This window comes from Roseovarius sp. BRH_c41, assembly GCF_000961715.1.
Taxonomy (GTDB): domain Bacteria; phylum Pseudomonadota; class Alphaproteobacteria; order Rhodobacterales; family Rhodobacteraceae; genus Roseovarius.
Genome location: NZ_LADY01000024.1, coordinates 56400 through 98551, shown reverse-complemented (window position 1 = coordinate 98551; position 42152 = coordinate 56400). Strand labels below are relative to the sequence as shown.

The following is a 42152-nucleotide window of genomic DNA, read 5'->3' as shown; positions in this document are numbered from 1 at the left end:
CGAAGGCGGGCCGCCGCACGGGCCAGATCGCCGGCCAGCGGCAGCGCCTGCCGAACGGCAGAGACAGCGGCGCGGTGACAGGCCAGCAGCAGATCATCGCCCCGCAAGCGTATATCGCGGGGCTTGAGCGTCAGCGCCAGAAGCGGCAGCACATGCGTTGCCCCCAACGCTTTTGCCAACGCGGCATCGGCCAGGATCAGGGCGGCGGCCTCGGCTCGCGGACTATCGGTCAGCACCGCCTCGACGACCTGCGCCGCGCAGTCCACTGGGGTCGGCCCGGTGGCATCAAGGCAAAGCGCGATCCGCTCTGCCGTTACTCCGTCCAGCGTATTGACCAGATGCGCGACCGAAACCGGCCGCGCCGCCGCGCGTGACCACTGTCGTGCGATCCGCCCCGCCGGGCCGGGGTCGTCGCCCGGTCCCGTCAGGTGCAGGGCATCGCGCAAGGCGCCCTGCCCTTCCCTTCGCCCCGCCATCGCAGCGCAGTTCTCGGCCGCCGTCAGTGCCAGACGATCGCGCCACAGCGCCAGAGGCACATCCCGCGACGCCATTGCCTGACCCAGATGCGCTAGCGCGGCCCCGGACCGGAAAGCCGCCGCCTCCGGCGTCTCGGACGGCGCAGAGACGATCCAGCCCGGCAGCGGGGGCAGCATCGGCAAGGTTTCCAAAGGCTCAGCGCGCGATTTTCCCATGTCGGCAGCCTATATTGTGACGGCGCTTTCTGCCAGATAAATGCACTTATAGCGCCGCAGCTTTGTCGGCTCCACAATGTCCAATAAGATTGCATTATCGGACACAAAGAAGATATGCTACGAAGCATGACCGAAACACCCGAGAAATCGCCTTCAGAACCCCCGGAACGTCCCGATCGGCCTGAAGGGAACGACAGCGCGGATATGGTGCGCGACACGATCGCCCTGCCTTCCCATGTCGCTGGCTCGGGCACTCTCGACCGCCTGGTCGAAACCGCGCGGGACTATGCGCGTCAGGCAGCGTCGGAGAATACGCTGAAGGCCTATGCCAAGGACTGGGCCCATTTCGCCCGCTGGTGCCGGATGCGCGGCGCGGACCCTCTCCCCTCGTCGCCCCAGTTGATCGGCCTCTACATCGCCGATCTGGCAGCGCCGGGCGGCAGGTCCCCTGTCCTTTCGGTTTCCTCGATCGAGCGCCGCCTTTCCGGCCTGGCCTGGGGCTATGCGCAGCGCGGTGAGCGCCTCGACCGCAAGGACCGGCACATCGCCACTGTCCTCGCCGGCATCCGCCGCAGGCACGCCCGCCCTCCGGTGCAGAAGGAGGCCATCCTGCCGGAGGACTTGCGCGACATGCTGGCCACCCTGCCCCACGATCTGCGCGGGTTGCGCGACCGGGCGATCCTGCTGATCGGCTTTGCCGGTGGCCTGCGCCGTTCCGAGATCGTCTCCCTTGATCACGGCAAGGATGACACGCCCGACAGCGGCGGATGGGTCGAGGTGCTGGAGGAAGGCGTCCTCATCACCCTGCGCGGCAAGACCGGCTGGCGAGAGGTCGAAATTGCCCGCGGCTCGTCCGAACAGACCTGCCCGGTGCATGCCCTGACACAGTGGCTGCATTACGCGAAGATCGACTTCGGCCCAATCTTCGTCGCCACGTCCCGCAACGGCCTGAAAGCTACGGGCGAGCGGTTGTCGGACAAACATGTCGCCCGGCTGATCAAGTCCTGCGCCCGCGAGGCCGGGCTACGCCCTGATCTGCCTGAAGCCGAGCGCGTGCGGCTGTTCTCGGGCCATTCCCTGCGTGCAGGCCTTGCCAGCAGCGCGGAAGTTGATGAGCGCTATGTTCAAAAGCAGCTCGGTCATGCCAGCGCAGAGATGACCCGCCGATACCAGCGACGCCGCGACCGGTTCCGGGTCAACCTCACCAAGGCCGCGGGCCTGTAAGCCCCCTGCCCTTCCGACGAGTTTTTGCTGAAATGCCAAGCTGCAACCTGATCGCTCAGGTTTCACCTAACCGCTTCAATTGAAATCGGGAAACAAACGCGACACACAGAGAGCATCCTTGCATCTTTTTACAAACGGTCGTTTACTCCTGACATCCGCAATTGCAAAAGAGGCCCCCTGCCCCGTGCCACTCATCGGATACGCGCGTATTTCCACCGAAGATCAAACCGCCCTGCCCCAAGTTCAGGAGTTGCGCTCCGCAGGCTGCGTGGAAATTGTCGAAGAGCAAGCTTCGGGCGGCGGTCGCACCCGGCCTGTTCTGGCGCGTGTGTTGGATCAGCTTCGCGTTGGCGATACGCTCGTCGTGGTTCGGATCGACCGCCTGGCCCGTTCACTCTCTCACCTCTTGGAGATCATTGAGCGGTTGGAGGCGAAAGGCGCACATTTCCGGTCGCTGCAAGATCCGATCGACACTGCGTCGCCGCAGGGCAAGTTTACGCTGCAGGTGTTGGGTGCGGCCGCAGAGTTCGAACGGGCGCTGATCCGTGAGCGTACCAAAGCAGGGCTGCGCTCGGCCAAAGCCGAAGGGCGCGTGGGTGGCAACCCTGGCCTTAGAGCCCACGACCCAGCGGCAATCCGAAAAGCACGAGCGGCTCGGGTAGAGAGTCATTTCCAGAAGCTGAATGCCAGTGCTGAACAGTGGGTGCCGGAAGTGCGCCGTCTAAGACCGGGCCTGCCTTGGGAAGACGTGCTGCGCATCGTCAATTCAGGTCTGCCGAGCGAGGCGCCGCCTTGGTCCCTGCCCCGCCTGATCCGTGCTGCCAAAACCTTCGTCCGCGAAGGCCTGCTGCCAGACACTATCCTTTCCCGTGCCACCGCATCCGACAAGGATGATCGCCTGCCCGCGATCGTCGCGGGCATCAAAGGCGCAGATCCCAAGATGACTCTTCAAGCCATCTGCGACCGGCTAGAGACCATGCGCGAACGGACACCTAGGGGCCGCAGCAAGTGGGAGCCGTCATCGGTCAAGATGATCTTGGAGCGGGCGAAGAAGTTGGGACTGTTGTAGTAGGTAACGCTTTTCGGTGCCATTAGGCCAAAAGGCATTCTACCGACAGGCTAAGACGAAGAATCGCTTGCGATGCTCACGCGAACACGATCGCCCTGGTCAGGTATGCTACAGCGTTACTGAGCCTTGTCAGAGATTTTCCAAGCATCACGCGTGGGCTCGAGGGCGTCGGGTCCTGTGGATAAGTCTCACAACATTTTCTGTAATCTTTACAATATCCTACGCCCAACCTTTAACAGGTCACTTTAGCCTTTTCGCATCATATGGTGCCATGGTCGGCAGAAAGCACAAGGTAGCTGCACAAGATTTGCCTTGAGTTTCTTCCCGACGGGCGTCATATCTGTAACGCGAAAACTAAGAAAACGACGTCCACTGCGTTCCTGCTGGCACCGATCGACTGCAGATCACGGGTAACGCTTAAGAGATGTCTCGAGACAGGCGAATGATGATGCACCAAGTGTTGCATGACAAGCTCAAGGCAGACGCAGAGCGGCTTTCTGAAGCCCTTGAACATATGTCGAAGCTTTTTCTGGCACCGAAGGAAGAAAAGACACTCCGCGCCTTCACAAGCGCAGAGGTCGGAGAGTTGTTGCGGGTGAGCGACGGCTATCTGCGCAAGGCGCATTTCGACGGCAGAATTCCAGAAGTCGAACAGGGACCGGGTAACAAGCGCCTTTATTCCGCCGAGAACATCCTCCAGATCCGCAACATTCTGGCTCAGAATGCAAAGGATCCGTTTCAGTTCCTTCCCGGTCGGCGACATGGTGACAAGCTTCAAATCTGGTCAACCGTCAACTTCAAGGGCGGATCCAGCAAAACTACGACCACCGTGACTCTCGGGATGCGGCTCGCCCTGCGTGGATACCGTGTGTGTTTGGTGGATGCAGACCCTCAGGCCTCGCTGACGACCTTCTTTGGATACCAGCCAGAGATCGACTTCCGCCACGGCGGCACGCTGTATGATGCAATTCGCTACAACGATGGCGAAACGTCCCGGGTGCCAATCGTGGACGTTTTGCGCAAGACCTACTTCCCGAACCTGGATCTAGTGCCCGGTGGGATCATGCTTTCGGAATTCGAAACCGAAACTCCAACCGCGCTGAGCCGTGGCGAACAACCCGTCTTCTTCAATCGGATCCGCGACTCGCTACGACAGGTTGAAGACGATTATGACATCGTTTTAATCGACTGCCCGCCTCAGCTTGGCTATCTGACGATGGCAGCGGTCTGTGCATCGACGTCGCTTCTCATGACCATCATCCCTGAGCGTGTCGACCTGGCCTCGGCCAGCCAGTTCCTGACGATGGCGTCGGGCGTTTTGGAAGTCCTGTACTCAAACGGTGGCATCGGCGCGTATGACAATTTCGCCTACCTCCTGACGCGCTTCGACACCGCTATCAGCACGCAGCAGGACTTGTCTGAATGGCTCAAGCAATTGCTAGGCGACAGTGTGATCAAGACGCCCTTCGTGAAGTCTTCGGCGGTTAGCGAGGCTGGCCTTTCGCAAAAGACAATCTTCGAAGTGGACCTCGCTACGACCAAGAACCGAAAGACTTATGAGCGAGCCCTAGAGTCGGTGATGAGCTTTTCAAATGACATTGAGAAGATGATCCAGTCAGCATGGGGTCGAGGGGGCACAAATGAAGCGTGATCTTCTTGCCAAGAGCCTAGCACAAATGGGCTCAAAGCCTTTGATTGCTGCCGAGGCCGGGTCGAAGGTGGACGAAAGCTCGCCTCGTTCCCTGAAGAGCATGTCAGACGTCCTTTCTCAGGTCTCGGCACAGGCGGCCCAGGACGTGGATGTCAATGAGATCGGCGATTCTGAAATCGCGGATCGCTTTGACGTATCAGAAGGGCTCGATGATCTGATCGAGTCCATCAGGACATCAGGACAACAGCTCCCTGCCCTGCTCCGCTATCGCCGCGGCCCTGGCCCTCGCTATGAGGTGGTTTACGGACGCCGCAGAATTGCCGCGTGCCGAGTGCTTGGAATCAAGGTCAAGGCTTATGTCAAGGAAATGGACCACCGCGAGGCTCTTGTCTCGCAGGCCCTGGAAAACTCTGCGCGCCTAGAGCGCAGCTTCATTGAACAAGCCATTTTCGCCACCAAGCTGGAGGACCAGGGCTTCACCCGGGCCGAGATCGGCGATGTGCTAGCTGTCGACAAGGGAACGCTAAGCAAGCTGATTGGCGTTGCCCGAGACGTGCCCGACGCAGTGATCTACAAAATTGGCGCCGCGCATGAAGCAGGCCGGCGCCCATGGCTGGAACTGCGTCGTCTGGTCAAAACGGAAAACGCCCCTTCAGACAGTTCTGTCCTCTTGCTTGTTCCTGAAGAAGGCACTGCGGCCGAGAAGCTCAGCGCTGTCATTGATGCGCTGCAGAAGGTCGCGGATGCACAGCAGAACGCAGCGGAGTCTGCCGCCAAGGGCCCCTCTCCTGCCCCCCTCAAACAAATGCCCGCAACTTCGGTGGCTTTCAGGTCCAAAGGCCAGCGTCTCTTGATCGAGGTTTCCGACAAAAAGGAGCGCGGGTTCATCAACTTCGTGGAGGCACAGCTTGAGCGCCTCTACAAGGAGTGGAAAGAAAAATCATGACGCCAAAAACGGTTAAGTGATTGATTTTTATAGGGTTGGCCATGGTCAACCCTGATCAAACAGACAAGAAACAATCAAAAAGGAGGCAGACGTAGCGCAAAAAGAAACCCCCCGAAGGCGGTGAAGCACTCCAGAGGGTCCCGATTTACTCGCAATCTATTGGTACCCAAAAAATCGAATCACTGCAACACCGATTTCGGTGACCGGTATCCTTTTGCTGTCTGAAAACAGATGGAACAAGAAGCAGTCACGACCATCGAGGTCGAGGCACAGTTGAGTTGTGCGCCTTCAATCTTCGATTCTTTCGCCGGTATTGGCACGATCGAACAGCAGCCAAACTTCGCACCTGTAACCCGGCGCGCGCTCATGGCGGCCGTCAACACCACAAGTCGCGCACTCGGCTTGCGACCGTCTTCAGTCGTTGTGCTTGACGCACTCTTGAGCTGCCTTCCCTGCAACGATCCGAAAACCGGGAATGACAGCCCAATCACGCCACTCACCCTGCTGACCGTGTTCGCTTGCAACGACACTTTATGTTTTCGCGCGAAAGGCATAACGGACAGGCAACTTCGGCGGCACCTTGAGAAACTTGAAGCTGCAAATCTGATCCAACGGCGTGACAGTTCCAACGGCAAACGATTCCCAATTATGCGCAACGGTAAAGTCATCGGCGCGTTCGGCATCGACTTATCGCCCCTGCTCGCACGGTCTGGCGAAATCCTTGCACTGTCTCAGAAACATCGTCAGGAAGCCGACGAACTTCGAGGCATGAAAGCCTACATCCAAAAACTGCGCGGTGAATGCCTCACCCTTTGCCTGCAAGGCGAGGCCTTAGAGTTCGTCGAAGCTGCCCGCAACTTTATGCGTCGAACCGGAGTAACTTTACTTCAGGCAAGCAGCGTCATCAGCAGACTTAAATGCATCCTGCAGAGTAAGGTAGTCACTCCAAGCGTACCGCATTTGGAAGAGTTGGCCACGGCCAACGATCTAGAACACGAACAAGGCCAAGAACAAGCACCGTCTTCTAACTCGAAGAAAACGACCGGCTCAGACGGACAAAATGTCCGGCACAAAGAGACTCAAAAATCATATACAAAAAAAACCTTACCGCGCTCGATGACAGAGCTGTGGGCTTGCTTGACCGAAATCCCGGCCTTTTATCCAGACCACCCCACCACAGAACACGGCCTCCTACAGCTGCTATTTGAATTTGGTAAGATGCTGAGAATAGACAGCGCTCTTTTGGGTAGGGCGGTGTCTTTGCTTGGCCTGGCAGAAGCCATTCAGGTGGCAGATCAAATGGCCTGCAAAATCGACCAGGTCAAAAGCCCTGATAGCTACCTATCGAGGATCCTAGCCGGTTGCACCAAGACATGAGTTGGCCATGGCCAACTTTGCGTTGGTACATAAATCATCCAACTGAAACGCGCCGCCCTGCCGGTCTGTCGTTGGCACCTATGTCCAGTACAAAAGTGAGAGAATGGTTGGTTTGAGGGTGGCGGGAAGTGAGATCGGGAGAGTGGCTCCCGGCGCCCGTCGTGGAGAAGACCTGATGGCCCAAGCTGCCCAGAAGATCACCCTGTCGTCCTCGCGGGACATCCCCTTTGACAAGCTGGTGCTGAGCCAGTCCAACGTCCGGCGCATCAAGGCCGGTGTCTCAGTTGAAGAGTTGGCCGAGGACATCGCTCGTCGCGGCTTGTTGCAAGGCCTGAGCGTGCGGCCTGTGTTGGATGCCGATGGCGTCGAGACCGGCAAGTTCGAGATCCCGGCTGGCGGTCGGCGCTTTCAGGCGCTGTCGTTGCTGGTGAAGCAAAAGCGTTTGGCAAAGACTGCGCCTGTGCCTTGTGTGTTGCGTGATGTGACATCAGATATTCTGGCCGAGGACGACTCCTTGGCTGAGAACATGCAGCGCGTTGCATTGCATCCGCTCGATCAGTTCCGCGCCTTTGTTGCTTTGCGGGAGAAGGGTCAGGGCGAGGAAGCCATTGCGGCGGCCTTCTTCGTTACGCCGCAGATCGTGAAGCAGCGGTTGAAACTCGCTTCCGTGGCCCCTGCCCTTCTGGATGTCTATGCCGAAGATGGCATGACGCTGGAACAGCTGATGGCCTTCACGGTGAACTCCGATCACGGGCGTCAAGTTCAGGTCTGGGAGGCGGTGAAGAACTCCTGGAACAAAGAGCCCTACTCGATCCGGCGCATGTTGACGGAAACCTCTGTGCGGGCTTCGGATCGGCGCGCGGTGTTTGTCGGTGTTGATGCCTATGAGGCCGCGGGTGGCGTTGTCCTGCGCGATCTCTTCCAAGGCGATGATGGGGGCTGGTTGGAGGACCCTGCCCTGCTCGACCGATTGGTCGCGGACAAGCTGCAAGCCAAGGCGCAGGCAATCGCTGCTGAGGGTTGGAAGTGGATCGAGGTGTCCACTGACCTGCCCTACGGCTACAGTCACGGTCTGCGGCGTCTGGTTGGCGATCCCTCACCTCTGAGCGCGGATGAAGCTGCAGACCACGCCAAGCTACTCGCGGAGTATCGGATGCTTGAAGAGGAATACTCTGGTCAGGACGAATACCCCGAGGAGATCGACACTCGGCTTGGCGAGCTGGAAGCTGCGATGGAAGCCTTTGAGCGGCGTCCGCTGATCTTCGATGCGGCAGAGGTTGGTCGCGCCGGAGTCTTCGTGACGCTCGACCGGGATGGCAGCCTAGCTGTCTATCGCGGCTATGTCCGGCCGGAGGATGAGCCTCGCGAAGAGACCATGGCCTACTTCAGCGATGAACTGGGTGCAGAAGGGCAGGGGACTGATGCTGACGTCTTGGCCCATCAGCTATCCGCTGGTCCGTCTGCGGCCACCGTCATCACTTCTGGGGGCCAGCCGTTCAGCGCCGGGCTGCCAGACGATGAGGACGATGGCGCATTAAAGCCTTTGCCTGAGCGTCTCGTCATGGAGCTGACCGCACATCGCACCCTCGCCTTGCGCGAGGCGATTGGGCGTTCGCCCGACGTGGCCCTGACGCTGCTGCTGATTAAGCTGGTCAATGACACCTTCCGCAGTTCCGGGGCTTCGGGCAGTTGCTTGGAGGTTTCTGTGCGTACCGTCTACATGTCGGCTCAGGCGCCTGATCTAAAGGACAGTCCGGTGGCCAAGGCCGTGGACGATCGTCATTCTGCGTGGGAGGCCGATCTGCCGCTTGGCAACGATGCTGTGCTCTGGGATTATCTCTCGGCCCTCGATCAGGCCAGCCGTCTGGCTCTGCTGGCGCATTGCCTGAGCTTCGGGATCAATGCGCTGCATGAGAAGGTGAACCCTTACGGTGCGGGCATCTCGGTCAGCGGGTTGACCCGCCGCATGGCGCAGGCGGAGATCGTGGCTGAAGCCGTCGATCTCGACATGGTCGCGGCAGGCTGGGAGCCGACGGCGGACAATTATCTGAACCGGGTTCCCAAGGCGCGAATCCTTGAAGCCTTGCGTGAGGCGAAGGGGGAAGGCACCGCGCAATTGCTCGACCATCTGAAGAAGGGCGAGATGGCCACGGAAGCCGAGCGCTTGCTCAAGGGTAGCGGTTGGTTGCCGGAGGTTCTGCGGCGCAGTGATCTTGTCGCACAGGACGGTGATGTCGTTGCAGAAGGGCAGGGGGCTTTGAACGAAGGACCCTTGGGCGCTGCTGACATTGACGCTGAGATCGACTTGCCTGCCTTCCTGACGGCCGAATTGCCCGTGGAAAGCACCGCGCTGATGGCTGCGGAGTGATCTGAGCCCTCGAGGGCGGGAGAACCCGCCCTCAATCACAGCAAAACACAACAATATCAATATGATGAGTGCGAATGTTCGCATTAAGGATGAGGAATCATGTCCGCAATTAAGATAATCGACCAAGCGCCCTTGGGCGCGCTCATTCGTTACACTGATGGCAGTCCCAAACCGCCTGCACGCTTCACCAAAAAGCTGGCGGCCTGGGAAAGGTCCAACGGTGTTGGTCGTCTGGTAAAAAAGGAGCCGCCGCGGCCCTTTCCGACCTGGACGGCCCCGGCGTCCTTCACGTTGCATGAAGGCAACTTCTCCTCGGAGGGGGTCATCCTCGTCACGATCATGCGCAGTCATTCGGCCGACAGCCAGCTCAGCTTTGAGGTGGTCGAGGAGCCCAAGGTGGGGCAGGTCTGTGTGCTTCTGGATTTTGGGGGCAGCACCGAGCTTTTGCACCTGGCGTCATCCGTCACAGCGGCGGAGCTTTGGATAGCCAAGGAGGGCTATCGCAACGCGCGGCTCGAGATCGTTGGCGACGATTGCGGTGACGGGGCAGGGGAGGCGCGTATCGCCGCCAGAACCTTCTCAGAGACCAAGGGGGCCCGTCGCACCGGGCCTCTCATCCAGCACCAACCTGTCCCGCGCATCTGCACGGGGCACCAAAGGCTCCATCCCCAGTAAGGCCTCGGTCAACCAAAAGCATGTCTGCGAGGCTGGCGGGGTGAGTATCAGCGGGACAATTCGGCTCCTTGTGTCAAAGTACCATCCCCCGCTTGCCAGTCCCTTCCTTGGCCCAAATCCAGTCTTCGAGATCAAGCCACAAGGGCTCGGACTACGGGGTGAGCCCGTGCCGCCGGCCGGATTCGGGGCAAGCCCGAACGCACCCGGTGATGTCAGCCCGTCTTTGGTCCTGCGGGTTCCTGTCAGCGCGGGGGATGGTCCCTCGCCTCCCAGCAGGAGCCAAAACAGATGTCCCGCAAAGATGCACACGCCTTCGCCGCCTCCCTCGCCGCCACGCTCATGGTTTCGATCGTCGTCTTTCAGGCAGGGGATGGAACCTATGGTGCCGTCCCCGCCGATGAAATCGACGGCGACGAGGTTCAGGTGCTTGTTGAGATCGACCCGTGGGCGTAATGCCCGCGGTCGTTAAGAAGGCCCGGGCACGGCGCGAACGCGCCTCCGGGCCTTTCGCCTGTCTCGGCTCAAGAGCCTCACAGGCACAAGGCGCCGACGGCGTGTCGGCATCCCGAAATCCAAGGAATGAAAATGCGCATGCCTGCGCCTTAACTCCTTAACGAGGTGCTCTGCTGGGTGCCATGCATTGCTGCAGATAGGGCAGGGGCCCCTTTCTGGGTACGACTTTTTCAATCTATGAACATGACGGAGCCGACATGTTCACAACACCCGGTTTTGTTATCACGAACGTCCCACTGCTCGGTCACGCACAGGCGGTCAGTTGACTGCCATGTCCTCGGGCGATTTACCTGCGTCAAGGGATGCGACAAACCACAGCGGCTTGCGCCCCCGGCCTGACCAGGTGAGGGCCGCGTTTTCTGGATGCCGGTACTTCGCGGCAGCGGGCGCACGAGTGGGTTTCACCTCAGTGCCGACCAGTTCGGCAAGAGAATAGCCCATCTCTTTGGCAATGACCTCGAGCTTGCTTCGGGCATCGCTTTTCTGACGATCCTCAAACGTGAAAATAGCCTTGGCCAGATCCTTCTGCAGGCTCTTGAGCTCTTTGAGCGACAGTGTCTCGATGTTGAATTCAGCCATGGGTGCCTCGTGTCCAAAATGATGCCCTTGGGATAGCCGTCACGGCGCGGGCTCGCAACTCCGATCGGGCTGGTTCGCGAATGGCAAGCAAAAGGGCTCTGAGGTGATCAGCCGCTCTAGAGCATGTCGCCCCTGATCGGATTCTGGATTCCCATATCGATCATCCTGTGATTCCATGTCTTGGAGGCGGATATGGGGGTAAGAGATGGGTAAACCGCATCCTGTTGAGTTGCGCGACCGTGCTGTGCGGCTTGTAGAGCAGGGTCAGACGCACACCGAAACGGCGCGGCGTCTGTGTGTTTCGATCAAGTTCGTCAACGACATGGTGCGCCTCAGGCGCGAGACCGGATCGCTTGCGCCGAAGCGGCAGGGCAATCCCGGGCGCGGCAAGCTGACAGGTGTCACGGATTGGGTGCAGAGACGGATCACGTCGCAGCCTGATCTGACAATTGACGCGCTGACGGCGGAACTGGCCGCAGACCACGGATTGGAAGTGCACCGCTCGTCCGTCGGCCGGCTGCTGCTCAGGCTCGGGCTGTCACACAAAAAAAGACCTTCAAGCGCTTGAGCAGAAGCGCCAGGACGTGGCCGACCTGCGCCGCATCTGGATCGGCAAACGCCAGCCCTTCATGGCCAGGCATCTGGAAAGACTGGCCTTCATCGACGAGACTTCGGTGAAGACCAACATGGCCAAGACCACCGGCTGGGCCCCGCGCGGGCAGCGCCTGGTCGATCACGCACCATTCGGGCATTGGCGCACCCAGACATTCATCGGTGCCCTGCGCCATGACCGGCTCGATGCACCCTGGGTGATCGACGGCGCGATGAATAGGGAAATGTTCGACCTGTATGTCACGACCCAGCTGGTGCCAACGCTGAGGACCGGCGACGTCGTCATCCTCGACAATCTGTCAAGCCACAAGAGCCCGACAGCCGCCAAAGCCTTGCGCGACATCGGCGCGTGGTTCCTGTTCCTGCCGCCCTACAGCCCAGATTTGAACCCCATCGAAATGGCATTCTCGAAGCTGAAGGCGCTGCTCAGAAAAGCTGCCGCCCGAACCTATCATGAACTTTGGCAGGCGGTCGGGCAGGTGTGCGACCTGTTCAGCGACGAGGAGTGCTACAACTTCTTCAAGGCCGCAGGATACAGAACCAATTAAACGCGACACGCTCTAGTGGTAAGGACTTTGGGTTTACCGTCTTAGCAGGGCGAGGGAAGACATGTTCAGCTAGAGCCCCCGATCACTCCTGTCCCCGGTGCCATCCCTTCGACTGACAATCCCCTAATCCTGTTCGGGTTCAATCGTGCAACCCCGCGTCAGTCCGGGCCGTGTTGGCCGCCGTTTGCTTCCTGTCCGCTCCACCCCGGACCTTTGGGGGTTTCCGTCTGGTCTGATGGCCCAGCCGTGCACGCCTCATCCGACAGGCTTCTTTCGGGTCTTGTCGAAGGGACGGTCCCAGGGACAGGAAAAACAGGAGCTACCAAATGCAGAACATCGTCATCCTCGCCGGCAATATCGGTCAGCAGCCCGAAGTCCGCACCACCCAGGGCGGCACGAAGATCACCAACTTCACCCTGGCCACCTCGCGTCCCCGCCTTTCGGAAGGCCGCGCGATCCGCGACGAAAACGGCTACCGGGTCATGGACACCGAATGGCACCGCATCACCTGCTTCAACGGTCTCGGCAAGATGGTCGCAGAGCACTGCGAGAAGGGCATGAAGGTCATGGTCCACGGCCGTATCCACTACACCAAGTGGACCGACGCAACCGGCGTGGACCGCTACGGCTGCGAGATCATCGCTGAGAAGGTCGACTTTCTCAGCCGACCAAAAGCGACCGAGAACGAAAACCCCGAACTGGTCGACCGCGACGACGAGATCCCGTTCTAAGAATGGGGTCTCCGCCTCGGGTCCGGCGGGGCAACCCGCCGGCTTCGGTTGCTTTCGGCCCAAACCGGTCATTCAGCGCTGAAGTGGCGCTGCGGTGCAAAATCCCATTGGCCGCCGTTCGTGATTATCACCAGCTATGTCATAATGATCTGCAAAGTGGCCACTCCACACTGGGGCCTCCCTTTAGTTCCACACCCGTAGGTCTGGCTTCGGCCAAGCCTCTCGTCAGAACCGTGCTTTCGCCTCTGCCAGAAGGAACTGGAGCCGCTCTGTCCAGGCACCAAAGTTCGCTCCGGTCCGAGCGGAAACCTCGATGATTTCGGCCTTCGGGTTCACAGTCGCGATATTGGCGCGACAGGCGGCCTCGTCAAACCCGACATGGGGGGCAAGGTCCATCTTGTTGATGATCACGATGCCCACGGCGCGGAACATGTGGGGGTATTTCAAGGGCTTGTCCTCGCCCTCGGTGGTCGAGATCACGGCGATCTTCATCGCCTCGCCAAGGTCGAACATCGCGGGGCATACGAGGTTGCCGACGTTCTCGATCAGGAGGAGCGAGCCTGGCGCAGGGTTCAATGCGCGGGCGGCTTCGGCGACCATGTCGGCCTCGAGATGGCAACCTGCTCCCGTGTTGACCTGAATGGCCGGCGCACCGGCGGCGCGGATGCGGTCGGCGTCATTCGTGGTCATCTGGTCGCCTTCGATGACCGAGATCGCGACCTGATCTTTCAGCGCCTTGATCGTCGCTTCCAGAAGGGCGGTCTTGCCCGAACCGGGCGAGGAAACGAAATTCAGTGCCAGCACGCCGCGACCTTCGAACCAGCCCCGGTTGCGGGCGGCGATGGCATCGTTTTTGCCCAGGATCGCGGCTTCGAGTGCCACATGGTTTCCGGCCGGGTGCTGCTCCAGCACATGATCATGCGGATGATCGTGACTATGGCCGTGATGCGAGTGGTCATGCGAATGATCGTGGCTGTGGCCGTGATGTGAGTGATCATGCGCATGATGATGATCATGACCATGATCGTGATCGTGATCATGCAGATGGTCATGCGGCAATCCATGGGCATGCGCAAAGGCATGTGCATCGGCCAAACTTTGACCGGACGCACGCAAAAGCTGCGTGGCCCCAGTGTCCACGTTGGTCATCGAGACTTCGCTCTTCGGATCGGCACAGCCGCAGACACCACACATCACGCTTCCTCCCTGATTTCGAAATCCCGCACGGTGAAAGTGTCCCCCTCGGCGTCGATGAAGCCCAAGGTCGCACCCGCCAGCACTGTCTTGTCCGTCACGATGTCCCAGCAAAAGGCCAGGGCATCCCTTTCGATGCAGGCGCGCGGCCCAATGGCGACCCGCACGCCCTTTATCGGCCGGCCGCGCGCATGTTCCTCAACGATCGCAGCGATGCTGCGCGCCATCCCAAGCTCATGCATGGGTCCAGTCCTTTTGTTGGGTTGGCGGGGATGGCCCCGCCAACAGCGGTCAGCCCATCAGGATCGCGGCACCGGCGACGGCACCCACCGCACCCACCAGTCGGCGCGAGTTGAGCGCAAGCCCGCCGCCAAGGCGTTCCAGCGTCCGGCCAAGCACGACCCCAGCCGCATGCAGAAGCGCGGTCGCCACCACAAAGCCCGCAGCGTAGCCAAGGAACGACCCGGCACCGCTTCCTTCAGCGCCATGCGCATGGCCGTGGAACACCGCGAACACCGCGACCAGCGCCATTGCAGGACCGACCGGCAGTTTCATCCCGAAGGCCACGGCAAGGCCCATGACGATGACTGAAAGCGCGATGCCCTGCTCGACCATCGGGAGCGGTGTTCCGAAGTACCCAAGCGCACCGCCCGCCACCATCGCCAGCACAAAGGCCGCAGGCACAGCCCAAAGCGACCGCCCGCCAAGCTGCGCCGCAAAGACCCCTACGGCGACCATCGCAAGCACATGGTCGAGGCCGGTCAGCGGGTGCAGAAAGCCGTGCATCGCGTCGATATGCGCGCCGGTTCCGGTATGGGCCTTCGCCGCCGCGGGCAGCAAGGCCAGAATGGCGGCAAGGCCGCTGGTCAACTTTTTCATGATTGTCCCTCTCCTGTGTTTTCGATTTGGTCAGCAAATTCTGGGCAGTTGCTCGCCCACCAGCATGTCGACGATACGCCCGCCCCCGAAAACGGTCTTCATGACGACAGTGCGCGGATGGGCGGTGGTGGCGCGCCCGATGACGCAGGCCCCGCGCCCCGCCTCGGTCGCCTGCATGGCGGCTAGCGCGGTCTCGGCTTGACCCTCGGGTACGAACAGGACCAGCGTCCCCTCATTGGCCAGATAGAGCGGATCGAGACCAAGGATCTCGCAAACCCCTTTCACCTCGGCGCGCAAGGGCAGGTGGGCCTCCATGATCTCGACCCCCACACCCGCTGCATCGGCGATCTCATTGAGGGCCGAGGCGAGGCCGCCGCGCGTGGCATCGCGAGCGCAGCGCACTCCGGGGGCAGCTTGGAGAACGGCCTCCATCAGGTGGTTCAGCGGCTGGCAGTCGGACTGGATATCCGTCGTCAAGGCCATGTCGCCGCGCGCGGCAAGGATCGCCGCGCCATGGTCGCCGAGCACACCGTTCACGATCGCCACATCGCCGGGCTGCACCGAGGACGCGATGAGGCAGCGCCCCGGCGGGATCACCCCGACGCCTGAGGTGGTGACAAAGACCCCGTCGCCGGAGCCTTTGCCGACCACCTTGGTATCGCCAGTGACAATCCGCACCCCTGCCGCTTCTGCCGCCGCCTGCATAGAGGCCGCAATCCGGCGCAGGGTGGAGATCGGCACGCCTTCCTCGATGATGAAGGCCGCCGACAGCCACAGCGGCCGCGCGCCGCCCACGGCCAGATCGTTGACCGTGCCGCAGACGGCTATGGTGCCGATATCGCCGCCCGGAAACTCCATGGGTGAGACGACGAAGCTGTCAGTGGTAAAGGCCAGCTGCGCGCCGGGTTCCAGGACCGAAGGATGCATTAGCCGCGCTTGATCCTCCATCCCTGGCGGGGCGAATACCGAGGTGAAGACATCCTCGATCAGATCGCGCATCGCCTTGCCGCCGCCGCCATGCGCCAACGTGACCCGGTCGGCCACCACGCGGCGGGCGGGGCGGAGACCTGCGTTCATACCGCCTCCTCCAGCCTGAGGCCGCCATATTGGTAATAGGCCGCGCAGGCCCCTTCAGAGCTGACCATCAGCGCGCCAAGCGGCATTTCCGGGGTGCAGCCTTTGCCGAATTGCGGGCAGGCGTGGGGTTTGATCCGGCCGGTCATCACATCGCCGCAACGGCAGCCTTCCGGTTCCGCCACGGCGCGGGGGCCTTTGCCGTAGCCAATGCCGAACTTCACCTCGGCATCGAATGCCGCGTACTTCGGACGGATGCGCAACCCGCTGGCGTCAATCTCTCCCAGCCCCCGCCATTCGAAACTGGGGCGCGGCTCGTACACCTCGGCGCAGGCGGCGATGCTAACGGGGTTGCCATCATCAGGTACGACGCGGGAATACTGGTTCTCCACCTCTGCCCGGCCATCGCGGATCTGTTCCAGCACCATCAGGACGGACTGGAGGAGGTCCAAAGGTTCAAACCCCGCCACGACGATCGGCCTGCCATAGTCCCGCGCGATGAAGTCATAAGGATGGATACCAATGACCATTGACACATGGCCGGGGCCGACAAAGCCATCCAGCACCATATGCGGGTCATCCAGCAGCGCCTTGATCGGCGGCGGCACGGTGATGTGGTTGCAGAAGATGGAAAAGTTGGTCTGGTTGTCCGCCGCCGCCTGGAGGATGGTCAACGCGGTCGAAGGAGTCGTTGTCTCGAACCCCAGGCCAAAGAACACCACCTCGCGGTCGGGGTTGCGGCGGGCAAGCTCCAGCGCATCGAGCGGCGAATAGACCATGCGGATATCCGCCCCATCCGCCTTGGCCTGGATCAGCGATTTCCGCCGCCCCGGCACCCGCATTGCATCGCCGAAGGTGGTCATGATCACACCGGGGCGTTCAGCGATTTCGACGCATTCGTCGATCCGGCTCATCGGCAGGACGCAGACCGGGCAGCCGGGGCCGTGGATGAATTCCAATCCCGGCGGGGTCAGCTTGTCCAACCCGTAACGGAAGATCGCATGGGTATGCCCGCCGCAGATTTCCATAATGTGGACGGGCTTTTCCTTGGTCGCCCCGATCTCGTCGGTGACGCGGGCGATGGCCGCCAGCACGCCGCGCGCGGCGACCGGATCGCGGAATTCGTCGGCGTATTTCATGATGCGAGCATCCTCTCGGACGCGCGCATCGCCTCGATTTCTTCCTGCGCCTCACCAAGTTGGCGCAGGATGTCGAGCGTCAGCGCGGCCTCCTCTTCGTTGATCCGGCTCATCGCAAAGCCGACATGGATCAGCGACCAGGCGCCGATCAGGGCCTCAATCGGTTCCTCCTTCAGGATGCAGGCGACATTGACCTGACGCCGCACGCCCATCACCTCGACAATGGCGAGCTTTCGAGCGGCGTCGGCGATCTCAACGATCTGTCCGGGGATGCCTAGGCACATGGGGTTTTCTCCGTTTGAGTGATGGCCAGGGCGATGACCGCCTGACCCAGGGCCAGTCCGCCGTCATTCGCCGGGACCTTTGCGTGGCTGAGAACCTGCTTGCCGCTGGCCTCAAGCCCCTGATGAACAAGCGTAAAAATCGTGGCGTTCTGAAAGCAGCCGCCCGAGAGGGCAATGGTGTCGATCTCGGTATCCTTGGTGATCCGTTCGGCCATCCGCACGACGGCCATGGCGAGGCCCCGGTGAAAGCGGGCCGCGATCACCCCGACCGGGGTTTCAAGGATCAGATCGCCCAGCATTGCCCGCCAGACCGCCAGCGGCTCGATGTAGGGCATCCCGCGCCCGCCGAGGAGCGGGGTCGAGAAGGGATAGGCGAGGTCCTCGGGTTCGTTCATGGCCGAAGGGTCGATGGCCGCCTCGAACCTCATCGCCGCCTCACCCTCATAGCTTTGCGGCCCCCAGGCGAGGCCCGCAATCGCCGCCGCCGCATCAAAAAGCCTGCCGCATGAGGTGGAGAGCGGCGTGTTCTGTCCCTTGGCGATCATCGCGTCCAGCGTCGCGCGGGGGATATCCGACAGGCGTTGGTGAATCTCCAACCCGTCGAAATTCATCGAGAGTTCCGCCCATCCCATCTGCGCCATCAGATGCGCATAGGCGTTGCGCCAGGGCTCCTTCACCGCTGCCGCGCCGCCGGGCAGAGCCACCGGTTTCAGGCTGCCCGCGCGGCGATAGCCGCGATAGTCGCAGATCAAGAACTCACCGCCCCAGATCGTGCCGTCATCGCCAAGGCCCGTGCCATCCATCGCGATGCCAAGGACCGGGGGCGCATCAAGCGCGCGGCCATTTTCGGCGAGGCAGGCGGCGATATGGGCGTGGTGGTGCTGGACCGCGATCACCGGGCGACCTTCGGCGCGGGCGTAACCGGCTTGGGTGGAGAGGTACTGCGGGTGCTGGTCCACGGCAATGATATCGGGAGCGTGGTCGAAAAGCCGGGTGTAAAGGTCAAGGTTGCGGCCGGTATCGGCATGGGTCGCCGCATCCTCGAGATCGCCCATGTGCTGCGACAGGATCGCCTGCCCGCCCTTCACCAGGCAGAAGGTGTTCTTCACCTCGGACCCCATGGCGAGCACTTGCAGGTCGCGTGAAAACCCTTCCGGCAGGGGCAGACCTGCGGGCGCATAGCCCCGGGCACGGCGCAAGAGGCGCGGGCGGCCAAGATCCACCCGGACGACCGAGTCATCAATGCGGTTCGCTATCTCGCGGTCGTGGAGGCAGGCGAAATCGGCGATCTCGGCCAGACGTGCACGGGTGTCCTCATTGGTGATGCACTGCGGCTGGCCCGAGGGGTTGCCCGATGTCATCACCACGGGCCGCCCGATCCGGCGCAGGATCATGTGGTAGAAAGGCGTGTAGGGCAGCATCACGCCCAGCCGGTCCAGCCCCGGCGCGATGCTGCCCGGCAGGCTGTTTGGCAGTGACTTCAGAAGCACGATCGGGGCTTCGGGGCCGCTGAGCGTGGCGGCCTCGGCTTCCGACACTTCGCAGTATTCCCGCACCACTCCCAGATCGCGGGCCATCAGGGCAAAGGCCTTGCCCGCCCGGCCCTTGCGGCGGCGAAGTTCGGCGACGGCCTCAGCATTGGTCGCATCGCAAGCCAGATGCACGCCGCCCAGCCCCCGGATCGCCACGATATGGCCGTTCAGGATCATGCCTCCGGTCGCGTCGATGTCGTCGAGCATCGAGAAGGCCTCGTGCTGCACCGCCCCTCGCCCCAGCTTTTCGATCCAGATTTGCGGACCACAGCGGCCGCAGGCGACGGGCTGGGCGTGAAAGCGGCGGTCGGCGGGGTTGCGGTACTCAGTCGCGCAGGGCTCGCAGAGGTCGAAGGGCGCCATGGTGGTCTTGGCCCGGTCGTAGGGGGCGGCGGTGACGATTGAAAAGCGCGGGCCGCAATTGGTGCAATTGGTGAAAGGATAGCGGTAGCGGCGCTCAAACGGGTTGCGGATCTCGGAGAGGCAATCAGGGCAGGTCGCGGCATCGGGGGTGACCGAGCCGCGCATCTCGCCACCCTCGGAGGCCACGATGTCAAAGCCTGCTGGGGCCTCGGCCTCCAACGGCTCCACCCGCAATTCCTCGATCCGGGCCAGGGCGGGAAGGCTTGCGTGCAGACGGTCGGGGAAGGTGGCAAGGCCGTCGCCCCAGAGGCGGATCACCACGCCCTCGGCGGTGTTCTTCACGTCGCCCGCAAGGCCCATTTCCTGCGCCAGCCGCCAGACGGCAGGGCGGAACCCCACGCCCTGCACCTGCCCCCGCACGGTGACCTGCGCGCCCCTCATGGTGCAACATCCCAGATCAGCACGCGGTTGTTGCCGCTGTCGGCCACCGCGACAGTGGACCCAAGCGCGGACAGGCCATAAGGCCAGCACAGACTGTCCCGTTCGGCCATGCCCCAGCGGTTGTCGCCCTTGGCGGCGAAATCCGGCTGGCCGGTCAGCCGGTCAGCATCGGCGCCCATGCCGGTGTCAGAGAACCCCAGAAGGCGTGAGTTGGCGGTGTCGCCCACCACCAGCCTGCCCTGCAGCACCGCCAGCGCATAGGGCATGTTCATCGCCATCGACGAGGGGTAATAGGCCGCGCGGTTCAGGTCGCAGTCCTGCATCGCGCCCTGGCCCAGTACGGCATCCGCGGGCTGGCCGTTGGCCGCAGGCAAAGCGTCCCAGACCATCACCCGATTGTTGCCGGCATCGGCCACCGCCAAGCCACTTTGCCAGCCCACCGCCATATGCGGCCAGCGCATGGAGCGGGAGGAGACGGCGGCCCCCGCATTCTCATCCCGGCAGGTGAAGCTGTCTTGCCCAAGGACGAGGTCAGCAGGCTGGCCAGTCCTTGCCGGGTCGTCCCAGACCAGCACCCGGCGGTTGCCGGTATCGCATACCACGAGCCGCCCATCGACCTCGGCCACGCCATAGGGCCAGTGCAGTGTGGCGGCGGTGGGCGCATCGGCCCCCCGATTGGCCAGGGCACCATCGGCGGCGGATTGGCCCAGGATGATGTCGGCCGCGCTGTCCGGTCCGGTCGGCAACTGCTGCCAAATCAGGACCCGATGGTTCCAGGGATCCGCAACCGCCAGCCCGCCACGAAACGCAACGACCCCCGTCGGCACGTTCAGGGTGGCAGCCGTGACCGGCCCCTTGGCATTGCGCCCCTCGCGCCCAAAGGCAGGCTGGCCCACAAGGAGATCAGCGGGGGTGTCGTCCACCTCGGGCACCTTGTGCCAGCCGAGCACCCGGTGATGCCCAGTGTCGGCCACCCAGAGCGAACCATCCGGGTGCAGGCACACCCCGCGCGGGCCGAACAGGCGGTGTGCTGCGGGCGTGATCGGATCGGCCAGCATCCCGCCATCGGTGCCAAGGATCACCCGCGCACCTGCGGGATCCAGCAGCGGCGCCCCTTGCGTGATCGTGCCCTCGGCCTTGATCGGCGAGAAGGAAGGGGCCAGCGACACCTTCATGGCACGATCCTGATCTGGACCCGCGACCCGATCACCCGCACGGCATGGGCATGAAGCTGCACCTCGGGCGCGGTCAGGCATTCGCCGCTTTCCAGCGCATAGCGAAAGCCGTGGAACGGGCAGGTCAGGATGCCACCCTCCAGCGCGCCATCGGTCATCTCCAGCCCCATATGGGCGCAGGCGTTGCGGAAACAGGTCACGGTATCGCCATGGCGCGAGAGGATGACCCCCTCACCCCCAACGGTTTCGAACAGCACCGCGCCATCGGGCAGGCGCGAAAGGTCCAGCGCGTTGTGCCAGGCCCCGCCGAGCGTTTCGGCGAAAGGTGAGGTGAAATGCACCGTATCCGCCCCGCCACCACCCAGACCCTTGGCCTGCCGCACATCGGTGATTTCAGGCACCGCGTCCTGAATGGCCTTCTTCACACCGGCGTAGAAGGTCAGTTGCGAGGCAGGGCAGCCATCGCAGGCCCCGAGAAACCGGATATCCGCACGGGACCCTTCAACTGCGGCCACCTCGGCATTGCCGCCATGGCTCGCTAGCATCGGGCGCACGGTTTCCAGCGCCGCCTCGACCCGCTCGAAAAGCGAAGGTTTCAGGATACCGTGACGGCGGAGGACGGCATAGACAACCTCATCCCGCGCCGCCTCGGCCAGGGCCGCGCCGAAGCCTGGCTGGGATTTCAGACTGCGGATTAGGCGGCGAAAGGCCTCGGCGTTCAGCGCATCCAGTGCTTCGGTCTGGGCCTTCGCGCCCATTCGGGCCGCATCGTCCCAATGCTCCGCCAGCGCCTCCAACGCGCGCAGATCACCCAGCAGCCGGTCAAGGCTGGGGGCATCTGCGGCGGGGAGCGAGGCGTCCTTCATGGCTTCACGCGTACTTCACGTCTTTGAGGAGAACCGGCTGTGCGATCCCCGCCACCGCCCCCGCCGCAATCGCCGCCAGCCACATCGGCGCAAACTGCCCCAGGACCAGCCCAACGATCAAACCTGCACCCGCGCCAATGGCCAGTTGCCGGATCACCATGCGGTTGTCTTTGAAAAGCTTGCCCGCGAAGAATTGCTTCGCAGAGTTCATTGCCATGCCGAACATGCGCGCCCTCCTCAGGTCAGGGACAGCACGAGCACGGTCAGAACGACCGCGACACTGCCCGAGATGATGCCGTAAAGCCCGCCCATATAGGCGGCGAGTTCCGTGCCAAGGGCGTCCTTGCCGATGCGGATGCCCGAGAGGGCCCCGGCACCAAGGGCGGCCGCAAGGCCAAGGATGAGGGAGAGGATAACAGTCACGCGCGGGGTTCCTTTTGGTCTCGTGTCAATGGCTTTGGTGCGAGGCAAAGGCGCTGTGCGGCGCCAGTGCCGAGGTCAGGTCGGCGATCGCCTCGGCAACGGAACGGGCCTTCTCGGCCTCCCCACGCTGCTGAAAGATGCCTTGCGCCTCACGCAGAAGGGCGACAGCCTCCTGGACATGGCGCGGGTTGCCGGCTTCGGGGTTTTCCAGATCGTCGGGCAGGTTTGCAAGGCAGTTGGCCTTGTTCGCGATGGTGTTGGCATAGGCCTCGGGCATGTCGCGCAGCGTGCGGACCTTCAGCGCCTCGTCATAGGCATCAAGCGCGCGCAAGCAGTTTTCCACCCGGTGCGCGGTCGAGACATACTGCAGCGCATTGCCGAGGTTGTTCTGCAGCATGGCATATTCAACCGGATGGTCGATCAGGGTGACGACGCGCAGCCCCTCTTCGAACGCTTGCACCGCCAAAGCCTCGCGCAGCTTGCCGCTGTCGTCGGTGAAGGGCATCGACATGAAGGCGGTGGCCAGGTTGTTCTGCAGGATCGCGAATTCCTTCGGGTAAGCCGCCTTGTCAAAGGTCCGCAGCGCGCGCTGATAGGCGCTGATTGCGGGCTGGATCGGCATCATGCCCCATCCGGCGAGGGTCTGGCAGATCAGGCCAAGGTTCATCTCGGCTTCCGCGATCTCCGCGTTGGAGCCTTCAGCGGTCAGGGTCGCGATGGCCGTGGTGATTTCCGCGCGGGCGGCCTTCATCGGCTCGGCATCCTTGGCCGGCACCGCCATCAGCGCTGTGGCAAGACGCGCCCGAATGCGCGCCCCGCCCAGCACTTCGCCCGGAGGGACAAGCGTCAGAGCCTTGAGATAAAGGTCAACAGCGGCGTGCAGGTCTGCCGGTTCGCGCGGGGCCTGCTGCAGGCCCATCGCAATCTCCATCAGCATCTGCGCCTTGTCAGCGTCAGATGTGTCGGCGTCTTCGACAGCCATCAGCGCAGCATCGACCTGCTGCTTGGTGCGGCTGGTTGCAGCCATGGTAGACCCTCCCCGCGCGACTCAGGCGTGTCGCGTCTTCTTGTGCAGAAAGAAGATCACTTGCTGCGCGCCTTGTCTACTTTCTTCTTCAATTGAAAATCAACTTTGCATAGTAGGCGGCAGTTCTGCGCAAAGCGCGCCCTGATCGGATACCCAGTTAGCAGGAAGATCAGTCACGCTCAGCCCCAGCAGACCCTGATCCTGAAATACGTCCCGCGCTTGCGCCACGCGGTCCCCCGCAGCATTGCGGAGCTTGAGAAGACAGCCGCCCGCTGTTGCCTGATGCACGGGCAGGATCATCAGAGTGCCGTCGCGGATCAGCACCACCACCGAAGCGATGCCGCGAAAGTAGGTCTCGACCACCACCGCGGGCAGGTAGATCGAGCCATCCCGAACCGAAAGCACCGCGGTCATGCGGCCAGCCAATCATCAATCAGTCCGCGCACCCTTTGCGCTACGCTTTGCGCCGAAGCCTCGACGGACGGGCTGAGGGCAAGGCCAAGGTCAAGCGTCGCCGCTTCGATCAGAAGGACGACCACGGTTGCGGGATAGGTGTCACCGTAGATGCGGCGCCCGGCGTAAAGTGCATGATCCCAGCGGAACTCGTGCAAGCCCGCGCCCTTGGCAGGTGGCGCGGCAAGGACTTCGCCCGGCACCTCGTAGACCGCGCCGGGATTGCCGCCAGGCACCCGCGCATCGACTACCACCAGATGGGTGGCACCGCGTGCGCGATACATTGCTGTCATGCCGTCTGTGCCAACATCAAAGAGCCGCACCTGAGGCGGCAAACACTTGTCGCGCAAGAGGGCAATCACACGTGGCCCGACCCCATCATCGCTGCGGTTGGGATTCCCGCAGCCAAGTACGATAATGTCGGGCTCTGTCAGATCCGCCATAGCCTGCAGGACCATTCCGGCTCGACCGGCAGCATGAGTTCTGGCAGATCGCAGAACCGGGCGTGGACTTTGTAATACATGCAGGTTTCGCAAGGTTGCGGCATGTCTTCGGCCTCGATGGTGTGGTCGGTAAAGCCACCGATCACCAGCTTTGCCACCAGATCATCGCCCGCTTCGACCTGCAGGCGGCGCACAATCGCGTTCACCTCTTCGCTGGTGCCCGCACGCGGCCAGACCTCGGTTTCCAGCCCGCCAGCAAGGCGGGCGGCGATATCCTTGCGCAAGGTTTCCAGGTCCATCTTTTCCCCTAGATGCGCCACAGGCGGCACCACCAGTCAGCCTTGGCCGGAAGATTGAGTTCCGGCAGATCGCACCAGCGCCGGTGCACAAGGAAATACATGCATTCCTGGCAACGCATCTTGTCAGGCCCATACGGCTCCAGCAGCCAGCCCGAAATCACCAGTTTCTCCCGCAAGGCGTTTGCGTCCAGCGGGCGCAGTATGTCGAGGAGCTTTGAGAACTCCCGGTCCGTTTCCGGGAACGGTTCAACTTCGGTGACCAGCCCGTCTGCGAACATGTCCTCGATCATCCGAAGCAGCATGTCATGGCTGGCCTCGGCAGGTGTCACCCCATAGCGCGCGATGTATGCCTGCGACTGGTCGGCCAGGCTTGTCTCCTTGTTCACGGCTTGTCCCTCCCCTTGGATCCACCCTGCAATGGCCGGGCCGACAGGCCCGACCACCGTGCTACGGATCAGGCGGTTCGGAAGCGCGCCAGCTCTTCGCCGGTCTGGCCATCATGCGCATGAACCGTGCAGACAAGGCAACTGTCATAGGACCGGCAGACATGGCCCACTTCGACCGGGTCGTGCTTGTTCTTGATCGGCGTGCCGATCAGCGCCTCTTCGATCGGGCCGCGCTGGCCATCAGCCGACCGGGGGCCGACGTTCCAGGTGGTGGGGGCGATGATCTGGTAGTTGGCGATCTTGCCGTTCTTCACCTCGATCCAGTGACACAGTGCCCCACGGATCGCCTCGGTAGCTCCCCAACCCTTCCCGTCGCGTTCGGTCGGCTTGATGTACCACTCGTCGTTCAGCCGGAACTCGCGCAGGATGCGCTCGGCCTCACGGTACAGGATGCACAGTTCATGCATCCGCGCGAAATGGCGCAGCATGATCGAGGCACCGCCCATCTTGCGGTACATGTCGAGGACAAGGCCATCCGAATGCTGGAAGGCCTGGCCGGTGGTGTTGCCTGCGATCAGTCGGCGGGCCAGCGGCCCGGCCTCAAGCGCGCCGCTTTCCGAATGGCGAACGGCAGTGCCCCAAGAATACTTGCCTGCCGGATCGACCTTGTTCTTGGCGATCGGCTTCGTGGTGCGGTCAAATGGATGGACCGCCGCGCCTTCATCATACCAGGCGTGGGTTGTATCTTCGCGGGTGAAGATATGCTCCATCGGGCCGAAGGTGTCGGTCGCCCCGTCATAGGTGCCCGACTTCATGATCACCGCCGAGGACCGCCCGTCGATGGTAGGCTTGTTGTACTTGTCCTCATGCGGCAGGTAGCCCCAGGTCACGAACTTGCCGTGGCCTTTACCATAGTGCTGCAGGCCGATTTCCTTCGACATGCGCCAAAAAAGGCCGAGGTCGGAATTGGCATGCTTCGGGCTTTCCTCAAGCCAGGCCTCGAATTGCTCCAGCGTCTGGATTTCCTCGTACCGCTCCATCGAGCAGCCGAGCCACAGGGGTTCGATCCAGTTCTGCCGGAAATGCTCCAGGATCGACCAGGCGCGCGTCACATCGGTCAGGGTGGGCGCGCACATCACGCCGCCCGGCACCATGAAGGACGAATGCGGCCATTGCCCGCCAAGAAGAGCGTAGATCTCCACCGGACGGCCAGAGATCGTCACGCCAGCCTCATAGGATGTGCCGGTGAAAGGCGAGTAGCGCTTGACCGCTTCAGCGTAGAAGGGTGAAGCGGCATAGTTTTCGTTGGTGTAGTCGATCATGAAGAGGCCGTAGTGGTGGCGCGGCAGCGATTGCAGCGACTCCACGATCTGGCCAAGGTTCCGCGCGAGGATCGCGTTACGCGGCACCGTGGTGCCCCAGGCCGTGTCCAGCGCCCAGGCGGCGCAGGTCAGGTGTGACGCGCCGCAAATGCCGCAGGCGCGGGGGGTGACGACAAGGCCCGCCTGCGGGTCCTTGTCCTTCAGGATCACCTCGAACCCGCGGAACAGCTCCGCATGGGTCCAGGCATTGGTGACTTTGCCATTCTCGATTTCCACCCGAACGTCCAGATCACCTTCGACCCGGCCAACGGGAGAGATGTCGAGCGTCTCGACGGTTGCTGCAGTTGCTGACATGTGTTTGCTCCCTGTTCGTGGCTCAGACCACGAAGATGTCTTCTTCGGCCCAGGCGGGGGCCATTCCCTTGGCGGCGGCGGTCAGCTTGATGTAGCCAACCTTGTCGACGCCTGTCGGCATGTCCTTGGGCACGCCCATCACCGTCTGCGTCTTGAACACCGTGCCGGGGTTCAGATCGAAGAAGGGGAACTCGGGCTCGGTGCAGCCAAGGCACGGCATGCCGGCGCGGGTCTTGGACGAATGGCGGTTCCACAGGATGCGGTTGCAAGGGCTGTGGGTCATCGGGCCACGGCAGCCGAGGTCGTAGAAGAGGCACCCTTTGCGTTGACCGAAGGCGGTGGTCGAGACCTTGTAGGCAAAGTGCATGTTCCGGGTGCAGCCGGTTTGCGTGAAGGACGAGAAGAACGTTTTCGGGCGATGGAATTCATCCAGCGTCAGGTCGCCCGCACGGCCCGTGGCGACGGCGACGAGGATCTGGGTTACCCAGTCCGGGTGCGCGGGGCAGCCGGGAATGTTGATGACCGGCAGGCCCGATTTCGCCTTGAACCCGGCACCCAGCGAACCGCCCTTGGCGCGCTTCAGGAACTGCATCCCCACGCTTTCCGACGGGTTCGGCGCCATCGCGGGAATGCCGCCATAGGTCGCGCAATCGCCGATGGCGACAACGAAGTCGGCGGCCGCCGAAAGCTCGGCGACCCACTCCTTCATCGGCCGGCCGCAGAAGCGGTTCCACTCGCCGGTGCCGTTCGGGGCGTTGATGACTGTGCCCTCGAAGACGAAGATATCCAGCTTGATCTCGCCCGAGATGCATTTCTGCAGGATCGTCTTGACGTTGTCGCCAAGCTCCAGCCCCAGCGAGGGTTGCCACAGGATGTTGATCCCGAAATCGGTCACCAGATCGCAGGCGCTGGGTTCCTCGGCGTTCAGGAACGACATCGTATTGCCCGAACAGGCGCCGCCTTGCAGCCAGAGTAGATTAGCCATCCGTTCCTCCCGTAGATGACGCCGACTGCCGAAAACGACAGCGGCACGACCAAGGTGATCGGCTTTGAAGCGACCGACCTTACTGACATGCTAGTCGGGGAAGTGAGCCTTGGGAAATCAACTCGGGAGGCTGGATAGAGCTATTGCTGCAACGAAGTGTAAACTGAAAACGACATTGCGAGGGGTTGTGCAAACTTACTTTTCAGCGACGCTAGCAGCGACCGCCGCAGACCGGACAACGCGCCTCGCCGAAATAGCTGTACCAGATGCCGTTGCAGCGGTCACACCAATGGCCCTTGGCGCTGATCGCCACGGGGCCAAGCGTTTTCGACAGGGCAGTCAGGCCAAGGTCGCGGGGCTTCACGGGCGCCTTCGCCAAGCGCGAACCGGGGAACGGCACAACTACTGATCGCTCAGGCTGTTCGGTCATCCCCCACGTCCCCGCTTGATATCGTACCGCTTGATCTTGTTCGCCAATCCGACCCGCGACAGCCCGAGGTCTGTGGCCACCTTGCTTTGGTTCCAATGGCTTCGATCCAAGGCCTGCAGGACAATAGCGCGCTCCAGGCTTTCGACCATGTCCTTCAATGTGCCGCCCGAGGGCACGAACCCACCCGGACCCGCATCATTGATCGGAGTGGAGGAGATCTTCTCAGACAGGTGCCGAAGCGCGATGTAGCCGCCCTGTTCGGCAACCGCCACCATCCGCTGGACCTCGGTTTCCAACTCGCGGACGTTGCCCGGAAATGGGTAGGCTTCCAAATGCTTCAGCGCATCGGTGGTCACCCCCAAGACCCGTCGCCCGACGACACCGGCGTATTTCTCGACAAAGAACCGGGTCAGGACGGGAATATCCTCGGGCCGGACGGCGAGGGCGGGCACGTCCAGCTGGAACCCTCGCAACCGATAGTATAGGTCGCGGCGGAAGGTGCCTTGTTGCACCATCTTTTCAATCGATTTGTTCGAAGCCGCGATGATCCGAACATCGCTGTGCAGCATCGTGTCCGACCCCAGGGGCTTGACCTCGCCCTCTTGTAGGAATCGCAACAGCGCCACTTGAAACTGAGGCGAGATCTCGGACACCTCGTCCAGAAACACCGTGCCCCCATCCGCCGCCCGAAACAGGCCCAGCCGGTCCGAGATTGCCCCGGGAAAGGCCCCCTGCACATGGCCGAAGAGTTCCGAATGCAGCATGTTCTCGGCAATGCCGCCGCAGTTCTGCACCAGCATCGGCGACTTGCGCCGGCCCGAGTTGAAGTGGATCGCGCGCGCCAGAAGTTCCTTGCCGGTGCCGGTGTCGCCCTGGATCAGCACGGGCATATTGGTGCTGGCCGACATCTTCGCCTCGGCCACCAGATCGGCCATCTTCGAGCTGACGAAGACCAGCCGTTCGAACTGCGAATAGCCACCCTGGACTGACCCGTCGGGAGTGGTCTGGAAGATATCCTCATCCAGCGACATTTTCAGCTCGCGGCTGAGGATGCGGTGCCGCCGCGCCAGTTCCGCCTGCTCCAGTGCGCGTTTGGCCATGACACCCAGCTGTGCCGGATCCAACGGCTTGAACAGAAACACGTAGGCGGCCGTCCGGTTGGCAAGCTGGAACCCCTCCGGCGTGCTTGTGGGGTCGAAGACCACGATCCGGGCGCAGGAGGTATGCGCAAGGCGCGAATGGATCAGTGCGCTTTCGTCGATGTGTGCGCTGTCTCCGCAATCATACAAGAACAGGTTTACAAAAACCTCGTCCATCCGCCGGATCGCGGTGCGGTCATCCTCGCAGTAGATCAGCCGATAGCCGTCAGCCTCGCTCAGCGCCGAAGATACGGCAGCAATCACCCCGGGATCCGTCGATTTCAAAAGAATGGTCTGAACAATGCTCAATTGGATCGGGTTCCGTCGGTCAGCGGCTTCAGCCTTCACTGCCTTGCCAATCAGGTTTACACACTGCATGCTTCGCTTTCAAGTCGGTTGCCCAAAAAGCGGTTAGACTGCAATCTCGTTGCCTGCATTGGGTGATCGCTGTCAGTGTACAGTTGGGCAGCTCCAGATCCTGCCGAACGGCAGTTCCGCGCCCCGCTGGACCATTTGCTCAGAGTAGGCACACCTGCCGGCGCGAATGACTACTATTCTGAAATGCTGCAGGTGCGATGCCGCACACACTCGGGTCTGCTCTCCGCCCCTTACGTTGCCGAGAGTGAGAGCCGTGCCGGTTTTCCGTTGACGGGTTGAAGGTTGGGAGAGTGGCTCCCGGCGCCTGTCGCGGGAGATTATCGATGGGTGTTGTGGAAGTTCTGGACCCGATGCAGCCGGCGCGGGCGGGTGGCTGGAAGGTGGATGTGAGCCGGGGGGAGCGGAACGGGCGGGTGTCGTCCGAATGGTTCAATCGGCCAGATGATGAGCGGTATCTGTCGCTCGACGATCTCTGGGCATCGGTGAAGGGTCGGTCGGAGCGCAGCCGCAGCCGTGTGGTGCAGACGGCGGATATCCGGGTCGAGGCGGCGCGCGACAGCGCTGAGCGGCTGCATTTGGTCCTGCCGAAAGCGCATGAGCTGGTTGCGCCCACGCACTGGGCCTTTGGCCAGCTTGCCAGCATCGTCGGCGCGCCTGCCTCCTACCTGCGCCAGTTGTCCGCGCCGCTGGCAGGGATCAACCTGCAATACGGCCTGACCAACCATCGCGCTGAGCAGGTGAAGACTTTCGAGACGGAAGATGGTCGCACGGAACTGCGCGCGGTCACCGGCCCGGACTATGGCCGCATCCACGACCACGAGCTGGTCGAGGCGGTGCAGCGCATCGCGGGCAATGGCACTGGCGACACGCGCTGGAAGGTCCCGGGGGTGCTCGACTGGTCGACCGGGGTCTACAACCCCGATGTCGAGATCAGCCGCGACACGACCACGCTCTACGCCTCGGATCGCGATGTCTTCCTGTTCCTGGTCGATGATCACAACCCGATCGAGGCGGGTCGCCTGCCGGACGGCTCCCCCGATCTCTTCTGTGGTTGCCGCCCGTGATGCAAGAGACTTTTGACCCTGCTGGCATGTGATCGAAGGCGCTCTTCTGTCAGGCCTTTGAGTGCGGCACATTCAGAAGCCGCTGGCCGGTATGGTGATCCGCGGATCAGGTCCGAATCTACTTCCCGAGCTTCAAGCTCGTAGAGATCGTCTGGTTTCCCCGACCCAGATCTATTCGATCGTTGTGCCCATTCAGGTCGTCGCTCTCTCACACCCCCCGTTGTACCGACTAGGTTTACTGCGCCGTGATACTCACATCGCAGCTGCCATTGCCGGATCCCTGTAATCTTCGTTCTTTGTCAACATCGCCCAAAGCTGCCTGGCCATCTTGTTGGCCAGTGCAATCCCGACCAGCATTTTCGGCTTCTTCGCCAGCATTCGGCCGAGCCAGCTCTCCGCAGGACCTTTGTACCGGGCGTGCGCCAAGATGCGCGTCATCGCTCCGATGATCAAAAGTCGACGGATGTCGGTTTGGCCGGCCTTCGAAACCCGTCCAAGGCGCTCCTTTCCCCCCGAGGAATGCTGGCGTGGCACAAGACCAAGCCAAGCTGCGAAGTCTCGGCCGCATCGGAACTGACCCATCTGAGGGGCAAAGGCTTCGACTGCCAACGCCGTCAACGGACCAACACCCGGCATGGTCTGAAGTCTGCGTGCCGTATCGGTTTGATCCGCAAGCGCCTTGAGCCTCTTGGTCTTCGCGGTGATCTTCTCTGTCGTCTCCGCGATCTGCGCCAGCAACTCCTGGCACTCAGTGACGATGAGCGAAGGAAGGTCGCAGTCAGGGTCCTGGACCAGCGCGTCCATCCGCTTCAGATGGGCCAGGCCGATCGGAAACACATGGCCATATTCATACAGCGCCGACCGCAGCGCGTTCACGAGCTCTGTCCGCTGACGGACCAGCCGTTCGCGGTTGCGGAACAGGACAGACTTGGCCTGTTGCTCGGCTGACTTCGGTAAGACAAAGCGCATCTCGGGCTGACGCGCCGCGATCACGATCGCTTCAGCATCGGTCGCGTCATTCTTTTGGCGCTTCACGAATGGCCGGACGTACTGAGGGGCGATCAGCTTGGTTTCATGGCCCATCTTCTCCACCTCCCGGGCCCAGTAGTTGGCGCTGCCGCATGCCTCGAACACAACGATGCAGGCGGGCTGTTGGGCGATGAAAAGCCGGAACTGTTCACGGGTCAGTTTCTTGCGAAACTTCACCTCCCCAGCGATCGATGCACCATGGACCTGAAAAACCCTCTTTGCCAAATCTACCCCGATTATTGTATCCTTCATCTTGCCGCCTTCTCCGCTGTTGTGGCTCTCACATCCACATTCTTGGCACATTGCGATGCCGTCTGGGGAGGGCGGCAACCATCCCATCTACTTCCGGGGTTTCTATTGCTTCTGTATTAAGCCAACCCCATTCAGGGCACTTTCGAAGAAACTCCATCGCCAAGAACATGCTTCTGTCCGTAGTCGGCGCGGTGGCCGCCACATCATGCCTTTCTGTGCTGAACCCGGCGGTCCAATCTGGAAAACACGTGATGGCCGGAAGGACCGGGCTCACGACAGTAGAACCGGACTCGCCTGGCTCGCGTCCCGGCGAAGGGACCTCTTCGACCGTGCCGAATGGCCGGCCGTCAGAGCAGTTTACGTCGCTGGTTGGACATCCCCCGCGCCGAATTCGAATTCAGTTCCGTCGACCCACATCCTGTGCATCAACACGGCAAGCTTGCGCGCCAACGCGACCTTGGCCCGTTTGGCGCCACGCCGCTTTACCAGCCGAAGCGCCCAGGCCTTCAAGGCAGATGGTTTGACACGCAGCGTGATGATCGCATTCGCCGCCTCGTAGAGCACCGTTCGGACCGAGGCATCGCCGGCCTTGGTGATATGGCCGGTCACATCCACCTCGCCGGATTGGTATTTTCGCGGTGTCAGGCCGAAATGCGCACCGATCGCTTTGGAGGATCGGAACCTATGGGGATCATCAACGGCAGCCACGAAAGTCAGCGAGGCGATTGGGCCAACGCCAGGCACCGTCATCAGCCGCTTGCACACTTCGCTTTCCCGGGTCAGACGCAGCACCATGCGATGCAACTCGGCCAATTCGCGGGCGAGAGCAGCGCGGGCCTCCAGCATAGCGCCGATCACCTTCTCAAGCATCGTGTTCCCCGTGATCAGTTCGCGGAGCCGGGCATCAAACCGGGCCCGTCCGATCTGACCGACCTTCAAGCCGAAAGACCGCAGGATTCCGCGCATCCCGATGTCGAGATCGACACGCTTGCGTGTGAGAAGCTTGCGGGCAGTCAGCAGCGCCCGGATTTCCTGCGAGTCGGCGGATTTAGCGTGAACCGATTTGAACCAGCCGAGCCGCAGCATTTGAGCGATCCCCCGTGCGTCATTGCGGTCAGTCTTCACAGCCATGGCCGAGATCGCCGCCTGGACATGTCGCGTTTCGAGCAGGACCACGTCGAACCCCTCGGCTTTCAAACCGTCGTGCAGCCAGCCCGAAAGCGCCCCGGCTTCCAGCCCGATCCGCGCCTTCGTGCATCCTTCAGCCCGCAGGACACGTAAAAGCGCGTCTGGATCGCTCAGTGCTTTCAATTCGCGTATGACCTTGCCGCTCTGATCAACAATGCAGACGGCGCTTTCCTTCAACGAAACGTCGATGCCAACATACTTTTCCATTTCAGTTCCTCCAGTTGCCAGTGCCTCATCATAGGGCGCTACTGGCTTAATACGGCATCTGGAACTCCGAGGTGGGGGCCAAGACCCTCGGCATGGCGAGCTTTTACCTGAGGGCGGTGTGCCAGAACCGGAACCTCTGGGGCGTCGAGGATTTTCAGGAGATCACCATCCGCCATTCGAAATATGCCGCCTCGCGTTTTGCGCAGGAAGCGACCCCTGCGCTGACGCGGTTTGCCAATTCCTCGCCGCAGAGCTTTGTGAACGGCATCAAGGCCGCACGGCAGCAGATCGTCGCGCGCACGGACGAGGACCGGGATGACTTCCTTCGGAAACGCGGCTTCTCGAAGGCCGAGTCCGGCAAGATCATCGAGAAGGTGCTGATGGAAGAGGGCCGCCCGCCGGAGTCGATCTTCGACTTCGTGCAGGGCATCACGCGGCTTGCGCGCGACAAGTCCCAGCAGGACGCCCGCCTCGACATGGAGGGGCGCGCCAAGAAGCTCCTCGACCGGGTCGGCTGAGGCAACGCGCCATCCGCATGACCGCCCAGTCCCGTTGGGCGATCAGCTTTTCATAATTGCGCCGACGGCCCGCCCTTCGACAGGGCAGGGGCGTCGGCGTTTTTATTTTTCGGAGACCCACCGTGACCCCGCAAGAAGAAACCGTAATCCTCGAGGCCCGCGAAATCCTCGGGCGCTATCTGAACCAAAACCCTGTCCTTGGCAGCTGGCAAGCTGTTCGCGATTATTGTGCGCTGACTGTGCGCGGCGAGGTGGAGCGTTTCCATGTTCTTTATCTCGACCGTCGGAACCGCGTTATCTCGGACGAGCAGCTTTCGGTCGGAACTGTGGACCATGTCCCGGTCTATCCCCGCGAGATCATCAAGCGGGCGCTGATGTTGAACGCAAGCGCCCTCATCGTTGTCCATTATGTGGCGCGCCACATAATGGGCGTTTTGTGCCCCGTTTTCTTATGTGCCCCGCCGTCAAGATCAGTAGCTCTTTCAATGGCTTCTGAGCTAAAGCCCGGCACATAACGGCAAACGTCGTGCAACATGACAGCTCCTGCAATTTTCCAGAAGGATGCTTGTCATGTTGGAACGCCATTTCAGGTCGCTCAAGGTGATCGACCGTATCAGAGCCCAGTGGCTTGGGCCGCAGATCGAGCGCTACGTTCAATCGCTTGATGAGTTACATACCGGTACCGCTACTATTCAGCAGAATGTTCGGGCCCTCGGACACTTCAACGAGTTCGTCGTTGGACGTGGTGTTCAACGCCTTGATCAGCTTCCAGATCACGTAGATGCGTTTGTAAGCCACTGGTTTGCTAAACACGGCAAGTGGTGCAAGAGCGCACAGGACCGGGCGGCAATCGCTTCCCAAAGCCGTTTGCCTGTGGAGCGAATGCTTTGCCTAGCTCTGCCTGGTTTCACACGTCCGAGCCATCGTCCCCGCATGCCCTTCTGTGTCAGCGCACCTGGTTTTTTCCCTTTCCTTCTCAACGAGAAAGGACTGCGCCAAGCCACGCTACACAAATACACCTACACCCTGCGCCCGTTCGAGTCATACTTGGCGCAGACGGGCATAACCCTGTCGGCGCTTACCCCGGCGTCCATCACTGATTTCATTAACACCCGCGCGGAGACGTTGCACAAGTCCGGCATGCTCGGCACGACCGGCGCCTTGCGCGTCTTCCTCGCCTATCTGCACCGTGAAGGCATCATTGCGAACGATCTCACACGCAGTCTTCCGCGCGGCCGCGCCTATCGACAAGCATCCATTCCACGTGCCATTTCATGGCCTGATGTCGAGCGCCTGCTGGCCAGCGTCGATTGCCGCTCCGACGTGGGCAAACGCGACTATGCCATTCTGACATTGCTGGCCAGCTACGGATTGCGTGCAAGAGAGATCGCGGCCCTGTGCCTCGATGATATTGATTGGGTGCATGACCAGATCAGCATCCCAATGCGCAAAGGCGGCCATTCGACCCGATATCCGCTGTCAGCGACCGTCGGCGAAGCCATAATCGCCTATTTGCACGTTCGGCGCACGGATATCGCCGATCGCCAAGTCTTCTTGGCCGCAAGATCGCCATATACACCTATGAGGCATACGGGGGTGTCGTGCATGGTTTCTGGCCGCATGCGCAGTATTGGCATTCAGGTTGCACGTGCCGGCTCGCACACATTGCGCCATGCCTGCGTTCAGCACCTTGTAGAAGCCGACCTGCCCTTCAAAGTCATTGGCGATTACGTCGGTCATCGCCACCCCGCATCCACATTGGTCTATGGCAAGGTGGCGGTGCACAAGCTGCGAGAGATGGTCATTGCCCAAGGGGAGGACGTGCTATGACCGCCCCCTGGAACAGCTTTCAAAGCATCCTGGCCCCTCAGATCGAACAATACCTGCGTGCAAAACGCGCCATGGGATGCAAGTTCGCCTGCGAAGATCGCCAACTTCGGCTGCTCGATCGATTTCTCAACAACCGCGGCGTGGAAAGCATTGAGGCGATTGACGCACAGTGCCTGCAGGACTTCTTGGATTCCCGCAACCGAACCAACCCGCGGAGCTACAATAATCTGCTCGGAGATGTTCGACGGTTGTTCGACTGGATCGCCAGCCAACAAATCCTTGGTGCCTCACCGGTAACGATCAAGCCTCAGCCGCAAACAGCGCGACAGCTGCCTTACCTGTTTTCTGACAAGACTATCCGGCTACTGCTGACTTTGGCCGCAGCATTGCCAGATAATTCACGCGCACCACAGCGCGGCATTCTCTACGAGATGATCTTTGCCTTGCTCGCTGGCCTTGGGCTGAGGGTCGGGGAGGTCGCTCGCCTTCAGTGGGGCGATGTGGACCTGACCCGCGAAGTGTTGGAGATCCGCAATACCAAGTTTGGCAAGGATCGACTTGTGCCCTTTGGCCCCAAGTTGGCCGCCAGGCTACGCAGCTACCTGACGCAACGCGAGCAACATGGGTTCGCCTGCTCGGGCACCAATTACCTATTTTCCTGGAATGGCCGTACACCGATCAGCACCAACAGCATCCGGAACACTTTTCGCGATGACCTGTTGCCGCAACTCGCCCTTGTGATCCCGCCTGGAGTTTTCGGTCCCCACGTTCATGGCCTGCGCCATTCATTCGCGGTGCGCACCCTGCTGAACTGGTACCGCCAAGGGATCACGCCGGCAGACCGCCTCCATCATCTGTCCACATTTCTGGGGCACCTCAATCCCAGCAGCACCGCAGTTTATCTGACCATCACTAACGATCTTTTCGATGCCGCCAATCAGCGTTTCGAGGCCTTCGCACCGACGCTGAGCGGTGGAGGCCAAGCATGACACAGCTGAACCTTCCCACCGCCGTTCACCATTACTTTCTGGAGTATCTGCCGCGCCACAAAGGCCTGCAATCCAGCACGATCCGCAGTTATCGAGACAGCCTGCGTCTATTCCTGATCTTCGTTGCGGATGCCAATCGGATCGGGGTCAGTGGCCTCGGGTTCGAGCATTTGGACTACTCTGCTGTGCAGGCATTCCTAAACAACATGGAGGTCAAGCGCGGCAACGCCATCAGTACGCGCAACCAGCGCCTGACGGCCCTGCACGTTTTCTTCGAATATCTCTGCCGGACCGCACCAGAGATGTTGCCGGTCAGCGCCAAGGTTGCAGCCATACCGATGAAGCGCCATCAGCGCCCAGAGATGAAGTTTCTGGCACGTGATGAGGTCGAGGCGCTCTTTGCCTGCATCCCCGCCCAGGATCGTCTTTCGCTGCGCGACCGCGCGCTCCTCATGCTGCTCTACAACACCGGTGCGCGCGTCTCAGAGGTCGCGCAACTGAAGGTGGGCCAACTCGATTTAGCCTCACCGGCGCGGGTCAGGCTGCTCGGCAAAGGGTCAAAGTGGCGAACCTGCCCTCTTTGGAGCCAGACCGCCAAGGCGTTGCAGGACATGCTGGATGAACGCGCCACAGTTCTTTCGCCAGATACCATTGTGTTCGTCGGCGGCACAGGCGGCGGGATGACCCGTTTCGGCATCTACAAGCGTATTCGCCATCACGCCAAACTCTGGGAGGCGGCGGGCGTACAAGCCTCACGCACCCACATCACGCCCCACGTGTTTCGGCACACAACGGCGGTCCATCTCCTCGAGTCAGGGGTGGAGGTTAACGTCATTCGGGGCTGGTTGGGGCATGTCAATCTGGAGACGACCAATCGCTACGCCGAGATAACCATACGCATGAAGGCGGAAGCCCTGAAACTGCTTGAGCCGGTTGCTGGTGGCAAAGCACGAAAATCCGCATGGCGAGATGACGCGGCCATGCTGGCGTGGCTCTCATCCCTGTAGCGATATGACACTGGGCGGCATGATTGGCCGCCCAGTGTCTCGACAATCATCTGTCGCCCAAAACCAGAAACACCTGATGCCAACAAGCATGCACCGTTATGTGCCCAGCCTTGCCTCAGAAGCCATTGATAGAGCTACCGATCTTGACTTCGGGGCACATAAGAAAACGGGGCACAAAAGGTCCACAACCACCCTTCCGGTGATCCCACGCCATCCGAGGCGGATATCACCATGACGAAGGAAATCCAGAAGGGCTGCAAGTATCTCGGCCTGACTTTGCATGACCACATCATCGTGGGTGGGGGCCAAGAGCTTTCGCTGCGGGGTTTGGGCAAGATGTGACCCGTCCTCCGGATCAACACCTTCCGTCGCCCCTTCGAGGAAGAGGGCGGCGGTTTGGTCTTTGACGCTTGAGGCGGGGAGAGAGGCTTCCCGCACCGTCGGAGATATTTCCCATGTTCGACCTTTCCTTTCCGGCCCTATCGACCTCGTTTCCGGCTGACGTCATGCCGGTCATCGCGCACAGCACATTTGACCCCGCGCTGCCCTTTTCCCTGACGCTGCCTGATCGCAACCCTGCGGCTGCGATGTCGGGAGAGGCGCGTCCTCGGATCATCGGCCATTTTACGACGCTGGCCGAAGCCATGCGGGGCGCGATCAAAATGGCGGAAGAACTGGAGCCTGATGCCGGACCGCGCATGGTTGCGGTCCTTGACCGCGATGAGCGTCTTGTCCTTGCCGGTGCCGCAGCGAATGGCGCCGTCGCTTGGTGCGCCCCTGTCATGACCGCCGCCGAGGCCCGGGTCGTGGTTATGGAAGCAAGCCAGCTTCGGGCGCAGGCAAGCCGCGCGGCGGACTGGCTAGAAAGCGATCTCGCAACCCGCCTGCGGCAGCGTGCCGATCTCTTGGAGGCTCGCCTCGTGGATCCACTCTGGCGCGCCTTTGCTGCCCGCACACTGCAGATCGCTGCATGACCCCAGAGAGGCAGAGGAGGGCAGGGGGCTTTTGTGAGCTTCGCCGGGGCAAGAGATCGCCCGGCGGGCTCCAATCCTTTCCCCTTCTTCGGAGACCTCCATGACCCACGTTGAACCCACCCTCCCGGCGCCGATGCTGTCGTCGACGATCGACTTCGCCTCGGTGTTCGCGGCGCAGACCGAACAAGCCGCCCGCGAGGCCGAACTGCGTCCGGCCAACAAAGATCGCCTGTTCGATGCCCTGACTGCCGCCGGCACTTCCCATGTTACGGTCACCTTCGATGGCGAGGGCGACAGCGGCCAGATTGAAAGCATCGCGGCATGGGCGGGGGAGACAGCTGTCGATTTCCCTGCCGTAGAAATTCCCTACGCCGCCATCACCTGGGACAGTACCGAAGTCGAGATGCGGCAGCTTTCGCTCGAAGATGTTGTCGAACAGCTCGCCTATGATTTCCTCAGCGACACCCATGGCGGTTGGGAAAACAACGACGGCGCTTATGGCGAGTTCTGCTTCGACGCCTGCGCCCGCTGCATCCATCTCGAGTTCAACGAACGGTTCACGTCGTCCGAACTCTTCACCCATGATTTCTGAGGGGGCGGCGATGGCACATCCGTATCACCATGCGCTCTCCTCGGTGAAAAAATGGGGCGGCACGGTCGACGACTTCATGGCAGTGCATTCGTGGTTTGACGCCAGCAAAATTCTGCACGCGGACTTTCGGCATCGGGCGCTGCGCCACCATGCCTTATCCTGACTCTATGGAAGCGTCTTATTCCTGTGCATGGTGCGGGTTATGCGGGGCCTTGGGATTGAGAGATGAGCCAGCCTCGGCCCGCTCTCCATCAAAAGGGCCGTAGGGACGGGGCTGGCGGCGTTTCGGTTTTAGGGCGACTGGAATCGCGGGCGTTGTTTGCTGGACGCGAACGCCTTTGGAGGATGGATGACGCAGCTTTATTTTACCGACGGATCGGCGCTGCGCGCGCCGGTTTCGGTCGAAGGCGTTGCGGTCGATCTGACAGGGGTCGCTAGCAAGATCGGTCTGATGGATGGCATGCCGTTCTTTCTGGATCGGGACGGAAGCTACTTGCATGACGTGAACCGGTTCTTTCGCGCCTGTCCGACCATGGGGGTGCGTTCGCGGCACAGTTTGCGTGCCTACGCCCATGACATTTTCGTCTGGATTAGGTTTTTGGAAGAACGGCGTGGTGGCAAGCAGCTTTGGCGTGTCGACTACAACGATGTCATCGCGTTTCACCATGCACGGCGTTTGTCCGATGCACCGTTCCAGATTTCGGCACCCAGTTGGAATAGGGCGATCGCGGCGCTCGACAAACTGTATCGGTGGGCGCTCGAAGAGGGACTGATCGCATCCTCGCCGTTTCGATACGACCTATCTTTTCGCCATGGGCAAGGGCGGGGAGCGCCGAAGGTGGTCGAGGGCAACAGGGCGCGAGAACGTGCCGCGCGCCCGCATGACATGCAATTCGTTGATCTCGGGCGCTACCTCGTATTTCGGGATATCGGCCTGAAGGGTAGATTGCCGGACGGGTCCGAGGACCCAGCCTGGCGAGGCCGCAATGGGGAGCGGAATGCCGTGTTCGCGGAACTGCTCATTACGACGGGGATGCGCCTCGGCGAGGCGGGAAGCCTGATTATTGACGAACTGCCTCGGTTGACCTCCGACAGCCCGCGGATACTTCCTTTCGATCTTCCGGGCGTGATCACCAAAGGCGAACGCCCGCGACGCATCCGGTTGCCTCGTCGGGTGCTCAAACTGATCGAGGATTACAGCGATATCGAGCGCCAGATCGCCTTGGCAAAGACCCCGCCTCATCCGGCCGTCCCGCTCGTATTGTCATCCGATGGCCGCAACGCCGTCGATGGCAGTGGCCGACGCATCGCCCTGACCAGGCTCCGTCCGCAAGATCGCCAACGGCTGCTGCGATCGCCGGACGGGAGGGCTGAACACGTGTCGCTCTGGCTCACCGAACGCGGCCAGCCCGTGTCGTCGGGCACTTGGGAGGTGGCATTTCGCAGGGCAAGCCAGCGGTGCCGGGCTTTCGGCCTCGATATCACCGTCACGCCGCACATGCTGCGGCACACTTTTGCGGTCAACATGCTGTCGATGCTGATCCGTGAACAGGTTGGCGCGATCTTCAACCCGACCGATGCGCACGGCGCCGCCTATCGCCAGATGCTCGGCGATCCGCTCCGCCATCTCCAACACCTCCTCGGCCACGCGAACATCACCAGCACCTACATCTATCTCGACAGTCTTGCCGAGGCGCAGGAACTCGTCGATGCAGCGGCGGACCGCTGGACTGCCGAACTCATGGCAGACGACCGATGAGCGGCAAATCCAGCGTCTCACAGCCCCGGCCGGGGCGACGAGCGAGCTTTCCCGAACACCTTCCCGATCCAGGTCCCGCGGCGGCCGTTGCCGTCGCTGCCCGCCGTTTCGAGATTGTGCTGGCCGGACGGATGGCAACGATGGATCTGACGCGTTTGTCCGGCCGGTCTTCGCTTGCGCGTTCCTTCACTCAGGCACTCTGGCAGGCGTGTCAGGTCGGGGGCCCGGCCGGAACCGTCCGCACCGCCACGTCTTTGGCCGAAGCGGTCTATCGGTTCTGGCGCTATCTCGATGCGACAGGCTCGCCCCTGCAGGCTCTGGTCGAGATGGACGTCGCCGTCATTGATGGGTTCGACGCCTGGATGGAGGAGAGCGGGCTTCATCCCAACCATCGCCTCCATCTGATGGGCGACGTGGTGGGCCTGCTGCGGTTGGCGGACGCGGGAGAACCAGGACGCCTTTCGGAAGAGGCCACACGCCGATTGTTCTATGTAAGCATGCGCCCGGGTGTTCCACCGCGCCCGCGCGATGCCTACAGTGACCATGTCGCGGTGGCCCTGAAGGCAGCCGCGCGTGCCGATGTTGCCGCGATCATGCAGCGGTTTCGGTCAGCGCCCGTGCGGAAGTGCGAGACACGCATCGATCGGTTGGAGATCGACGCCTTCGCCGAGATCGATCGTGTCGGGTTCATTACCTGCAAGAGTTTTCTCTTCCGCCAACTCTACGCGGCACGGGACTTTGCGGGGTTTTCCAATGAGGGGCTGAGCGACAGGATGCATGGCACGCGGCATCTGCTCTTGGGCGATCTGGTTGCCCTGTTCATCCTGCTGTCGCTGGAGACCGGCCTCGAGATAGAGGCGATCAAGTCGCTGCGTGCCGATTGTCTGAAGAACCCTTCCAGCGGATATGTCGAGATCGAGTATTGCAAGCGCCGCGCCCGCCATGCCGAGTGGAAGCGGCTCCGGGTTCGTGATGGAGGGTCGGGCACGCCGGGCGGTCTCTTGCGCCTTGCCATTCAATGGACAGCGACCGCGCGCCGCCATCTCGGGAGCGAACAGCTTTTCACGTATTTCTGTCGCGGCCGCCTGACCGATGTCGTGCTACCGATGCAGTCGACCAGAAAGATCTGGGTCAGAGGTCACGGGCTGCAAGGTGATGACGGGAAGACGTTG

At 61.7% G+C, this 42152-nt stretch carries 43 protein-coding genes and 4 pseudogenes (1 of these 47 only partly in view); 23 read left to right on the top strand and 24 right to left on the bottom strand.

What is annotated here, in order from left to right:
- A partial coding sequence (locus VR71_RS07945) for a DUF1403 family protein (protein WP_045682729.1) occupies positions 1 to 692 on the bottom strand: 692 nt, incomplete at its 3' end.
- A gap of 114 nt (positions 693 to 806) precedes the next feature.
- Here VR71_RS07945 and VR71_RS07940 point away from each other — a divergent pair.
- From VR71_RS07940 to VR71_RS24800, 8 genes and pseudogenes are all read left to right on the top strand, one after another.
- The gene (locus VR71_RS07940) at positions 807 to 1916 is read left to right on the top strand and encodes a tyrosine-type recombinase/integrase (protein WP_045682727.1); all 1110 of its coding nucleotides are present in this window, start codon (positions 807 to 809) and stop codon (positions 1914 to 1916) included.
- A gap of 184 nt (positions 1917 to 2100) precedes the next feature.
- Positions 2101 to 2985 carry a recombinase family protein gene (locus VR71_RS07935; RefSeq protein ID WP_045682725.1) on the top strand — a complete coding sequence of 295 codons (885 nt, stop codon included), beginning with the start codon at positions 2101 to 2103 and terminating at the stop codon, positions 2983 to 2985.
- A 442-nt stretch (positions 2986 to 3427) separates the two neighbouring features.
- Positions 3428 to 4636 (top strand): plasmid partitioning protein RepA, encoded by a 1209-nt coding sequence (repA, locus tag VR71_RS07930; protein ID WP_045682723.1) that lies wholly within the window; start codon positions 3428 to 3430, stop codon positions 4634 to 4636.
- Positions 4626 to 5582 carry a plasmid partitioning protein RepB gene (gene repB / locus VR71_RS07925; RefSeq protein WP_045682721.1) on the top strand — a complete coding sequence of 319 codons (957 nt, stop codon included), beginning with the start codon at positions 4626 to 4628 and terminating at the stop codon, positions 5580 to 5582. The genes repA and repB overlap by 11 nt, the downstream gene beginning before the upstream one ends.
- A 231-nt stretch (positions 5583 to 5813) precedes the next feature.
- Positions 5814 to 6959, top strand: coding sequence for a helix-turn-helix domain-containing protein (locus VR71_RS07920; RefSeq protein WP_045682719.1), 1146 nt, complete (start codon positions 5814 to 5816; stop codon positions 6957 to 6959).
- 175 nt (positions 6960 to 7134) lie between these two features.
- On the top strand, positions 7135 to 9327 hold the full coding sequence (locus VR71_RS07915; RefSeq protein WP_045682716.1) for a ParB/RepB/Spo0J family partition protein: 2193 nt from the start codon (positions 7135 to 7137) through the stop codon (positions 9325 to 9327).
- A 99-nt stretch (positions 9328 to 9426) separates the two neighbouring features.
- Positions 9427 to 9897 (top strand): annotated as a pseudogene (locus VR71_RS07910) (hypothetical protein); the annotation flags it as partial.
- A gap of 393 nt (positions 9898 to 10290) precedes the next feature.
- Positions 10291 to 10455, top strand: a complete 165-nt coding sequence (locus tag VR71_RS24800) for a hypothetical protein (protein ID WP_296430082.1) — start codon at positions 10291 to 10293, stop codon at positions 10453 to 10455.
- 318 nt (positions 10456 to 10773) lie between these two features.
- Here VR71_RS24800 and VR71_RS07905 read toward each other — a convergent pair whose 3' ends face one another.
- On the bottom strand, positions 10774 to 11094 hold the full coding sequence (locus VR71_RS07905) for an H-NS histone family protein (RefSeq protein WP_045682714.1): 321 nt from the start codon (positions 11092 to 11094) through the stop codon (positions 10774 to 10776).
- Positions 11095 to 11299: 205 nt separating this feature from the next.
- Here VR71_RS07905 and VR71_RS07900 point away from each other — a divergent pair, with 205 nt between their 5' ends.
- The 3 genes from VR71_RS07900 to VR71_RS07890 all read left to right on the top strand — a co-directional run bounded on the left by VR71_RS07900 (position 11300) and on the right by VR71_RS07890 (position 12985).
- A complete protein-coding gene (locus tag VR71_RS07900; protein WP_045682712.1) occupies positions 11300 to 11662 on the top strand; it encodes a transposase in 363 nt (120 codons plus the stop codon).
- A 16-nt stretch (positions 11663 to 11678) separates the two neighbouring features.
- Positions 11679 to 12254 (top strand): IS630 family transposase, encoded by a 576-nt coding sequence (locus VR71_RS07895; RefSeq protein ID WP_296430081.1) that lies wholly within the window; start codon positions 11679 to 11681, stop codon positions 12252 to 12254.
- Positions 12255 to 12580: 326 nt separating this feature from the next.
- Positions 12581 to 12985: a single-stranded DNA-binding protein gene (locus VR71_RS07890; protein WP_045682710.1), complete on the top strand. Its 405-nt coding sequence runs from the start codon at positions 12581 to 12583 to the stop codon at positions 12983 to 12985.
- 225 nt (positions 12986 to 13210) lie between these two features.
- Here the strand turns inward: VR71_RS07890 and hypB are convergent, their stop codons facing one another.
- The 20 genes from hypB to VR71_RS07790 all read right to left on the bottom strand — a co-directional run bounded on the left by hypB (position 13211) and on the right by VR71_RS07790 (position 29502).
- Positions 13211 to 14179 (bottom strand): hydrogenase nickel incorporation protein HypB, encoded by a 969-nt coding sequence (gene hypB / locus VR71_RS07885; RefSeq protein WP_045682707.1) that lies wholly within the window; start codon positions 14177 to 14179, stop codon positions 13211 to 13213.
- Positions 14179 to 14421 carry a hydrogenase/urease maturation nickel metallochaperone HypA gene (locus tag VR71_RS07880; protein ID WP_045682705.1) on the bottom strand — a complete coding sequence of 81 codons (243 nt, stop codon included), beginning with the start codon at positions 14419 to 14421 and terminating at the stop codon, positions 14179 to 14181. The genes hypB and VR71_RS07880 overlap by 1 nt, the downstream gene beginning before the upstream one ends.
- 49 nt (positions 14422 to 14470) lie before the next feature.
- On the bottom strand, positions 14471 to 15058 hold the full coding sequence (locus VR71_RS07875; RefSeq protein ID WP_045682703.1) for a HupE/UreJ family protein: 588 nt from the start codon (positions 15056 to 15058) through the stop codon (positions 14471 to 14473).
- A 30-nt stretch (positions 15059 to 15088) separates the two neighbouring features.
- The gene (gene hypE, locus VR71_RS07870) at positions 15089 to 16135 is read right to left on the bottom strand and encodes a hydrogenase expression/formation protein HypE (protein WP_045682701.1); all 1047 of its coding nucleotides are present in this window, start codon (positions 16133 to 16135) and stop codon (positions 15089 to 15091) included.
- Positions 16132 to 17271 carry a hydrogenase formation protein HypD gene (hypD, locus tag VR71_RS07865; protein ID WP_045682698.1) on the bottom strand — a complete coding sequence of 380 codons (1140 nt, stop codon included), beginning with the start codon at positions 17269 to 17271 and terminating at the stop codon, positions 16132 to 16134. The genes hypE and hypD overlap by 4 nt, the downstream gene beginning before the upstream one ends.
- On the bottom strand, positions 17268 to 17555 hold the full coding sequence (gene hypC / locus VR71_RS07860) for a HypC/HybG/HupF family hydrogenase formation chaperone (protein WP_045682696.1): 288 nt from the start codon (positions 17553 to 17555) through the stop codon (positions 17268 to 17270). Before hypC ends, hypD begins: the two co-directional genes overlap by 4 nt.
- Positions 17546 to 19891: a carbamoyltransferase HypF gene (hypF, locus tag VR71_RS07855; protein WP_045682694.1), complete on the bottom strand. Its 2346-nt coding sequence runs from the start codon at positions 19889 to 19891 to the stop codon at positions 17546 to 17548. The genes hypC and hypF overlap by 10 nt, the downstream gene beginning before the upstream one ends.
- On the bottom strand, positions 19888 to 21066 hold the full coding sequence (locus tag VR71_RS07850) for an NHL repeat-containing protein (protein ID WP_296430079.1): 1179 nt from the start codon (positions 21064 to 21066) through the stop codon (positions 19888 to 19890). Before VR71_RS07850 ends, hypF begins: the two co-directional genes overlap by 4 nt.
- Positions 21063 to 21932: a NifU family protein gene (locus VR71_RS07845; RefSeq protein ID WP_045682692.1), complete on the bottom strand. Its 870-nt coding sequence runs from the start codon at positions 21930 to 21932 to the stop codon at positions 21063 to 21065. The genes VR71_RS07850 and VR71_RS07845 overlap by 4 nt, the downstream gene beginning before the upstream one ends.
- Positions 21933 to 21936: 4 nt before the next feature.
- Positions 21937 to 22158 carry a hypothetical protein gene (locus VR71_RS07840; RefSeq protein WP_045682690.1) on the bottom strand — a complete coding sequence of 74 codons (222 nt, stop codon included), beginning with the start codon at positions 22156 to 22158 and terminating at the stop codon, positions 21937 to 21939.
- 11 nt (positions 22159 to 22169) lie between these two features.
- The gene (locus tag VR71_RS07835; RefSeq protein ID WP_045682687.1) at positions 22170 to 22355 is read right to left on the bottom strand and encodes a hypothetical protein; all 186 of its coding nucleotides are present in this window, start codon (positions 22353 to 22355) and stop codon (positions 22170 to 22172) included.
- A gap of 25 nt (positions 22356 to 22380) precedes the next feature.
- The gene (locus VR71_RS07830; RefSeq protein WP_045682685.1) at positions 22381 to 23382 is read right to left on the bottom strand and encodes a hypothetical protein; all 1002 of its coding nucleotides are present in this window, start codon (positions 23380 to 23382) and stop codon (positions 22381 to 22383) included.
- A 99-nt stretch (positions 23383 to 23481) separates the two neighbouring features.
- Complete coding sequence (locus tag VR71_RS07825) at positions 23482 to 23796, bottom strand: hypothetical protein (protein ID WP_045682683.1); 315 nt, start codon at positions 23794 to 23796, stop codon at positions 23482 to 23484.
- Positions 23793 to 24278, bottom strand: coding sequence for a hydrogenase maturation protease (locus VR71_RS07820; RefSeq protein ID WP_045682681.1), 486 nt, complete (start codon positions 24276 to 24278; stop codon positions 23793 to 23795). The genes VR71_RS07825 and VR71_RS07820 overlap by 4 nt, the downstream gene beginning before the upstream one ends.
- Positions 24266 to 24577, bottom strand: coding sequence for a hypothetical protein (locus tag VR71_RS07815; protein ID WP_296430078.1), 312 nt, complete (start codon positions 24575 to 24577; stop codon positions 24266 to 24268). Before VR71_RS07815 ends, VR71_RS07820 begins: the two co-directional genes overlap by 13 nt.
- Before the next feature lie 8 nt (positions 24578 to 24585).
- Complete coding sequence (locus VR71_RS07810; protein ID WP_296430076.1) at positions 24586 to 24963, bottom strand: hypothetical protein; 378 nt, start codon at positions 24961 to 24963, stop codon at positions 24586 to 24588.
- Positions 24964 to 25031: 68 nt separating this feature from the next.
- On the bottom strand, positions 25032 to 26639 hold the full coding sequence (locus VR71_RS07805) for a nickel-dependent hydrogenase large subunit (protein WP_045682679.1): 1608 nt from the start codon (positions 26637 to 26639) through the stop codon (positions 25032 to 25034).
- 22 nt (positions 26640 to 26661) lie between these two features.
- Positions 26662 to 27624 (bottom strand): hydrogenase, encoded by a 963-nt coding sequence (locus VR71_RS07800; protein ID WP_045682677.1) that lies wholly within the window; start codon positions 27622 to 27624, stop codon positions 26662 to 26664.
- 211 nt (positions 27625 to 27835) lie between these two features.
- Entirely contained in the window at positions 27836 to 27988 is a 153-nt protein-coding gene (locus tag VR71_RS07795) for a hypothetical protein (protein ID WP_296430074.1), read from the bottom strand.
- A 62-nt stretch (positions 27989 to 28050) separates the two neighbouring features.
- Entirely contained in the window at positions 28051 to 29502 is a 1452-nt protein-coding gene (locus VR71_RS07790; RefSeq protein ID WP_296430072.1) for a sigma-54 dependent transcriptional regulator, read from the bottom strand.
- 392 nt (positions 29503 to 29894) lie between these two features.
- Between VR71_RS07790 and VR71_RS07785 the strand changes: the two are divergent.
- Positions 29895 to 30617 (top strand): annotated as a pseudogene (locus tag VR71_RS07785) (DUF932 domain-containing protein); the annotation flags it as partial.
- Positions 30618 to 30887: 270 nt separating this feature from the next.
- Here VR71_RS07785 and VR71_RS07780 read toward each other — a convergent pair.
- A complete protein-coding gene (locus VR71_RS07780) occupies positions 30888 to 31916 on the bottom strand; it encodes an IS110 family transposase (protein WP_045682673.1) in 1029 nt (342 codons plus the stop codon).
- Positions 31917 to 32273: 357 nt separating this feature from the next.
- Positions 32274 to 33311, bottom strand: coding sequence for an IS110 family transposase (locus tag VR71_RS07775; protein WP_045682671.1), 1038 nt, complete (start codon positions 33309 to 33311; stop codon positions 32274 to 32276).
- Between the two features lie 59 nt (positions 33312 to 33370).
- Here VR71_RS07775 and VR71_RS07770 point away from each other — a divergent pair.
- The 11 genes and pseudogenes from VR71_RS07770 to VR71_RS07720 all read left to right on the top strand — a co-directional run.
- Positions 33371 to 33829: pseudogene (locus VR71_RS07770) on the top strand (DUF932 domain-containing protein); the annotation flags it as partial.
- Positions 33830 to 33951: 122 nt separating this feature from the next.
- Positions 33952 to 34344 carry a JAB domain-containing protein gene (locus VR71_RS24795; RefSeq protein ID WP_296430070.1) on the top strand — a complete coding sequence of 131 codons (393 nt, stop codon included), beginning with the start codon at positions 33952 to 33954 and terminating at the stop codon, positions 34342 to 34344.
- A 55-nt stretch (positions 34345 to 34399) separates the two neighbouring features.
- Complete coding sequence (locus VR71_RS07760; RefSeq protein ID WP_045682747.1) at positions 34400 to 35659, top strand: tyrosine-type recombinase/integrase; 1260 nt, start codon at positions 34400 to 34402, stop codon at positions 35657 to 35659.
- The gene (locus tag VR71_RS07755; RefSeq protein WP_045682666.1) at positions 35656 to 36648 is read left to right on the top strand and encodes a tyrosine-type recombinase/integrase; all 993 of its coding nucleotides are present in this window, start codon (positions 35656 to 35658) and stop codon (positions 36646 to 36648) included. The genes VR71_RS07760 and VR71_RS07755 overlap by 4 nt, the downstream gene beginning before the upstream one ends.
- On the top strand, positions 36645 to 37655 hold the full coding sequence (locus tag VR71_RS07750; protein WP_045682664.1) for a tyrosine-type recombinase/integrase: 1011 nt from the start codon (positions 36645 to 36647) through the stop codon (positions 37653 to 37655). Before VR71_RS07755 ends, VR71_RS07750 begins: the two co-directional genes overlap by 4 nt.
- Before the next feature lie 192 nt (positions 37656 to 37847).
- Positions 37848 to 37997: pseudogene (locus VR71_RS07745) on the top strand (JAB domain-containing protein); the annotation flags it as partial.
- A gap of 113 nt (positions 37998 to 38110) precedes the next feature.
- On the top strand, positions 38111 to 38629 hold the full coding sequence (locus VR71_RS07740) for a DNA repair protein RadC (protein ID WP_296430067.1): 519 nt from the start codon (positions 38111 to 38113) through the stop codon (positions 38627 to 38629).
- Between the two features lie 100 nt (positions 38630 to 38729).
- Complete coding sequence (locus tag VR71_RS07735; protein WP_045682662.1) at positions 38730 to 39221, top strand: DUF6878 family protein; 492 nt, start codon at positions 38730 to 38732, stop codon at positions 39219 to 39221.
- Positions 39222 to 39231: 10 nt separating this feature from the next.
- A complete protein-coding gene (locus tag VR71_RS07730) occupies positions 39232 to 39384 on the top strand; it encodes a hypothetical protein (protein ID WP_296430088.1) in 153 nt (50 codons plus the stop codon).
- Between the two features lie 186 nt (positions 39385 to 39570).
- Positions 39571 to 40980, top strand: a complete 1410-nt coding sequence (locus tag VR71_RS07725; protein WP_045682660.1) for a tyrosine-type recombinase/integrase — start codon at positions 39571 to 39573, stop codon at positions 40978 to 40980.
- Positions 40977 to 42152, top strand: the 5' portion of a protein-coding gene (locus tag VR71_RS07720; RefSeq protein WP_045682658.1) for a hypothetical protein. Its footprint extends 648 nt past the window's final position; 1176 of the gene's 1824 nt are visible here — the first part of the coding sequence; the start codon lies at positions 40977 to 40979; its stop codon lies beyond the right edge, outside the window. Before VR71_RS07725 ends, VR71_RS07720 begins: the two co-directional genes overlap by 4 nt.

What these genes read in the sequence shown, in the direction of transcription:
- repB (WP_045682721.1), top strand. Translation starts at nt 4,626, where the DNA reads ATGAAGCGTGATCTTCTTGCCAAGAGCCTAGCACAAATGGGCTCAAAG.
- VR71_RS07850 (WP_296430079.1), bottom strand. Translation starts at nt 21,066, where the DNA reads ATGAAGGTGTCGCTGGCCCCTTCCTTCTCGCCGATCAAGGCCGAGGGC.
- repA (WP_045682723.1), top strand. Translation starts at nt 3,428, where the DNA reads ATGATGATGCACCAAGTGTTGCATGACAAGCTCAAGGCAGACGCAGAG.
- VR71_RS07840 (WP_045682690.1), bottom strand. Translation starts at nt 22,158, where the DNA reads ATGTTCGGCATGGCAATGAACTCTGCGAAGCAATTCTTCGCGGGCAAG.
- VR71_RS07730 (WP_296430088.1), top strand. Translation starts at nt 39,232, where the DNA reads ATGGCACATCCGTATCACCATGCGCTCTCCTCGGTGAAAAAATGGGGC.
- VR71_RS07760 (WP_045682747.1), top strand. Translation starts at nt 34,400, where the DNA reads ATGTTGGAACGCCATTTCAGGTCGCTCAAGGTGATCGACCGTATCAGA.
- VR71_RS07735 (WP_045682662.1), top strand. Translation starts at nt 38,730, where the DNA reads ATGACCCACGTTGAACCCACCCTCCCGGCGCCGATGCTGTCGTCGACG.
- VR71_RS07780 (WP_045682673.1), bottom strand. Translation starts at nt 31,916, where the DNA reads ATGAAGGATACAATAATCGGGGTAGATTTGGCAAAGAGGGTTTTTCAG.
- VR71_RS07775 (WP_045682671.1), bottom strand. Translation starts at nt 33,311, where the DNA reads ATGGAAAAGTATGTTGGCATCGACGTTTCGTTGAAGGAAAGCGCCGTC.
- hypD (WP_045682698.1), bottom strand. Translation starts at nt 17,271, where the DNA reads ATGAAATACGCCGACGAATTCCGCGATCCGGTCGCCGCGCGCGGCGTG.
- VR71_RS07800 (WP_045682677.1), bottom strand. Translation starts at nt 27,624, where the DNA reads ATGGCTAATCTACTCTGGCTGCAAGGCGGCGCCTGTTCGGGCAATACG.
- VR71_RS07830 (WP_045682685.1), bottom strand. Translation starts at nt 23,382, where the DNA reads ATGGCTGCAACCAGCCGCACCAAGCAGCAGGTCGATGCTGCGCTGATG.
- hypB (WP_045682707.1), bottom strand. Translation starts at nt 14,179, where the DNA reads ATGTGTGGTGTCTGCGGCTGTGCCGATCCGAAGAGCGAAGTCTCGATG.
- VR71_RS07880 (WP_045682705.1), bottom strand. Translation starts at nt 14,421, where the DNA reads ATGCATGAGCTTGGGATGGCGCGCAGCATCGCTGCGATCGTTGAGGAA.
- VR71_RS07900 (WP_045682712.1), top strand. Translation starts at nt 11,300, where the DNA reads ATGGGTAAACCGCATCCTGTTGAGTTGCGCGACCGTGCTGTGCGGCTT.
- VR71_RS07875 (WP_045682703.1), bottom strand. Translation starts at nt 15,058, where the DNA reads ATGAAAAAGTTGACCAGCGGCCTTGCCGCCATTCTGGCCTTGCTGCCC.
- VR71_RS07845 (WP_045682692.1), bottom strand. Translation starts at nt 21,932, where the DNA reads ATGAAGGACGCCTCGCTCCCCGCCGCAGATGCCCCCAGCCTTGACCGG.
- VR71_RS07940 (WP_045682727.1), top strand. Translation starts at nt 807, where the DNA reads ATGCTACGAAGCATGACCGAAACACCCGAGAAATCGCCTTCAGAACCC.
- hypC (WP_045682696.1), bottom strand. Translation starts at nt 17,555, where the DNA reads ATGTGCCTAGGCATCCCCGGACAGATCGTTGAGATCGCCGACGCCGCT.
- VR71_RS07905 (WP_045682714.1), bottom strand. Translation starts at nt 11,094, where the DNA reads ATGGCTGAATTCAACATCGAGACACTGTCGCTCAAAGAGCTCAAGAGC.
- hypF (WP_045682694.1), bottom strand. Translation starts at nt 19,891, where the DNA reads ATGAGGGGCGCGCAGGTCACCGTGCGGGGGCAGGTGCAGGGCGTGGGG.
- VR71_RS07915 (WP_045682716.1), top strand. Translation starts at nt 7,135, where the DNA reads ATGGCCCAAGCTGCCCAGAAGATCACCCTGTCGTCCTCGCGGGACATC.
- VR71_RS07825 (WP_045682683.1), bottom strand. Translation starts at nt 23,796, where the DNA reads ATGACCGCGGTGCTTTCGGTTCGGGATGGCTCGATCTACCTGCCCGCG.
- VR71_RS24800 (WP_296430082.1), top strand. Translation starts at nt 10,291, where the DNA reads ATGTCCCGCAAAGATGCACACGCCTTCGCCGCCTCCCTCGCCGCCACG.
- VR71_RS07820 (WP_045682681.1), bottom strand. Translation starts at nt 24,278, where the DNA reads ATGGCGGATCTGACAGAGCCCGACATTATCGTACTTGGCTGCGGGAAT.
- VR71_RS07815 (WP_296430078.1), bottom strand. Translation starts at nt 24,577, where the DNA reads ATGGACCTGGAAACCTTGCGCAAGGATATCGCCGCCCGCCTTGCTGGC.
- VR71_RS07920 (WP_045682719.1), top strand. Translation starts at nt 5,814, where the DNA reads ATGGAACAAGAAGCAGTCACGACCATCGAGGTCGAGGCACAGTTGAGT.
- VR71_RS07890 (WP_045682710.1), top strand. Translation starts at nt 12,581, where the DNA reads ATGCAGAACATCGTCATCCTCGCCGGCAATATCGGTCAGCAGCCCGAA.
- VR71_RS07805 (WP_045682679.1), bottom strand. Translation starts at nt 26,639, where the DNA reads ATGTCAGCAACTGCAGCAACCGTCGAGACGCTCGACATCTCTCCCGTT.
- hypE (WP_045682701.1), bottom strand. Translation starts at nt 16,135, where the DNA reads ATGAACGCAGGTCTCCGCCCCGCCCGCCGCGTGGTGGCCGACCGGGTC.
- VR71_RS07750 (WP_045682664.1), top strand. Translation starts at nt 36,645, where the DNA reads ATGACACAGCTGAACCTTCCCACCGCCGTTCACCATTACTTTCTGGAG.
- VR71_RS07755 (WP_045682666.1), top strand. Translation starts at nt 35,656, where the DNA reads ATGACCGCCCCCTGGAACAGCTTTCAAAGCATCCTGGCCCCTCAGATC.
- VR71_RS07740 (WP_296430067.1), top strand. Translation starts at nt 38,111, where the DNA reads ATGTTCGACCTTTCCTTTCCGGCCCTATCGACCTCGTTTCCGGCTGAC.
- VR71_RS07725 (WP_045682660.1), top strand. Translation starts at nt 39,571, where the DNA reads ATGACGCAGCTTTATTTTACCGACGGATCGGCGCTGCGCGCGCCGGTT.